A 57,033-nucleotide genomic window follows, 5' to 3' on the forward strand; every position below is an offset into this window, starting at 1 on the left:
TCCGCGGCTGCGCCGCCGACCGCGGCATGGACGTGGAGGAGGACCGCAACGGCAACCTGTGGGCGTGGTGGCTTCCGGAGGGCTGGGTGGGCGAGCCGACCGGCGCGTTCGTCACCGGATCCCACCTCGACTCGGTGCCCGACGGCGGTGCCTTCGACGGGCCGCTGGGTGTCGTCTCGGCGTTCGCCGCGGTCGACATCCTGCGGGAGCGGGGCGTGGTCCCGACGGTGCCCATCGCGATCACCGCTTTCTCCGACGAGGAGGGCGCCCGCTTCGGCGTCGCCTGCGTGGGCAGCCAGCTCACCACCGGCGCCCTGACACCGAGCCGGGCACTGGGCCTCCGGGACCGGGACGGTATCACCCTCGCCGAGGCGATGACCCGGGCAGGACGCGTCCCCGAGCACGTCGGCGCGGACCCTGTCCTCGTCGACCGGGTCGGCGTGTACGTCGAGTTGCACGTGGAACAGGGTCGCGCGCTGGACCTCGTCGACGCACCGATCGCCGTCGCGTCGTCGATCTGGCCGCACGGCCGGTGGCAGTTCACGTTCACCGGCGAGGCCAATCACGCCGGGGCCACCCGACTCGTCGACCGGCGCGACCCGATGCTGGCCTATGCGTCGTCGGTGCACAGTGCCCGGTCCTGCGCCGCGAACCTCGGTGCGGTCGCGACGTTCGGCAAACTCGAGGTGCTTCCCAACGGGGCCAACGCCATTCCGTCCGAGATCAAGGCGTGGCTCGACGCCCGCGCCGCCGACGAGGAGACGTTGACCAAGCTGGTCGCCGAGATCGAGGCCGAGGCGCGCCGGCACTCGTCCGTCGACGAGATCGGACTCGACGTCTACGCAGAGTCGATCACGCCGATCGTCGAGTTCCCGTCCGGGCCGCGCGAGCGTCTGCGCCGTGCCCTCGCGCACCTCGGCGACATCCCGGTCCTGCCCACCCAGGCCGGACACGACGCGGGCATCCTCGCCGAGAAGGTACCCACCGCAATGATGTTCGTGCGCAACCCCACCGGCGTCTCGCACTCCCCGTACGAGTTCGCCGAAGCGGACGACTGCAACATCGGCGCGCAGGCGCTCGCGGACGTGATGGCGGACTGGACGGCCGGTGCGTGATGCCGACCGTCCACCTGGTGCGAGCCGGCGAGCGGCGACGTGTCCCCTGGCGGAATGGAGCCGGGGTGACCGAAGAGATCGCGGTCGGGCCCGAGAGCACTTCGGGCGAGCCGCTCTGGCGGATCAGTGTCGCGGATCTGGGTGAGACCCCCACCGTGTTCTCCGCGTTCGACGGTCAGGACCGGATCTTCACCGTCGTCGGTGAGCACGCCGTCGCGCTGGAGTGGGAGTCCCGCACGGTGTCGGTGTCGCCGTGGTGTCCCGTGGCGTTCGAGGGTGCGGCGGCGCCGCGGTGCGTCCCCGACGGGGCGACCCTGGCGTTCAACGTCATGGTCGATGCAGGGGTGGCCGACGCGACGGTCGAGTTCGTCGACGTCGGTGCGGATTCCGTCAGGACCGGAACGGACGGCGTGACGGCGCTGTTCGTGAAGTCCGGAGCCGCCTCGGCCGCGGCACACCGAGCGCATCCCGGCGACTGCCTCGTCGTTCGAGACGAGGAGGTGGATCTGCTCGGCGACGCGCGGGGCCTGCTCGTACGAATCAGCCTGTCCCACAGCACGGGGTGACCCGTCGTCACGGCGTCCTGACGATGCCGTAACCCCTTTGTCATGCCCGTCGAGTTTCCTGATATGAGACGTTGATTCATAAACAGAAACCGCATGGGTTCCGAACACAGCAGCCGACCTCCCGTCCGCGGGAGCCTCGTGAACCGAAGGATTCTCACGTGACGCAGACAACCAAGTTCCTCATCGTCGGCGGCGGCCTCGAAGGTCTCGCCATCGCCTACTCGCTGGCCGACCGCGGCGAGACCGACGTCCTCGTCCTCGAACGCGACACCCTGTGCTCGGGTATGACCGGCAAGTCCAGCGGCGTCGTCCGCTGCCACTACGGCACCCCGTCGCTGGCGGCGATGTCCTGGTACGGCGTCGACGTCTTCACCCGCGCCACCGAGATCTTCGGCGACGACATGGCCTTCCGGCAGTGCGGCTACGTCGTCGGCGTCGGCGAGAGCAACGTCAAGCCGCTCGAGGCGAACATCGAGATGATGCAGGGCCTCGGCATCGCGACGGAGTTCATCGCCCACGACAAGATGGCCGAGCTGTGGCCCGGCCTGCACCTCGACGACTTCGCGCTGTTCGCCTACGAGCCCCTCGGCGGGCGCGGCGAGGCGTACATGGCCGGCATGGCGTTCGCCGCGACCGCCCGCAGGATGGGCGTGAAGATCAAGCAGAGCACTCCCGTTGTGTCGCTGCTGCAGGACACCACCGGCCGCGTCTACGGAGCCACACTCGCCGACGGATCCGAGGTGCACGCCGAATACGTGGTCGTCGCGGCCGGTCCGTGGACCCCCGACCTGGTAGCGGGCGTCGGCGTCGACGTCGACGTGAAGGCGCAGCGCGCCCAGCTGGTACTCGTCGACCAGGGTGTCCCCACTCCCGAGGTGCCGGTCCTGTCCGACCTCGCAGGGCTCCAGTACATCTGTCGTGAGCCGAACGGCGAACTCCTGGTCGGCAATTCGGACCATCAGGCGCCCGAGTACATCGACCCCGACAACTACAGCAACCGCGCCGACGACAGCACCATCGAGAAGAACATCATGAAGCTCGGCAACCGGCTGCCGGACATGCCCGACCCACGCATCACCAGCACCTACGTCGGCGCCTACGACGTGACGCCCGACTACAACCCGATCATCGGCCCCGCCCCCGTGGACGGACTGTTCCTCGCAACGGGCTTCTCCGGCCACGGCTTCAAGATCTCCCCGGCCGTCGGCAAGCTCGTCGCCGACATGCTCCTCGACGACGGGAAGACAACACTGCCGAACGTGAACCCGCACGACTTCCGGTACTCCCGCTTCGAGGAGGGCGACCTGCTGCTCAGCCTCAACCCCTACGAGGGCGCAGGCGAGATGCGGTAGGCGCCCCCGGCACCTGTGCGCACTTTTGGTAGTTGGAGCTACCAGAAAGGCGCACAGGTGCGAAGGGCCGGTACGTTGGGAATCGACCACAGCTCCCAACGGAAGGAACGGTCATGGCTCGCGTCGTCGTCATCGGCGGACACGGCAAGGTTGCGCTTCATCTCGAACAGATCCTCAGCAGACGCGGCGACGAGGTGACCGCGCTGATCCGCAATCCCGCACACGCATCCGACATCGAAGCCATGGGGGCCGCGCCGGTCGTCGCGGACGTCGAGAACATGTCGACCGAGCAGATCGCGGAGGTGCTGCGCGGGCACGACGCCGTGGTGTGGTCCGCGGGCGCCGGCGGCGGAAACCCTGCCCGCACCTACGCCGTCGACCGGGACGCCGCGATCCGCTCGATGGACGCCGCCGCGGCGGCCGGAGTCCGCCGGTACGTCATGGTGTCCTACCTGGGGTCGCGCCCCGATCACGGAGTCCCGGAGGATAATTCGTTCTTCGCCTACGCCGAGGCCAAAGCGGCCGCCGACGAGCACCTCCGCGCGACCGACCTCGACTGGACGGTCCTCGGCCCCGGAACCCTGACGCTCGACCCCGGAACCTCACGCATCGAGGTCTCCCCCACTCCGGCGGAGACGTCCGTGTCCCGGGAGGACGTCGCAGCGGTCGCGGCAGCGACGCTCGTCGACGCCGGCACCGTGCGCCGCACCATCCCGTTCAACACCGGGACGACACCCATCGTCGACGCGCTGCGTGGCTGAGAACCACCGTCACGAGTCGCCCGCCGGGCTGCGGAACTCGGGCTGATCGAGAACACGGAGCCAACTACCATCGGGCTGCCTGCGCACCACCTGGGCGCGGGCACCGGAACCGTCACGCGGCGGCGTCGACGTCAGTGCCAGTTCGCCGCTGACGAGCGTCGGCAGTGGCTCCTCCGCCTCGAAGTGCGGACGCTGCGCGAGCACCGACGCCCACAGTTCCCGAATGGCGTTGCGACCCACCGTCGTCGCACCTGGAGGGTAGGCCATGACGGCGTCCTCGGCGTAGAGCGCGGCGACCCCATCGGCGTCGCCCGCATTCGACCGCTCGACGAACAGTCGGGTGATGTCCTCGGGGTGCATGGCCTTCTCGTACACGACTACCTCCTGGTCGACTGGTGTTGACATCTCCAGCGTCGACCGCCCAGGATGAGAAGTCCAATAGTTTGTTCTCATCGAAACCAGAAGTAGCAGTCATGGACTTGAGGCAGCTGGAGTACTTTGTCGCGGTCGCCGAGGAGCGCAACTTCACCAGGGCCGCGGAACGCGTCCACATCAGTCAGTCGGGTGTGAGCGCGCAGATCAGGGCGCTGGAGCGGGAGCTCGGCGCGACACTGATCGACCGCTCCACGCGCACGGCGACCCTGACCGTCGCAGGGAAAGCGGCCCTCGAGCACGCCCGCGCCGCACTGGCCGCGACGGGGGCGCTCGCCCAGGCGGTCGGCGAGGTCACCGGCCTGATGCGGGGGCAGGTCACCGTCGGCATGGTGGTCGGCTGCACCGTCACGCCGCTGTTCGACGCACTCGCCTCTTTCCATCGCGCTCATCCCGGCGTGGAACTCTCACTCTCGGAGAACAATTCGGACACACTGCTCGACGCCGTCCGCGCGGGCACCATCGACCTCGCATTGGTCGGGACGGCAACCTCGCCGGCCGGCCTCGACATGCTCACACTCGTCAGCGAACGCCTGGTCGCCACGGTGCCGGCCGGCCACCGCCTCGCAACGCTCGACCCGATCACGCTCCGTGACGTGTGCAGCGAGCCGCTCGTGTGCATGCCTCCGGGTACAGGCCTGCGCACGGTGTTCGACAATTGCTGCACCGCAAAGGGACTCGCACCAACACCCGAGATCCAGGCCGGTGCCGCCGACGCCATCGCCGATCTGGCACGGCGCGGCCTCGGGGTTGCGATCCTGAGCGAGTCGATGGCCGCCGACTACCCGGACCTCGTCTCCCGCACAATCGACGACGCCGACGCCCCCGCCCTGCTCGCGCTGGTGTGGCGGGATGCGAATCGACCCGCGGTACGACAGTTGCTCAACCACTGCCGCCGGGCGTTCACACCATCGGCCGGGTCCTGATCCGCAAGGACTCGATCCGGGTTCACACCGAATGCAGGTCCGACTCGGCATTGCCGTTGCAGTCCTGGGTCACGCGTCGGCTGGGTACAACCGGCGCACAGCGGAGTCACGATCCGTGTAGCGAGCTCACGGGACCCGCTGCGAGGCGAGATGGCCGGTATTTCCGGGTCAGAACAGGGGTGTGTCCGTGGCGAGTCGCTTCTGCACGTCACGCAAGCTGCGAGTGAAGGGCAGTTCACGCACCCGGCGCGGGGCGATGCGCAGGAACCGCGCCACCCGTCGGTTGAACCGCGCGAACTTCACTTCCTCGGCATCCGACCATTCCAGCTGCATGAGCTCGCGGAAACGCGGTTCGAGATATCCGGTGACCAGCCGCACCCGCCGGCGCATCAGCCACGGTGGCACCGCGCGATCCAGATACTCCAGTCGCACGACCCGCATGAGGTAGTCACGCGTCGCGTCGTCCACCTCGAGCGCGGCCAATGATGCGTTCCAGTAGTCGTCGAACTCCGCCCGGGTCGCGGGCCACGCGTCGCGCGGGAGTTGCAAGGTGGTTCCGAACACCATTCCCTGGCGGTAGAACTGCTCGGCGAACGCTCCCGTCAGGGGCCTGTGCACACGCTCGTAGGCCTGCTCCGCCCCCTTGTACAGGCAGGCGGCGACCCACAGCTGCAGCGTCGGATCGAACGCGTTGTATGCCACCTCCGCGCCTTCCGGGGAGCGCACCTGCGCGTGCGACCGGTTGGTCGCCCGCCGGTAGGCCGCCCGTTCCTCCGCTCCGCCGAGGATCGCCACCGCGAGGAAGCCGAGCGTCGTACGGCGCCGGCGAGCGGGATTGAGAAACAGGTTGCCCTCGTCGACCTTGCTGTCCTTGACGCCGTAACCGACCGGCCGTGCGGAGAGTTGCATGATCACGTTCGAGGTGCCGGCCAGGAGCTGGAACCAATTGGCCGATTCCCGGAGTGCGGTCGTCTCGAGCGCGTCGAGGGCGCGGCGCTCGGCTCCGGTCTGTCCGGCGGCGATTTCGGATGCCATGAGCGAACGTTAACACCCGACGTGAATTGCCGTTAACTTATTCTGAACTCGATCGTCTGCTCGACGAGTCATCCGATGCGCTCGAGCAGACGAACGATTACGGATTCACCCGCCTGTTTGCCGATGACCTCCCGGACGGCGGCCTTGACGGGCAGTTTGTGGGTGCCGTCGCCGAGCGCCATGAAGGAACTCTCGAAGGGGTGCCCGTCGATCGTGCCGCGGACCTTCACGAGCCCGCGGGTGCCGAAGAATGCGGCGGATTCGGGCCAGACGACGTACGTCCACCCGCCCTTGGCGGGGCTCTTGAGCAGCGTTGCGACGAACTCGCGATCCAGTGCGGTTTCCATGACGCGCCTCCTCCGGAAAGTGTGCCTCACGTAGGTGGACCCGACGCGCGCCGCGAACTCATCGCGCCGGGTCCACCACGGGGAAACCCACCGCTATTGTGGGTGAATGTCCAGCCCGAACCGCCCCGTGCATCACGACACCGCGCCGCGTGAGGTTCCCGCGGACTCACCGACCGGTGTCGACCTCGAACGGGTCATCGCCGCGCAGGTGCGCAAGCTGCGCCTCGCCAGCGGACTCTCGGTGGGCGACATGGCCGCGAAGATCGGCATCTCCAAGGCGATGCTGTCGAAGATCGAGAACGCGCAGACCTCCTGCAGCCTCTCGACGCTGGCCCGGCTCGCGGCAGGGCTCGACGTCCCGGTGACGTCCCTGTTCCGCGGCGCCGACGCCGCCCGGGACGCGGTCTTCACCTCGGCCGGGCAGGGCGCGGAGATCGTCGGTCGCGGCACCCGCGTCGGTCACCACTACGAGATGCTCGGCGCGCTGCGCGGCCAACACAAGCGTCTCGAACCGGTGCTGGTGACGCTGACCAACGCCAGCGAGGTGTTCCCGCTCTTCCAGCACCCCGGCACCGAACTGCTCTACATGCTCGAGGGCGAGATGGTCTACGGGCACGGAGAGAGCGAGTACCACCTGCGTCCCGGGGACGCGCTACTACTCGACGGGGAGGGCCTGCACGGCCCGAACGAGTTGGTGGAGTTGCCGATTCGGTTCCTCGCCGTCACCGCCTATCCCGACAACCACCAGGGCTGACCCTCAGACGAGGACGCGGCAGTAGACCCGCTCACCGCGATCCACGGCCCCAGCGGACAGTTCGGCGAACGCCGCGAGAAGGGGCACCGACTCGTCCGAGGGTTCGCCGTCCTCGTCGATCGCCCAGGCGCGCGCGGCGGCGGCGACACCGTCGGCATCGAGCGCGGCGAGCGCATCACGCAACTCGTCGGTGACGGTGAGCACCAGCGAGTCGCCGTCGTCGCTCATGGCGACGAGTGACCCGGAACGCGCACCCGACGAGACCTCGTCGTACGAACGTCCGGTGAGCACGGCCTCGAGCCTGCCCAACGCGACGACCGGTTCCACGCCCTTCACCTGTAGGACCGGGGTGCCGTTCGCGGCCAGACGAATCCGCGGTCGGGTGAGTGTGTCCGGAGTCGGGCCGGACGCGTCGTCGATCGTGTCGGGCTCCACGTCGACGAGGTCGTCGAGCGCGGCGGCGGCGTGCTGATCCGAGGGTGCGGTGAAGTAGTCGAGGATGGCGGACATGGCGCGATCGTGTCACAGGCCACCGACACCCGGGGTCGCGTGGCAGACCGACTCGTGCCGCGCGGCACGTCACGCCGGTGGGCGCAGTGCGCGCAGGACGGCCACCGCACGGTGTCGCGCCGCCCACGGAACGAGCAGGTGATCGTGGTGGTAGCCGGCCAGAACGTTGCAACTGATCCCGGCGTCTGCCAGTGCGCCCGAGACCACCGCTGTCAGCCCGACGGCGTCGAGCGAGGAATGCACGGTGAGCGTCAGCCAGGCGAATGCCGGCGCATCCGCGAGGTCGTGGTCCCGGGCACGGGCAGTTGTGACCACCACAGTGACGCCCTCGTCCTCGACGATCACCGCGGGCGCGTCACCGACCACGGGTGACCCGGCCTCGACAACCGCGAAGACGTAGGGATCGGGCCGAACCGTGACGTCGAGCGACGCCAGAATCTCGCCGAGATCGGTCAGCGGATCGCTCACTGCACATCTCCGTCCGATGCGAATCCTGTTCCCCGGAACCGAGGAATCATTCGCAACGGTACGACTTTCCACGGCGAGGCACTGGCCGAGATCGCGTCGGTACGCTACGATTGCGGCGATGCCTACTTACTCCGATCCAAGATTGGGGGCCCAGTTCGCTCACGGTGAGTGCTGATGCACCCTCCCATCGCGAACGGGACCGATCCCCGACCGTCCTTCTGGCTGCGCGTGCGCGAGTTCGCCGTGCCGCCGTCCATGATCGAGACCGCAACCGACCGACGCCTCGCGGGTGACTGGTCCGGCGCCTGCGCCGCAGCAGGTTTCGACAGCGAGATCGATTTGCGAGAGATCGCCCACAACAACGGCCGCGACGTCGCGGCTCAGATTCTCGCCGACCTGCACAATCTGGCACCCGACCTGCTGCGCTGGCACCTCCCGAGGGTTGCCCCGGACGGACTGCTGCGCCCCGGGCTCACCGTCACGCTGGCCCGGTACGGATCACCGGAACGCCGAAAACCCTGCGGCACTGACGGTTCGGTACACCTGGTGGCCCGCACCGCACCGGCCTGGGCGGACGCCGGGCAGCGGATCGTGCTGACCCTCTGGGACGGCTCCATCGCCACCCGGCATCCCCATCCCCACCCCAACCGGCGCTACCGGCTCGACCTCCATCGACACCTGTGGGACGCGCGACGATCCACCGATCTTCCAACACGCTGTGGCACAGGACAATCCCCTCCCGCTCATGTCGCCGACCACACCCTCGCCGACGCGGTACCGGAGGGCGCCGCCCTGGACCGCTGGGCTGCCGAGAGCGACATCCTGCTCCGCGCGGACCGGGTGCGCGACGGTCCCGTGCGGGTTCGGTGCGGCGGACGGCACGACCTGGTGATCGAGCCGGTTGTCCGCGGCGGCCGTCCCGCAGCGGTGCGCCTCGTGAACGGCTACCCACGTGGACGGCTCGCCGCTCTCCCGGTGCTGCCCGACGCCGCGACCTGGGTGCTACCCGACCTGGAACTCGTCCGATCGGGAGCGATCGCCGTCGATCGGCTGCACCCCCTGGTCGCCGCCGCCCTGGAACCGAGCTGGTCGCCGCCCGACCGTTCCCCGACACCGAACGGGGCGAATCGTTTTCACGTGGTGGACTGCCGCGGCGAACGACACCGGATCGGCCTTGCCGACGGCGCACTCACCGCACTCGATCACGACCCCACCGAGATCCGGCGCGAGGAACTGCTCGTCGCGCTCGGGGGCACCCCACTCCCCTGCCTGCAGGCCATCGACCAGGCGCACCGCAGTCCGGATTGCCTGCCCGGAGTCCGTGAGCGTCTCGATCACGGAGACCTCGCCGGCGCGCTGGCCGTGGTCGAGGGACTGCTCGGCCACGACGCCGCCCTCCGGGACGGCCCCCTGAAGGACGAACTCACGGCGTCGGTGGACCGCCGCGGCACGTACGACAGTTTCCGTGCCGGGCCGGTGGAACCTCCCCCGTCGCGACCCCGGCGCGCCGACAGATCGCGACGCGTCCGCTCCCACTGAACCTTCCACGTGTTCCTTCGAAATCCGATGTCCTGCAGTGCGGCTGGACGGCCGCACGCTGCCAACCTCCCTCGACATCACGGGTGATGCACATGCCTTCGACACTCCTTTCGAACCGATCCCGTACGGCTGAACTCGACAGCGCCGCGACGCTGTCGGCCATGCTCGACACCGTCACCACCGAACCTCGTTCCGACGATCAGCTCGAAGCCCTCACCCTGGCCGTGTCCGCGGACCTCCCGGTGCTGCTGTGGGGCGAGCCGGGCATCGGCAAGACCGCAGCCCTGACGCAGCTCGCCGAATCCCTCGGCCTGCCCCTGACCACCGTCATCGCCAGCGTCCACGAGCCGTCCGACTTCTCCGGTCTGCCCGTCCTCGGGGACGACCCTGCGACACTCGGAGTTCCGATGGCCCCGCCGGACTGGGCTGTCCGGCTCGTGCACGCCGGGCGGGGCCTGCTGTTCCTGGACGAACTGTCGACGGCACCGCCCGCCGTGCAGGCGGCCCTGTTGCGTGTCGTCCTCGAAAGACGCATCGGGGCACTGCAACTCCCACCCGGCGTGCGCATCGTGGCCGCGGCCAACCCGCCGTCCTCGGCAGCGGACGGCTGGGAGCTGAGCCCACCGCTTGCCAACCGCTTCGTACACCTGCACTGGACACACGACCACGAGGTGGTCGTTCGGGGCCTCGGCGGTACCTGGCCGCTCGCCACGCTGCCCCGACTCGACCCGGAGAAGTTCTCCGATGCAGTGGTATTCGCCCGCCGGGCGGTGTGCGGGCTCCTCACTGCTCGCCCAGCACTCGTCCATCAACTTCCCGGCAGTCAGTCCCGCCGCGGCGGTGCGTGGCCGTCCCCTCGGAGCTGGGACATGACGGTGCGACTCGTCGCCTTCGCCACGGCAGCCTCGGCGTCGACGGACGTGCTGTCCCTGCTGGTCCGGGGCAGCGTCGGCGACGGCCCCGGGTTCGAGCTGCTGGCCGCCATCGATCACATGGATCTCCCCGACCCCGAGGTGCTGCTGGCCGATCCGACCGCCGCCGCCCTCCCCGAGCGCGGCGATCTGCGTCAGGCCGTGCTCGACGCCGTGGTCGCCGCCGTCCGCAGACGGCCCGACGCGGCGCGCTGGGACGCGGCCTGGGCGCTGCTGGTCACCGCGGTGCAGACCGGGCCACCCGATCTCGTGGTCGTCCCGGCGACCACCCTTGCCACGCTGCGGCAGGACGACTGGGAGGTGCCCGCGGAGATCGACCGGATCGCGGGGGTCGTGTCGGTGTCCCGCCTCGCCGACCGCGCTGCCGCGAAGGCCGGCCGATGACGGCCGTGCTCGATCCGAACAGGATCTACGCCGCCCGGCTGCATGCCGCCCGAGCCCGGCCCTACCTGGCGACCGCCCTGTATGCGCTGAACGTCGTCGCGTCACCTCGCGTGCCGACCATGGGAGTCGACCGGCACTGGCGGTGCTACGTCTCACCTGCCTTCGTCGCCCAGCGACCGGTGGAGGAGTTGGCCTCGCTTCTGGTGCACCATGTGTCACATCTGCTGCGCGACCACCACGACCGCAGCGACCGCTACGCCCGCGCACACGACCTGACCTCCCGCGGCGATCGACTGCGGATGAACCTCGCCGCCGATGCGGAGATCAACGACGACGCGTTCGGCGACGGGTTGCCGACACCCGACGGCGCCGTCCTGCCGTCGATGCTGGGTCTGGACGGTGGTCGGCTCATGGAGGACTATCTGCGCGAGTTCGGCCTCGGCCCCTGCACCGACGGGCTGACGTGGCTGGACTGCGGTAGCGGTGCCGACGGGCTGCGTCGGGAGTGGGAGCTGGGCCCCGACGGGGCGGACGCACTCAGTACCCGGCAACAGGATGTGGTCCGATTCCGGGTTGCACAGAGCGTCGCCGGTCGTCGCGGAGACGCACCCCGCGGATGGCGCAGGTGGGCGGAGGAAACCCTGCACCCGACCCAACCGTGGCGAGCCCTGCTCGGCGCGGCGATTCGCTCCGCGACCTCCTCGTCCGGCACCGGCGGGGACTACACCTACCGTCGCCCGGCGCGGCGGTCCGCCGCGGTGCCCGGAGCCGTCCTGCCGAGCCTGCGGCGCACCCCGCCCAGGGTCAGCGTCGTCGTCGACACGTCCGGATCGGTCAGCGACGCGGATTTGGGCAGTGCGCTGCTCGAGGTGGCTGCGATCACGCGGGCCGTGGGCGGGCGCCGTGACCTCGTCACGGTGCTGTCGTGCGACGCGGCGGCGCGGGTCGTGCACCCACTGTGCCGGGCCGAGGACATTCCGCTGTTCGGCGGTGGCGGCACGGATCTGCGCACCGGATTCGCCAGGGCGCTGCGCGGTCGGCCCTGTCCCGACGTGATCGTCGCCCTCACCGACGGTGAGACACCCTGGCCCAGCAGCCGACCCGCTTGCCGAACCGTCGTCGGGCTGTTTCCCCGGGTGTACCCGAGAGGTTGGCAGGACCACGACCGGGTTCCCGACCTGCCACCGGAGTGGGCGCATGTGGTGCGAATCGGCACACCGCAGTCGTGAGGCCGTGGCGCCTGCTTCGGTGCCCCGCGAATGACGAGGCACACGCTCGCAGGCATTCATGTTCACAATTTCCTACTCTGCGGTCAGATCTTCGTGTTACTCTTCGTTTCGCTAACTTTGAACAGTCCACCATTGACGACTCCTTCTCCACCCCAATGCATTTCACTGTTCTCGACTCACCCTGTCGTCATCGACCACACAGGAGTTCACCCTTGAATCGAAAGACCGTCACCCGCGGCATCGGCGCCGCGGTGTCCCTCACCGCCGCAGCTGCGCTGGCACTGCCCGGCGTCGCGTCCGCCGCGGAGACCGACGTTCCCGCCCCCACCATCACTGCCGGCGCCGACGGCGACGTCATCACAATGACGCTCACCCAGAAGAGTGTCGGCCAGAACGTCCTCTGCCTGCCGATCGTCCTCGACGCGCAGGACGCGTTGCCGCTCGCAGCGACGCCGACCGACCAGTGGCCCAGCTTCCTCGACCTCCTCGGCAAGGTCTACTACATCGGAAACCCGACCACCGACGCCGCTCCCGAGTCGACCAGCAGCACCGGCCCGGTCGACGGCGGAGTCAACACCGGTCTGCTCAAGCCGATCACGCCCGGCGCGTATGCCGTGGTCGGCGCCTGCTTCGACGCCGCCAGCCAGGACGCGGTCCTGTCCTACGGCTACACCGTCGTCTTCTCCCCCGGCGGGGTCGGCAGCGTCGACCAGGCGCTCGACCTCGGGAGCAGCACCCTCACGATGGATGGCGGAAGCAGCGTCGTCGCCGACCTGCTCACCAGCGGTGCCGGTAGCAGCATCCTCTTCTCCAACAGCTGAGTCCCCTGGACGCCCCGGCGGCACACCGTCACCACGGTGCGCGTCGCCGGGGCGCCACCCCGGAACCGCGCCGGCAGGATCGTTCCGGTGCCTGAACCGTGCCCCGAACCGACCGTGCACACTGACCTGGTGACGGCAGACGACACCCACCAGTCCACGCGCGGCGACGACCTCGACTCGCTCGCCTCATACGTGAGGGAGCACCGCGCCGGCGGTTACGCCGTCGACACCGTCGCCGCGTCTGTGTGCGCGCACTGCGGTGGGCGAGCCTTCGCCATCGGCGTGGACGACGAGGCGGGTTGCGCCGAACGACTGTGCCTCGCATGTGACGACGCCGTCCTGATCGCCGACAGCGCAGACCACTGGACCGAGGCCGAGCCGGTCCAGTGCGAATGCCCCTGCGGTGGCGAGGAGTTCGAGATCGCAGTCGGGTTCGCGTCGGTCGGCGACGGCAGCGACGACGTGCGCTGGGTGAGCGTCGGTCTGCGCTGCCTACGAGACGGGACACTGGGTGTGTACACCGACTGGAAGATCGACTACAGCCCCTCGGCTCACCTGCGAGGCAGGGCGTAGCCGGGAACGCATTCGACGCACTGGACCGAGGCGCCACGGAGGCGAGCACGACCGAATGCCCCACGACACACCCGCTGCGCTGTGCGCTGTTACCCGTGGACACCACCCACCGCCCATAGGATTCGGCACGACAGTGGATTCGACGTCGTGATCGAACGAAGGGGCCTCTGAACATGCCGGACGGCAAGCCGAACATTCTCGTCATCTGGGGTGACGACATCGGAATCTCGAATCTCAGCTGTTACAGCGACGGCCTGATGGGCTATCGCACGCCGAACATCGACCGCCTCGCCGACGAGGGCATGAGGTTCACCGATTCCTACGGCGAGCAGAGCTGCACCGCCGGCCGGGCAGCCTTCATCAGCGGGCAGAGCGTCTACCGCACCGGCATGAGCAAGGTCGGCGTTCCCGGTGTCGACATCGGCTGGGCCGCCGAGGATCCGACGATCGCCGAGCTCCTCAAGCCCCTCGGCTACGCCACCGCCCAGATCGGCAAGAACCACTTCGGGGACCTGAACAAGTTCCTGCCGACTGTCCACGGCTTCGACGAGTTCTACGGCAACCTCTACCACCTCAACGCCGAAGAGGAACCCGAGAACGTCGACTACCCGCACGCCGACCAGTTCCCCCGGCTGCACGAGTTCGCCCTCCCCCGCGGCGTGCTCAGGTGCAAGGCGACCACCGAGGTCTCCACGGAACCGGACGATCCACGATTCGGGCCGGTCGGGAAGCAGACCATCGAGGACACCGGTCCCCTCAACCGCAAACGGATGGAGACGATCGACGACGACATCGCGGACACCACCGTCGACTACATCAGGCGTCAGCACGAGGAGGGCAACCCGTTCTTCGTGTGGTGCAACTTCACCCACATGCACCTCTACACGCACGTCAAACCGGAGAGCCGTGGCCAGTCGGGGCTGTGGCAGTCGCCGTACCACGACGCGATGATCGACCACGACAAGAACGTCGGAACGGTGCTGGACGTGCTCGACGAACTCGGCATCGCCGAGGACACCATCGTCATCTACTCCACCGACAACGGGCCACACCGCAACACCTGGCCCGACGCAGGCACGACACCGTTCCGGAGCGAGAAGGACACGAACTGGGAGGGGGCGTTCCGGGTCCCGGAGATCATCCGCTGGCCGGGGAGGATCGCAGCCGGTGCGGTGTCGAACGAGATCGTCCAGCACCACGACTGGCTGCCGACGTTGCTGGCTGCCGCGGGCGAACCCGACATCATCGAGAAGCTGAAGGCGGGCCACACCGCCGGTGCCGACGGCAAGACCGAGTACAAGGTCCACATCGACGGATTCAACCTGCTGCCGTACCTCACCGGCGAGGTCGAGACGAGTCCCCGGCGCGGCTTCTTCTACTTCTCGGACGACGGCGATCTCGTCGCCATGCGGTTCGAGAACTGGAAGGCGGTGTTCCTGGAGCAGCGGTGCCAGGGCACCCTGCAGGTGTGGGCGGAGCCGTTCGTGCATCTGCGCGTACCCAAGCTCTTCAACCTGCGCACCGACCCATACGAGTACGCCGACATCACCTCCAACACCTACTACGAGTGGTTCCTGCGGCACGACTACTTCATCTTCTACATGACCGCGATGGCCGCGAAGTTCCTCGAGACCTTCGAGGAGTTCCCACCACGACACGAACCGGCCAGTTTCAACGTGGACCACGCGGTCGAGAAGCTCCAGAAGTTCCTGGCGAGGGACTGACCCGTGCTCGACACCTGGACGAACGGCCCGGCGAAGTCGGCGATAGTCGACTTCGTCGGGCGGGTCACCACCGAGGGACCCGACTACGTGGAACCGGATGCCCGGGTCGCCGTCTTCGACAACGACGGCACCCTGTGGTGCGAGAAGCCGATGTACGTCCAACTGGACTTCCTGATCCGGCGATTCCGGGAACAGGCCGAGACCGACCCGGCGCTGCGGGACACTCAGCCCTACAAGGCCGCCTGGACCGGAGACCTCGCATGGCTCGGTGGCGCGGTTGCGAAGCACTATCAGGGTGACGACAGCGATTTCGCCCCCCTCACGGCGGCGATCCTCGCGGCACATCAGGAGATCTCCGTCGACGAGCACGCCGCCGCGATCGCCGAGTTCTTCGAGGCCGCCCGGCATCCGACCCTCGGTCGCCCGTACACGGAGTGCGGGTACTCGCCGATGGTCGACCTGCTGCGCTACTTGGAGGGCCACGGGTTCACCTGCTACATCGTGTCAGGAGGTGGACGCGACTTCATGCGTCCGATATCCGGCCCGATGTACGGGATTCCGCCGGAGCGGGTGGTCGGCAGCACGGTGAGCCTCGTGTATCGGGACGCCAACGTGTACACGACCGCCGACCTGCAGTTCGTCGACGACGGCCCCGGCAAGCCGGTGCGGCTGTGGGACCGGATCGGACGCAGGCCCGTCTTCGCGGCCGGTAATTCGAACGGCGACATCGAGATGCTGGAGTTCACCGCCTCGTCCGCGCGCCCCTCGCTGCAACTGTTGATCCTGCACGACGATGCGGAACGCGAATTCGACTACACCTCGGGCGCGGAGACTGCGCTGCAACGGGCCGCGAACGACGGATGGATCGTCGCCAGCATCAAGAACGATTGGAAGACAGTTTTCGGTGCCTGACACACTCACAACCGATCCAGGCCGGGACACGGACTCGGTGTGGATCCCCGCGCAGTCGACCACGGTCGGTGCCGACAACGACTACCCCGAGGAAGGTCCGTCGAAGACGGTCTCGGTCGACGGATTCTGGATCCAGAAGCACCAGGTGACGAACACCCAATACGCCGAGTTCGTCTCCGCCACCGGCTATGTGACGGTCGCGGAGCGTCCACTGGACCCGGCCGACTATCCCGGTGCGCCGGCGACGAATCTGCAACCGGGGTCGATGGTGTTCCACCGCACGGCGGGTCCCGTGGACCTCAGACACCTCAGTCAGTGGTGGACGTGGACGCCGGGCGCGTCCTGGCAGCACCCACGTGGGCCGCGGTCGTCGGTGCGAGGCCGTGAGAACCATCCTGTCGTGCACATCGCCTACGAGGACGCGGTCGCATACGCCGACTGGTCGGGGCAGGCCTTGCCGACCGAGGCGGAGTGGGAGGTCGCCGCGCGAGGCGGGCTCGACCGCGCGACCTACACCTGGGGCGACGAACCGGAGAGAGCCGACCAGAAACTCGCCAACTACTGGCACGGCGAGTTCCCGTACCTCCCGGACAAGGGATACGGGCAGACCACACCGGTGGGCAGCTTTCCTGCCAACGGTTACGGACTGTTCGACATGGCAGGCAACGTCTGGGAGTGGACGGCCGACTTCTACGGCGAGGATCGTTCGACGACGCCGTGCTGCGGCACCGAGTCCTACGATCCGTCCCAGCCTCAGTTCGCGATCCCGCGTCGGGTCGTCAAGGGCGGCTCGTTTCTGTGCGCAGACAGCTACTGCATGCGGTACCGGCCCTCCGCGAGGCGACCGCAGATGGTCGACACGGGTATGAGCCACATCGGTTTTCGGTGTATTCGCCGCTGACCTTCCCAGCCGGTCGGATGTCACGTCACCGCAGCGGCGCGCACGGGGAGCGTCGGCTCAACGCCCGCCGCGCAGCCGCAATGTCAACCGGTGCGCCTGCCGCAGCAGCAGCTCACCGAGTTCGCCTCTCCGCTCGGGCGGGAAGCGTGACTCCACGCCGGTCAGGCTCAGCGCCCATGCCGGCTGCTCGGCCGCGTCGAACACGGCAGCACCCATCCCCCAGCTCCCCTGGACCAGCAGTCCGGGGTTGACGCAGTAGCCGGTCAGCCTGGTGGCCTCGATGCGTTCGCGGATCGCGGGGGTGCTGTGTTCGTCGCCCCACCGTTCGGTGAGCTCACGACGGTCCAGGTACTCGCCGACCTCACGGTCGGGCAGATGCGACAGGATCACCAGCCCCGCCGACGCCACACCGAGCGGCAGCCGCAGCCCGACGTGCAGGACGTGGGAACGCAGGGGGAAGCTGCCCTCCTCACTGGCGACGCAGACCGTCTCGTCGCCGCGCCGGGCGGACAGGAACGCGCTCTCCCCTGTCTCGCGGGCCAGGTCGCGCAGGATGTCGCGGGCGCGTTCGGTGACGTCGTAGCGTTCCGCGGCCTGCGACCCGAGCAGGTACAGCTCCGGGCCGAGCGACCACAGTCCGGTCTTTCGGTCCCGGTCGACGAGGCCCTCGTCGGCAAGCGAGCTGAGCAGCCGGTGCGCGGTGGGACGCGCGAGGCCGGTCGCGCGGCCCAGATCCGACGTGGACGCACCCTCACCCGGGGCGGCCGCGACGGCGCGCAGCAGCGCCCCCACTCGCCTGATCACCTGAGGTCGCTCGTCCACACGGACAGTGTACGTCCATTCAGTGAACGCATATGACCGCATGGTCCGGCTCGCGAGCACTTGCGACCGAACGCTGCCGGGAGCTTGAAGTGCAGTGACCTGCGTACTTGAGTGGTCGGAGACACCCGGCACGGAGCGTCCATGCACCGGACCGGGCAATCGAGCAGACGCACACCGTGCACTACGAAGGGACTTCGGATGGGAACGAGAGTGTTCGCCACAGCGGCCGAGGCCGTCGCGGACATCGGCGAGGGCGCGACGATCGCCGTCGGCGGATTCGGACTGTGCGGCATCCCCGACGCACTGATCGACGCCCTCCGCGAGTCCGGCGTCGGCAACCTCGAGGTGTTCTCCAACAACTGCGGCGTCGACGACCACGGCCTCGGAATCCTGCTCGGCGCCAAGCAGGTCAGCCGCGTCACCGCGTCGTACGTCGGCGAGAACAAGGAGTTCGCCCGGCAGTACCTGTCCGGTGAGCTGGAGGTCGAACTGACCCCGCAGGGCACCCTTGCCGAACGCCTGCGTGCGGGCGGCGCAGGCATCCCCGCCTTCTTCACCCCCGCCGGTGTGGGCACCCCCGTCGCCGACGGTGGTCTGCCGTGGCGGTACGCGGCCGACGGTTCCGTCGCCGTCGCTTCCCCACCGAAGGAGACCCGCGAGTTCGGCGACAAGCGGTACGTGATGGAACTCGGGATCGCCGCCGACTTCGCCCTCGTGCACGCCGTGCGCGGCGACACCGCGGGCAACCTGGTATTCGACAAAACCGCCCTGAACTTCAACCCGCTCGCCGCGATGGCGGGCAAGGTCACCATCGCCCAGGTCGAGGAGCTGGTCCCGGCCGGCGAACTCGATCCCGCCCAGGTGCACCTGCCGGGTGTGTTCGTGCAGCGCGTCGTCCACACCGGACCGCAGAACAAGCGCATCGAGAAGCGCACCGTCACAGCGACCCAGGGAGTGTCGGCATGAGTATTGGATGGACCCGCGACGAAATGGCCGCCCGCGCGGCTGCGGAGATGATCGACGGCGAGTACGTCAACCTCGGCATCGGCCTGCCGACGCTGATCCCCGGCTACCTGACCGACGAGGTGAAGGTCACGCTGCACTCGGAGAACGGCATCCTCGGCACCGGCCCCTACCCCACCGAAGACGCCGTCGACGCCGACCTCATCAACGCGGGCAAGGAGACCGTCACCGTCAATCCCGGTGCCGCGTACTTCGATTCGGCGTTGTCCTTCGGGATGATCCGCGGCGGCCACATCGACACCGCCGTCCTCGGCGGCATGCAGGTCTCCGCCACCGGCGACCTCGCCAACTGGATGGTGCCCGGCAAAATGGTCAAGGGCATGGGTGGCGCGATGGACCTGGTGCACGGCGCGAACCGCGTCATCGTCGTCATGGAACACACCGACCGTGACGGCGGCGCGAAGATCGTCGAGTCGTGCAGCCTCCCCCTCACCGGACAGGGCGTCGTGAACCGCATCATCACCAACCTCGCGGTGATCGACGTGGTCGGCGACGGCACTCTCGCGCTCGTCGAGCTGGCGCCCGGCGTCACGGTGGACGACGTCACCGCCGCGACCGCCGCTCCGCTTGCCAACCGCATCCCCCAGCCTGCCTGAGGCACCCCCTTTTCCGGTTCCCGAATGGCCCATTCGATCGGTCAGACCGATCGAATGGGCCATTTGGGGAGGAATTCCCGTCGCATTCGGAAGGTTTCACCTCATATGTCGAACAATGTCTCCGTCATCGTGGCCGGTGCCCGTACCCCGATGGGTCGGCTGCAAGGATCACTGAAGGACTTCTCCGGGTCGGACCTCGGCGGCATCGCCATCAAGGGCGCCCTCGACAAAGCCGGCATCACCGGCGACCAGGTCGACTACGTCATCATGGGCCAGGTCCTCACCGCAGGCGCCGGCCAGATCCCCGCCCGCCAGGCCGCCGTCGCCGCCGGCATCCCCATGTCGGTACCAGCGTTGACCATCAACAAGGTGTGCCTGTCCGGCATCAACGCCATCGCCCTCGCCGACCAGATGATCCGCGCCGGCGAATTCGACATCATCGTCGCCGGCGGCCAGGAATCGATGACCCAAGCCCCCCACATGCTCGAAAAGTCCCGCCAGGGCTTCAAGTACGGCGACGTCACCCTCCGCGACCACATGGCCTACGACGGACTCCACGACATCTTCACCGACCAGGCTATGGGCCTGCTCACCGAATCCGCCAACACCGACACCACGTTCGTCAGCAGGGAAGAGCAGGACGCATTCGCCGCCGCCTCCCACCAGAAGGCCGCCGCCGCCTGGAAGAACGGACTCTTCGACAACGAGGTCGTCCCCGTCCCGGTCCCGCAACGCAAGGGCGACCCCATCGACTTCCGCGAAGACGAAGGCATCCGCGCCGACACCACCACCGAATCCCTCGGAAAACTGCGCCCCGCATTCGCCAAGGACGGCACCGTCACCGCCGGATCCGCCTCCCAGATCTCCGACGGCGCCGCCGCCGTCATCGTCATGTCCAAGGCCACAGCCGAGCGGCTCGGCCTGACCTGGATCGCCGAGATCGGCGCCGCCGGACAGGTCGCAGGCCCCGACTCCACCCTGCAGTCCCAACCCGCGAACGCCATCGCCGCCGCCTGCGCCAAGGACGGCATCACCCCGGCCGATCTCGACCTCGTCGAGATCAACGAAGCCTTCGCCGCCGTCGGCATCGCGTCGACCCGAGAACTCGGCATCGACCCCGACAAGGTCAACGTCAACGGCGGCGCCATCGCCCTCGGCCACCCCCTCGGCATGTCCGGCGCCCGCATCGCCCTGCACCTCGCACTCGAACTGCAGCGCCGCGGCGGCGGCACCGGCGCCGCAGCCCTCTGCGGTGGCGGCGGCCAGGGCGACGCCCTGATCCTCCGCGTCCCCACCGCCTGACCCCACCCGGTACCGGCATGAACGGTTCCGTTCACTCGATCTGATCGACTGAACGGAACCGTTCATGCCCACCACGGGCCGGTCTGGTCCCGGACCGGACAGGTAAGGCGGACATGGGAAAGGCCCCGGTGTCGCGGGGAGGATGTCGCGACACCGGGGCCTTCGTGTACTCGGGTTCAGGACCGCATTACGGGGACGGTCCTACCCCAGAACCCGAGGGTTCAGGCGGGGATCAGGTGACCTTCTCGGTGGCCGCCTTCTCCGTGATGGCCGCCGCCGCGACGGCGACGTCGTCGGCGTCGGTGGTCACGACCGCCCCACCGAGCTCGGGGGCCTCGACCGAGTAGGCGCTCTCGCCGTGCATCGCGACATCCAGGCCGTCCCGCTCGACGTCCTCGTGGACGCGGAGGCCGGTGACCTTGTCCATCGCCTTGGCGATCAGCCAGGTGACGATGAAGGAGTACGCGAGGACCGCGAGGACCGCGACCGTCTGCTTGCCGAGGAGGCCGAGGCCGCCGCCGTAGAACAGGCCGGCAACACCGTTCGGAGCCGCCTCGGTGGCGAGGAAGCCGATCAGCAGCGTGCCCAGCACGCCACCGACGAGGTGGATGCCGACGACGTCGAGGGCGTCGTCGTATCCGAGCTTGAACTTCAGCGAGATCGCGAGGCAGCACACCGCACCAGCGGCGGCACCGATGACGAGGGCGCCGATCGGGGAGACCGCACCGCAGGCGGGGGTGATGGCGACGAGCGCCGCGATCAGGCCGGACGCCGCACCGAGGGTGGTGGAGTGGCCGGTCCGGATCCGCTCGACGAGCAGCCAGGCGCAGATGCCGGCGCACGCGGCGGCGAGGGTGTTGAGCACGACCACCGATGCGCTGTTGTTCGCGGCGAGCGCGGAACCACCGTTGAATCCGAGCCAGCCGAAGAGCAGGATGCCGGCGCCGAGCATGGTCAGCGGAAGGCTGTGCGGGCGAGGCGGATTGATGAAGTTGGCCCGCTTGCCGAGCACCAGGATCAGGGCGAGGGCAGCGATGCCTGCGTTGATGTGGACGGCGGTTCCACCGGCGAAGTCGATGGCGCCGAGGGTGTTCGCGATCCAGCCGCCGATGACCGAGCCGTCGGAGCTGTCGAACGCGAAGACCCAGTGGGCCACCGGGAAGTAGACGAGGGTCAGCCAGATCGCCGTGAAGACCATCCAGGCGCCGAACTTGAGACGGTCCGCGACGGCGCCCGAGATGAGGGCGACGGTGATGCCGGCGAACAGCATCTGGAACGCCGCGAACAGCGCGGGCGGGAGTCCTGGCTCGGCCGGAGCCTCGAGAAGCTGTCCGAGGCCGAGGTACTCGAGCGGGTCACCGAGCAGTCCTGCCTCGCCGAGCGAGTTGCCGAACACCGTCGAGTAGCCGAACAGCACCCACAGGACTCCGACGACCGCGAAGGCGCCGAAGGTCATCATCATCATGTTGAGCGTGTTCCGGACGCTCACCATGCCGCCGTAGAAGAGCGCCAGACCCGGCACCATCAGTGCCACCAGCCCGGTCGCGGCTAGAATCCAGGCGGTGTTGGCCGCGGCAAGAGCCTGATCCATGCGGTCCACCTTTTCGTGTGAAGGGTCCACCGCGATCGCGGTGGAGTGACGCCCGTCTTACGCCGGGAATCGTCGTCACCCGAGAGTGGACTGTCGCCTCACACCACGCAACCGGTCCACGTGAACTCTGAGTTAACGCGAATCACGCTGTGACACTGAGAAACCCAGCGGAATCATGACCGCCGACACGTAACACATCCGTCACACCACCGTCTCGTGGACGACACTCCGGTCGACATCACGAACCGTCCGCCGCCAACCACCCGGCGAGCGGCGTCGCCACCCGCTCCGACGCGACCTCCGCCAGCGCCGCACGGAAGGCGCGGACCGCCGGATGGCCTGCGCGCCCCGCACGGACCGCCGTGTGGAGCGTGCGATGCGGGTCCCCGGGCAGACCGATCAGCTGAACGCCGTCACCGTGCCGTCCCGCGATCAGCGCGGGAATGAACGCGACCGCGTGGCCGGACCGGACGAGGTGCGCCTGCAGGAGCGGATCCGCGTTCTCGAACGCGATCCGCGGCTCGAAGCCCGCAGTCCGGCACACCGCCCGCGACCAGTCCCCGGTCGGGGTCGCCGGCGGGTCCATCGCCCACGGCGCCGTGGTCAGGTCCGCCAGCACACTCGGCGACGCCGACCACCGCCCCACCGCGGGAACGGCGAGACACAAACGGTCGCGCACCAGGTCCTGCCGATCGACACCTGACCGGATCTCGCCGGGAAGACCCGGGTACTCCTCACCCAGGATGACGTCGAACCTGTGCGACAGCAGGCCCTCGTACGCCGGGCCGACCTCCCGGTGCGCGATCTCCACCTGCAACTGCGGGTGCCGCTCGGCGAGCAGGGTGAGCGCCGGCGGGACCAGTTCGACGACGACGGTCTGGAACGACGCGACCCGGAGCGTGCCCCGGACGTGCGGTTGCGCAGCGGCGAGCTCCGACTCGGCCTGTTCGAGCCGGGCCAGGACCGCTTCGGCGTGTGCCACCAGGCCGACGGCGTCATCCGTGAGACGGACGCCACGCCCGACGCGCTCGAACAACGTCACCCCGGTCTCGCGTTCGAGCAGCGACAACTGCTGGGACACCGCGGACGGGGTGTACGAGAGGGCGTACGCGACCTCGGCGAGCGTGCCTCGCCGCTGGAGCTCGCACAGCATCCGCAACCGCATGACGTTCAGCATCCGGACCCCATTGATCAGTTTTGCTAACCGAAATCGCGAAGAAACATTCGCTGGACTCATGATAGTTCGTTGCCGATGCTGAAGAGGTGAACCTCCTCCCTCGTACCGCATCGTGACGGCACCCGCCCCGACGTCGACGAGTTCCGCGTCGTCGGTGACGCTGGTCGTCGGATCGTGCATCTCGCTGCAATTCGGCGCCGCGACCGCCGCCCACCTGTTCCCCGTACTGGGATCGTGGGCCGTCACCGCCCTGCGACTGTCGATCGCCGCCGTGATCCTCCTCGTCGCGGTGCGCCCGCGCGCTCGTCGGTGGACGCGGCAGCAGTGGCGGTCCGTCCTCGTTCTGGGTGTCGCACTCGCCGGGATGAACGGGTTCTTCTACGCCTCCATCGCCCGCATCCCACTCGGGGTCGCGGTCGCGATCGAGTTCCTCGGCCCACTCCTGTTGGCCGCGTGCCTCTCACGGCACCGCCGTGACCTCCTGTGTGTCGCGCTGGCGCTCGGCGGCATGGTGCTCCTCGGCGTCGAGAACGCGCTCGCGGCACCCTCGTCCACGGCACCATCGCTGAACGCCGCCGGCGTCGCCTTCGCCCTCGTCGCCGCTGCCTTCTGGGCCCTGTACATCCTCGCGACGGCGAAGGTCGGCGAACACGTGGAGGGCAGCGGCGGACTCGCGATCGCGCTCGTCGTCGCGGCGGTGTGCGTCCTTCCCGCGGGCGCGTCGGGCGCCGTGGTCGCGTTGTCCGATCCGCACCTGCTCGCGATCGCGGTCGTCACAGCCGTTCTGGCATCGGTGATTCCGTACACACTGGAGCTCGCGGCCCTGCGCCGCCTGCCTCGTCACGTGTTCGGAGTACTGCTCGCCTTCGAACCGATCGCGGCGCTGATCGCCGGATGGCTGCTGCTGGGTCAGTCCGTCGGCGTCACCCGCCTGGCGGCCATCGCCCTCGTCGTGGTCGCAAGCATCGGGATCACCGTCTCGAACCGGCCGGACAGCCGATCACTCCGCCGCGACGGCGGCGCGCACGGTGGGATAGACGTCGACCGGCAGGACCCCGGACTCCGCGGCTCCGAGGGCGTCGCCGAACTGACCGATCGGCCGGGCGATCCGGAAGGCGATCCGCCTGCGCGCCAGAGAATCCCGCAACTGCGCCAGCATCGACGCGGCGGTCACGTCGATCGACGGCGACGTCTCCGCGTCCAGCACGACCAGGCGGGTCCGGTCCGTGCACATGTCCTCGATGCTCGCACGGACGTGGTCCGCGTTGGCGAAGAAGAGCCCGGCCTCGACCCGGACGACGAGCAGCTCCGGATTCTCGGGTAGGTCGGGGTGCCGCTCCGCGTCGAGCCACAACGAGTCGTGCTTGACGACCGTCACGATGTGCGGGCGGGACGCACGGTAGAGCAGGAGCAGCACCGACACTCCGATGCCGATGAGCAGTCCGGGCAACGTGTCGAACAGCAACACGCCGAACATAGCCGCCAGCGCCGCGACGAAATCCGGCCGCGCGGCCGGGCCGTAGATACTGCCGAGCCGTTCCGTCCAGACCCGGTACAGCCGTCGCAGGGAGGCCACGTCGACGAGTTCGATCACCGCGGCGATCACCACCGCGGCCAGCGTCGCCTCGGGCAGCTTCTCGAACAGCCCGGTGAGGAACAACAGGGTCACGACCGTCAATCCGGCGACAACCAGCCCGCTCACCTGAGTTCGGGCGCCGGCGGACCCGTTGACCGCAGTCTTGGAGAGGCTACCGTTGACCACCATGCCGGACGCCAGCCCGGAACCGAGATTTGCAGCGCCGAGTCCGTAGAGTTCACGGTTGGCGTCGATCTGGTACCCCGACTTGGCCGCGTACGTCTTTGCCGCTCCCAATCCCTCCGCGAACCCGATCAGGAGCACCCCGAGCGCCGGTCCCAGCAGATCCAGGTAGTCGTGGAATCCGACGCCGTCGGGAATCCCGAGAGCAGGGAGGCCGGAATCGATGTGCCCGACGATCGCGACACCCTGTGCGTCGAGGTCGAACACCGACACCGCCACGATTCCGAAGGCGACGGCGACCAGTGACCCCGGTACCAGCGGCAGCCAGCGGCGCAGTCCCATCACGAGAGCGAGACTGATCGCCCCGACCACGGCGGTACGCCAGTCCGTGTCACCGAGGCCGGTCAGCACACCCCACAGTTGGTCGAAGAAGTCCCCCTCCTCCTTGTCGATTCCGAAGAACTTCGGCACCTGGCCGATGACAATCGTCAGTGCGAGACCGACGATGAAGCCCTTGAGGACGGGTTCGGAGATGAACGACGCCACGAATCCGAGACGGGCGAGCCCGGCGAGCAGCCCCACCACACCGGTCGCGATGGCCAGTGCCGTGCTGAGGAGCACGAAGCGCTCACTGTCCGCGGCCGCGAGGGGGGCGATGATGGCGGCAGAGAGCGCGGCGGTCGCCGACATCGGCCCGACGACCAGGTGCCGCGAGCTCCCGACGAGCGCGTACAGCACGAGCGCGGGGACCGCCGCGTAGAGTCCGGCCACGGGTGGCACCCCCGCGATGGACGCGTACGCCAGCGCCTCGGGGATCATGACGGCCCACACCGTCAGGCCCGCGACGACGTCCGGCCGCAACCACCCGGACTCGTAGCCCTGCAGGGACTGGAACACCTTCCAGCGGGTCGTCGCCACTGCCGCTCCTCTCCGAGCCACCTGCTGTCGGATGCCTCCCGCCCACCCTATGAAGGACTCCGTCCCGCGCCGTCACACGTTCCGGGTGAAGCCGGTCGGTCGCCACCTCACCCGAACGGGATGAGGCGCGACCTGTCGACGCTGCATAGCGTCGGACGAGTAGCGGCAGGCGATCGCGGAAGGAGTCCCGGTGAACGCATACCAACCCGACCCACGCACCACCCCGACAGTCGACGCGAAGCGACTGTGGGCGGGTGGAGCCGCGACGGCGGTGGTCGCCGCGCTGGCTGCGGTCGTGGGACTGCTCCTCGTCCGTGACGTGTTCGACGTCCCCGTCATCACCCCCGCGACCGGAATCGGGACCTCGCAGGCGGCGAACCTTGCCGGGCACGCCGTCGTCGCGGCGCTGATCGCCACCGCGCTGCTGCACGTGCTGATGCTCACCACACCGCGCGCGACCAGCTTCTTCGGCTGGATCGGCGTGCTCGCCACCCTCGCCGCAACGCTGCTGCCGTTCGCCGCGGACGCCACGAGCGCGTCCCGAATCTGCAGCGCGGCCATCTACTTCGTCGTCGGAATCGCCATCGTGACACTGCTGACCGGTGTCGCCGGGTCCGCCCGAACCAGCTGAAGAAGGAGAACGATGTCTGACCAGAATCCCGTCGCCGCGAGCATCGGAGCCCAGCACGAGAGCGCGACGCGGGTGTTGCCGTTCACGGACACCCAGGACTTCGCCGACGCGACGCGCGGTCTCGTCGCCTCGCTCGAGCCGGGCGTCGTCCGGAACGACGCGGGCGACACCGTCTGGGACAGCGACGGCTACGCGTTCCTCGACGACGACTGCCCCGACACCGTCCACCCGAGCCTGTGGCGGCAGTCGAAACTGTGCGCCATGCAGGGCCTGTACGAGGTCACCGACGGCATCTACCAGGTCCGCGGACTCGACCTGTCCAACATGACCCTCGTCGAGGGCGACACAGGCGTCGTGGTGATCGACCCGCTGATCTCCGAGGAAACCGCCGCGGCCGGACTCGCCCTGTACCGCGAGCACCGCGGGGACCGCCCGGTGACCGGGGTGATCTACTCCCACTGCCACATCGACCACTTCGGCGGCGTCAAGGGCGTCACCACGCAGGAGGACGTCGATTCCGGCCGCGTTCCCGTTCTCGCTCCGGTCGGCTTCGTCGAGCACGCCGTCGCCGAGAACGTGTACGCCGGAACGGCGATGGCCAGGCGAGCGGGGTACATGTACGGCGCCGCACTCCCCCGAGGTCCGCGCGGCGCGGTCGGCGCGGGCCTCGGCCCGACGACGTCGACCGGCACCCCGACCCTGATCAACCCGACCGTGAACGTCGATCACACCGGTCAGACCGAGGTCGTCGACGGCATCGCCATCGAGTTCCAGATGACGCCGGGCACCGAGGCACCGTCGGAGATGAACTTCTTCTTCGCCGACCGCCGCGCACTGTGCATGGCCGAGAACGCCACTCACACACTGCACAACCTGCTGACGCTGCGCGGCGCCCTGGTCCGCGACCCGCACGTGTGGGCGAAGTACCTGACCGAGTCGATCAACCGGTACGCGGGCCGCTCGGACGTCCTGTTCGCCTCGCACCACTGGCCGACGTGGGGCACCGACCGGCTGACGGAGTTCCTGTCGGTGCAGCGCGACCTCTACGGCTACCTGCACGACCAGACGCTCCGGGCACTCAACAAGGGCGCCACGGGAATCGAGATCGCCGAGAGCATCCAGCTCCCACCGGCCGTCGAGAACGCGTGGCACACACACGGCTACTACGGCTCGGTCAGCCACAACGTCAAGGCCATCTACCAGCGCTACATGGGCTGGTTCGACGGCAACCCCGCGCACCTCTGGGAGCACCCGCCGACCGAGTCCGCGAAGCGGCACGTGGAATTCATGGGCGGTGTCGACGCCGTCCTGGAGAAGGCCCGGAAGTCCTACGCGGAGGGCGACTTCCGCTGGGTGGCGCAGGTGGTGAACTACGTGATCTTCGCCGATCCGGACAACGCGGAGGCCAAGGCCCTGCAGGCCGACACCCTCGAACAGCTCGGCTTCGGCTCGGAGAACGGCACCTGGCGCAACTTCTTCCTCATGGGTGCCTACGAGTTGCGGCACGGGTCGATCGGGACGCCCACCACCACCGCCGCCCCGGACATCGCGAACGCGCTCAGCGTCGAGCAGCTCTTCGACGCAGTCGCACTGCGGGTCGACGGCCCGAAGGCGTGGTCGGCGGACATCACGATCGACTGGACGTTCACCGACGACGGGATCGTCCACCGCACCCACCTGCGCAACGGACTGCTGGTGCACTTCGACGTCGAGGGTGAGCTTCCGCCGCCGGACGCGACGTTCACGCTGTCGAACCGCGACCTCCACGTCGCGCTGGTCGGTGGCGGCGACCTGCCTGCGATGATCGCCGACGGCACGATCGCCGTGACGGGCAACGCGACGGCACTCGCCGAACTGGTCGGCTACCTCGACGCCCCCGACCCCGACTTCGCGATCGTGACGCCGTAGTCAGTCGCAGTCGATCCGGAGGACGTGGGCGAGCCGCGTCGGGATCTCGACAGCGTCCACACCCGTGACCCGGTACGACCGGGAGAGTCGTCGCACGCTCACCCGGGCGCCGGGCACGACGCCTGCCCGGACCAGCGCGGCCATGAGTTCGCCGTCGGCCTGCGCCTGTTCCGACACCGACCGGACGGTCCCCTGCGCGGGAAGGCGCACGGCCGGGATGTCGACGAGTCGCGTTGCAGCGGGGAGTTCTGCCGCCACCACGCCGAGACCGTGGAGGCCGGGAATCGGATTTCCCCAAGGAGCGGTCTCCGGGCGGCCGAGCAGCGTGACGATGCGCCGCTCGACCGCCTCGCTCATCACGTGTTCGAGGCGGCACGCCTCGTCGTGAGCGAGGAGGGGCGGCAGCCCGATGACGTCCGTGAGGAGTCGTTCGGCGAGCCGGTGCTTACGGGCGATCGCGACCGCCTGTGCGCACCCCTCGGGAGTCAGCTCGATGCGGCCGTCGCCCGTCGTCGACACCAGTCCCGACTTCGCGAGGCGGCTCACGGCCTGCCCGACGGTCGCGTGCGTGACCCCGAGCCGTTCCACGATCCGCGCCTGTCGCGCCTCGACACCGTCCTCGTCCAGATCGTGCAGGGTGCGCAGGTACATCTCGGTCGGGTTGACGAGATCGCTCACCGGCCGGTCACCCCGCAGTTCGGGAAGCGTCGCACCCCACGGGTCCGGCGGGACGCGGAATAGTGGGAACCGTGCGTGTACTCGTGGTGGAGGACGACCCAGGCGTGGCGGAGACCGTGCGCCGCATGCTCGTGACCGAGGGCTGGGTGGTCGACGTCGCGCACGACGGGCGCACCGGGCTGGAGAAGGCCGTCGCCGACAGCTTCGACGTGGTGGTTCTCGACATCATGATGCCCGGACTGAACGGGTACGAAGTGGTGAGGCAACTGCGCCGCGCCGGGAACTGGACGCCGGTGTTGATGCTGACCGCGAAGGACGGCGAGTACGACCAGGCCGACGCCTTCGACTTCGGTGCCGACGACTACCTCACGAAGCCGTTCTCGTTCGTGGTGCTGACGGCGCGACTGCGGGCGCTGGTGCGCCGGGCGGCGCCTGCGCGGCCCGCCGTGTTGACGGCGGGATCGTTGACGGTGGACCCAGCCGCGCACGTCGCACGCCGGGACGACACCCAGTTGACCTTGACCCCACGCGAATTCGGCGTCCTCGAGTACCTGATGCGCCGCAAGGGCGAGGTCGTGACGAAGGCGGAGATCCTTCGCGCGGTCTGGGACGTCAACTACCACGGTGACGAGAACGTCGTCGAGGTGTACATCAGCTACCTGCGCCGGCGGATCGACACACCGTTCGGCTGCAGGGCGATCGAGACGATTCGAGGAGTCGGCTACCGGCTGGCGGCAGACGGCGGTTAGTCCCACGTCTGCACCGGAAGGTCGAACCCGACCGCGGCGCCGCCGCCGGGCGAGTCGGCGACGACGACGTTCCCGTCGTGCGCCGACACGATCTCGGTGACGATGGCGAGCCCGAGACCCGAACCGCCACTTGTTCGTTCGCGTGCGTCGTCGAGACGCACGAACCGCTCCAGCACCCGCTCCCGATCGGCCTCGGCGATTCCCGGGCCGTCGTCGGAGACCACCACCCGGACGCGCCCGTCGTGCACGCTCATCGTGACGTCGACGGCACCGTCGGCGTGCCGGACGGCGTTGTCCGTGATGTTCCGCAGGGCACGCGCGAGCTTCTCCTCGTCGCCGCGCACGCGCGCCGCGACGATCCGCGCTGTCACGGTCCGGCCGCCGAGCGCCTCCAGACGGGTGACCTCCGCGGCGACCAGCTCGTCGAGGTCCACGTCGGTGAGGCGCAGCGGGACGCCGCTCTCGTCGGCCCGCGCCAGGAACAGCAGGTCCGCCACCATGCTCTGCAGTCGCAACGCCTCCGGCATCATCACCGTCTCGACCGTCTCGGGGTCGATCGGACGGCCCGTCGACCGGGACAGGTCGAGGAGCCCGACGAGGGTGGTGAGCGGGCTGTTGAGCTCGTGCGAGGCGTCGTTCACGAACCGCATCTGCTGGGTGCGGGCGGAGTCGATCCGGTCGAGCATCGCGTTCATCGTGCTCGCCAGGGTGGCGATCTCGTCACCGGTGTCGGGAACCGGCACCCGCTGCGCCGGGTCACCGCCCGAGATCTCGTCCACCTGCCGCCGAATGTCGTTGACCGGCTTGAGCGTTCGACCGATGAAGTAGTAGCTGAGCAGGGCTGTCCCCAACACGATCAGCGGGATGACCGCGACGCTGAGCACGCCGAGGAAGACCACCCGGGAGTACAGCCGGGTCTCGTCGGCGCCGACCTCCACCGTCACCGGCCCGGCGTCCGGCGTGGCGACGCCGACGAACGCGACGCGGTATCGGATGCCGTCCGGTACGACGCGCAGTCCGGATGCCCGATGTTCCTCGCCCGGCGACAACTCGCCGTGCGCGATCGGCCCCGTCGGATAGCGCTGACCGCTGGCGACGACCTGCCCCTCGTCGTCGACGACCTGAATGATGTCGACGTGCCGGCCGGCTGTCAGCACCGATTCGTCGAGCGCGCCGACGCCCTCCGACTCCGCGATGTCCGCGATCTGCCTGGCCCGTGCCGTGGTCGCGACGTCCGCGGAGTATCCGGCCGACCGGTACAGCGCGATCAGCACCGCGGCCGCGCCGACCGTCAGCGCGACCGCGACGAGCAGCGTCGCCATCACGGTCAGGCGGACGCGAACCGGCCGGGCCCACCGTCGGGCCCGGGTTGTCCACGCGGGTGGTCGGGGTCGCACGGATCCGACACTAACGACGCAGGTCGATCCGGCGAAGCCGTCCTCAGCGTCCCCTAAGCATTGCCGGTCCACGATGGTGTCCGTGTCCGCGCGTCGACCTTCGGCGTGGACCCGTGCCCAGTGAAGCCGAAACGAGGGAGCCTCGATGCCGACCATGCCCGACCGCGTCCACTCCGCCTACGAGGCCGAGATGTACGACGCCCGGATCGCGAGCACCGAGGCGGAGAAGTGGGACCACCTCGAACTCGCCCACCTGATGACCGAGTCCTACCCGTGGCCCCACGTCCGCACGCATGTGGCGATGCTCGCCCTGGCGGCGCGCGGGCGCGACCGCCGAGCCGTCGCCGATCAACTCCGGTCGGTGGTCTCCGTCGTCACCGCGCGCGGCGGGCACGCAGCACGGTGTCGCTCACGTGATGAGTCCCGGCCGGCGCCGGAGCGGTCCGTGCCCGGGTCTCGTTGACCTCGACGTCCCACTCGTCGCCGAGCAGATCGGCGATCTCGGCCGGCTGGTAGAAGGCGTCGGGATCGAAGTCGAGTTCCTCGCGGGGCGGCAGATCCGCGAAGTCGTGCCCGACGATCAGCAGGGTTCCGCCGGGCGCGACGGCACCGAGGAGCCCGCGGATCGTCGCGTGGTCCGGTTGGCGGACGGCCGGGAAGTACTGGGCGGACACCAGGTCGAACGGTCCGAACTCGGGCGCCCTCGCGGAGAGGTCCGCCTGCTTCCACACGATGCGGCCTGCGACGTCCAGCGCCTCCGCGCGGTCGAGAGCGACCTGCGAGACGTCGAGGGCGGTGACCTGCCAGCCCTTCTCCGCCAGCCACAGCGAGTCGCCGCCTTCGCCGCACCCGACGTCCAGGGCGCTCCCGGGCGTCATGTCCGCGACCTCGGTGACGAGGACTCCGTTGGGTGCGCCGCTGAAGAGCTGTTCGGTTCCGGCGTAGCGCGCGTCCCAGAATCCGGCGTCCATCATGTCCATGTTTCCTCCTGTGGCGATCCACCCACCACCGTGCCGCGCCTGTGACGATTCGACAAGGATGATTGCCGAACACGCAAGAACGGGCGCCGGGTCACCGACCCGCGACGTCAGCCGGGTATCTGGCGGGCCAGTGTGTTCCGGTCGAACCCCGAGAACTGCCCGGTGTCCGAGCAGTACCCACAGTCCTCGCCGAAGAACTCCGCGCGTGCGTTGGGGTCGTCCATGAGCCAGTACCGCAACCAGGCGGTACTCGGACCGCGCATCGCGCCGCCGGTGACGCCGGTACCGAAGTGACCGGCACCCCGCAGCTCCAGGTACTCGGCGGGCACGTGGTCGGCGTCGCGGTACATCGCGCGCACCACCGACGGCCACACCACGAGGTCGTACTGACCGGCGAGATACAGCACCGGCTCGTCGATCAGGTCGACGTCGTTGAGCGGTCCCGGCTGGATCGCCACCACCGTGTCGACGCGATCGTCGATCGCGGCGTTGATCGCGCCGGACCCGCCCTGGGAGTGCCCGGCCGCGCCGATGCGATCGAGGTCGACCTTGCCGAAGAAGATGCTCCCCGGGTCCGCCGCCTCGGCCGCGATCCGGTCGATGCCGGACCGCATGGTGATCGCGAAGTTGCTCGTCGGCGTGTTCGCCGCCACCACGACGAATCCGTGGCTCGCGTAGTGGCGCAACAGGGACGTGTACGCACCGGGAACGACTCCGGTCCCGTTGCCCCACACCACAACCGGATGCCTTTCACCGTTGGCGCCGAGTTCGCGCGGGTAGTACACGGTGTGCACCAGCCCGATCGACACCTCCGGGGTGTACGGCCCGGAGTCCGCCCACCGGTGCCCCACCTCCGGGACTGCGGCCGACTGGGCGGCGGCGGTCCCGGTCGGCACCGCCATGCCGACCGCGGCACACACGGCGGCGGCGAGGGCGGTCCTGCGCAGCATCACACGCGTACTCGGCATTCCTGGTTCGCCTTTCGGTTGGGTCATTCGGTCAGACTTGCGTGCATACGCGCCGAGTCCGCACCGACACGCCGGGCGGCGAGGTGGATGAACACGGCGGTGAGCGCGAGCATCAGTGGCACAAGGTACAACGCGGAGTTCAGCCCCTCCCCGGCGAACGCCGTGACGTCCTGCGCGCCTGCGCTTTCCGCGGCGCGTCCGGCGAACCAGTCGGACAGCCCACCGACCACGACCGGCCCCGCGAATCCGCCGAGCAGGTACATCGCGGCGAAGAACAGGGCGGTCGCGGTGGCCCGCAACCGCGGCACGACGACGTCGTGGATCGCCGGGTACACGCTGATGTAGAAGCCGTAGGCGAGCAGCCACCCCAGCGCGAACAGCACGGTGAACGCCACGACGCTGCCACCGCCCTGCATCAGCGCAACCGCGGTGAGAGGTGCTGCGGCAGCGCTGGTGACGACACCGATCATGAGACGGGCCCGCGGGGAGGTCGCCGACGCCCGGTCCGCGTAGCGGGCGCCGAGCAGCAGTCCGAGGAGCCCGGTGAGACCGACGATCACCCCGGTCACGACGGCCGCGGACGTCAGTTTCAGGTCGTACTGCCGCATCAGGAGCGGGACGGTGAACGAGTTCACCGCGTAGGCCGCGAAGTTGAACGTCAGGCCGACGAGGATCAGCCAGCGCAACGTCGGGATCGACAGCAGCTGGCGGATCGGACGTCGGACCGGACCGGAGTCGGACACCGAAACCTGCTCCGCACCACCGCGTTCCGGGTCGCGCATGCGCAGCATCACCAGCGCGAGAACGACGCCGGGGACCGCCGCGACGAAGAACGGCGCCCGCCACGAGTCGAAGGTCTCGGCGATCCGCCCCACCGTGAAGTACGCGAGCATGAGGCCGACGGGGAGCCCGAGCATGAAGACTCCGAGGGCGCGGGACCGTCGATCGGCGGGATACAGATCCCCGATCATCGAGTTCGCGGCCGGCGTGAAGGCCGCCTCCCCGACCCCGACACCGAGCCGGGCGAGGATGAACAGCACGTAGTTTCCGGCGGCACCTGTTGCCGCCGTCAGCCCGCTCCACACCAGGAGTCCGACCCCGATGATCCCGGGCCGGTTCCCCCGGTCGGCGAGGCGTCCCAACGGCAGTCCCGCGATCGCGTAGACAACGGTGAACGCGGAGGTGATCAGGCCGAGTTGCAGGTCGCTGAGCGAGTACTCGGCCTTGATGGGTTCGGCGACGACGGCGGGGATCGCGCGATCGAAGAAGTTGAGCAGGTTGGCCAGGAACAGGGCGACCAGCGCCCCGGACAAAATGGTGGTGCGGCCGGTGGCCGGGGCAGGCGTGATCGTCGCGGGTGGACGCAGCGTCATGGGAGACCTCGGGGTCGACGGGGTTGTTGGAGTGAAGCGGGGGGAAGCGGTCAGCGAAGCCGGTCGGCGACGTGGGCGCCGATCGCCTGCATGCCGAGCGCGGTCGGGTGCAGCGGCGCCGCGGACTCCGCCGGGACCGCACCGGCGTAGTGCGCCGAGGCCGGATCCGCGCAGATGTCGTGTCCGGCGGTGACGGGCCTGATGTCGACGAATGTCATTGCGCGCGAGCGCGCCTGCTCCGCCATCGCGTCGTTGACGGAGTCCATCACGTGCTGCAGGTAGTCGGCGTCACGTGGCCACATCGGCTGCCGGTCGGGGCATCCACCGGGTCGGGTGTAGGTGCCGTAGCCGACGACGACGATCTCGGCGTTCGGTGCGTGCGACCGAATCTCGTCCAGGGTCGCTCCCCACTGCGGAGCGGCCTGGTCGACGAGGTCGCGCAATCGGTCGACGCCGCCGGCGGTGAACGAGTCGGCGCAGGAGGTGCCGGACGGCTCCGGCAACGGGTTCAGGCACCTCAGTGCCGTGGTGAACAGGTTGACGTCGTTGGCGCCGATTGTGACGGTGACCAGGTCGGTGTCGGCGCCGAGAGCGTCGACCTGCGGTGGGACCGTACCCGCGAACGTGGACTGCGGCACGGCACCGATGTGGCTGCTGCGCGCGGACGAACACGTCACGTCGGTGAGGCGGGCTCCGAGCGATGCCGCGACGACCGCCGGGTAGTTCCGGTGCGAGCGCAGGCAGCCCGGGGTGCCGAGGTCCTGATCCGGAATCAGCGGACCCGCGGCGGCCGAGTCGCCGAGCGCGACGTAGTCGAGCGGACCGGTGGGATCGGCCACCGCGCCACCCGCCGACGCGGCGAGCAGCGCACCTGCGGCGGCGAGGACGACGGCGGTTCGGGTCGGAAAGTGCACGGGGTCGTCTCCTTCGGATGTCCGGCGCCGAGGTCCTGGGATTTGTCTGATCCCGAGTGGCGTGGGTTACATACTCACGAGAAAGAAGCAGGTGGTCCTTGTCTGTCCGGTTCGACAATCAGGGAGAATTTGTGTCCGTGAACAAACCGATCGTGGTGGGTGGCCGCCCTCTCGCGGATCAGCTCGCCCAGCACACCCACGGAATCACCGCGGCCACCGTGGAGACGGTCCGGACTCGGGTGGCGTTCTACCGGTCCCTGCCCGAGGAGGCGGTCCGCGGAGACGTCACCGCGATCATCCGGCGCAACCTCGAACTGTTCGTTGCGAGCCTGCGGTCGCTGCGACCGCCCTCCGCCGACGAGTTGACCGAGGTGCGCGAATCGGCGCGACGGCGCGCGGAGGAACTCGTGCCGCTGGCCGAGGTGCTGAAGGCGTACCACCTCGGTGTCGAACACTGGTGGACCTCGATCGGCGACCTCGCCCGGCCCGAGGACACCGCCGACGTCGCCCGGGCCGGCACCCTGCTGCACGCGCACCTGCTGGCGGCGACGACGGCGGTACTGGCCGGGTACGGATCCGATCGGGCACTGCCCGGTGAGGACGACTCGGCGCGACGCGCCCTGTTCCTCGCCCTGACGTCGGGCGCGGATCCGACCGCTGCGGCGCAGCGCGCCGGGACCGACCTGCCGAGGCTGTACTGGGTGGTGTCGATCCATGTCGACCCGCACCCGGACGAGCGATCCGCCGACGTCGACGTCGTGGTCGCCGAACGCCGCAAGGTCCGGCGACTCCAGCGCGAACTGGACAACCTGGGTCGTGACGAGGCACTGAGTGTCCTGTCGAGCAGCGGTGGCGGCGTGCTCATTCCGATTCTCGCGGCCGAACCCGGCCCCGACGACTGGCAGGACAACACCCAGTACGCGCAGCTGAGCCGGAACCTCCAGGACATGGAACGGACGATCGGCGCTGCCGTCGTCGCGGCGGTGACGGTCGCCGCACCCGTCGACGTTCCGCAGGCCTACGTGCACGCCCAGGAAATCCTCGACGTCGCACGTCGCTACGGCCACTCCTCGGGCACGGTGGGACTGCGTGACGTCGCGCTCGAGTACCAGCTCACACGACCGACGTCGGCATCACCGGTGCTCGCCGCCCTCCTGTCGCCGCTCGACGCCCATCCCGGGGTCCTGGAGACCCTGGAGGCTTATCTCGACGCGGGCTGCGACCGGGCGGCCGTGGCGGACGCCCTGCACGTCCACCCGAACACCGTCGTCTACCGGCTCCGGAAGGTGGCCGCGCTGACCGGACTGGACGTCTCGTCCGCGCCGGACGTCGTGCGGCTCGTCGCGGCGCTGGCGGCGAGGAGGTCCGGCTTCGCACGAGGGGCGCGCTGACAGGAGCTACCAGACGAGCGTGTGTCCCGGCACCCGGACGCGTCCGAAGAACCTCGGTGAGCCGTCGGGTCCGGCGTCGCCGTACCCGTTCACGACCTCGGCGACCCGGTCGGCGAGACCCTGTAGTCGCGGGCTGACGGTCCCAACCCCTTCGTCCCAGCCCCAGTCCGGCGGCACCCCGTCGATCGTGACGACGACCGCGAACTCGCCGTCCGCGGTCACGTCGAAGACGATGCCCTCGGGTGCGTCACGAATCGGGTCGCGGACCACGACTCCGTGACCGTCCGCCAGCGGCTGCGCCGATCGCGGGGCCGCTGCCGTCGTGCGGGCGAGGGCGAGGTCGATCCGGATCGCGTCCACGACGTGCTCGATCCGAACGTGCCTGCCCAATCCGGTGCGCCTCGGCCCCGGACGGCCGGCGGCGGTCCCGGGCTGCTTGGCGAGCAGGCGGTCAAGCATCCGACGGGCCGCCGCACGCTCCTCGGCCCCGGTCCGCGGGTGGTCGATCAGCGCGCGCAGCCGGGCGATCGTCGCGGTCGCGTTCACCGGCGCAGTGTATCGACACGCTGGGCGGCCGACCGCCGACCGCGGTCGGTACCCGGGCATAGGCTCGTCACGCGCCGAAACAGTGGTTTTGTTCACCAACTCGCAAACTTGACGTGAGAGAACGGCGCGAACAGTCGGGGAGTCGTGACCTCCCCGACACGAGCCTCGCCGATGATGGAACACGGCACGGGACTCGACGGCCACGAGAGAAGGAACCACCGGCGTTGCACCTGCAATCACCATCGGATCGCTCGCAGCAGATCCCGGCCGAGTACCTGCGGTCGCCGCACGCACCCGAGCCCCGCACCCTCGTCGACGTCCTCACCGCGACCGCCGAGGCCCATCCCGACGCTCCCGCCATCGACGACGGCGACACCACCCTCAGCTACGCCGAGCTGCTCGAGGAGGTCCATCGGGGCGCGCAGTGGCTCGGCGACCTCGGTGTCGGCGCCGGCGACCGAGTCGGCATCCGGATGCCGTCCGGCTCGCACGCCCTCTACTCCTCGATCCTGTCCGTGCTCGCCGCGGGCGCCGCGTACGTCCCGGTCGACGCCGACGATCCCGACGAGCGCGCCGAGCTGGTGTTCGGGGAAGCGCAGGTCGCGGCGATCCTCACCGGGAAGGGTGTCGAGGCGGGTACTGCCCCCGCCCGCGAGAACACCCCCCGGCTTCCGGACCTCGACGACGACGCCTGGATCATCTTCACCTCCGGCTCCACGGGCACCCCGAAGGGTGTCGCGGTCAGTCACCGCAGCGCCGCCGCGTTCGTCGACGCCGAGGCCCGCATGTTCCTGCAGGGCGAGCCGCTCGGCCCCGGCGACCGCGTCCTCGCGGGACTGTCCGTCGCGTTCGACGCCTCCTGCGAGGAGATGTGGCTGGCGTGGCGGCACGGCGCCTGCCTGGTACCCGCCCCGCGTTCCCTGGTCCGCAGCGGCATGGACCTCGGCCCCTGGCTGGTCTCCCGCGACGTCACCGTCGTCTCGACCGTCCCGACGCTGGCGGCGCTGTGGCCCGCCGAAGCCCTCGAGGACGTGCGACTGCTGATCTTCGGCGGCGAGGCGTGCCCGCCCGAGCTCGTGGAACGGCTCGCCACCCCCGGGCGCGAGGTCTGGAACACGTACGGCCCCACCGAAGCCACCGTCGTGGCATGCGCCGCGGAGATGGACGGAAAGTCCCCCGTCAGCATCGGACTGCCCCTCGACGGCTGGGACCTCGCCGTCGTCGACGGCGACGGCAACCCGGTCGCAGTCGGTGACGTCGGAGAGCTCGTCATCGGTGGCGTCGGGCTGGCCCGCTACCTCGACCCGGCGAAGGACGCCGAGAAGTACGCTCCTATGCCGTCCCTCGGCTGGGAGCGCGCCTACCGGAGCGGCGACCTGGTCCGCCTCGAACTCGACGGGCTCCTCTTCCAGGGGCGCGCCGACGACCAGGTCAAGATCGGTGGCAGGCGCATCGAACTCGGCGAGGTCGACAACGCGCTGCAGAACCTACCCGGCGTCGCCGGTGCCGCCGCCGCGGTTCGGAAGACGTCGACCGGCCACTCGATCCTCGTCGGATATCTCGCCAGCACGGACCCGGACTTCGACCTCGCGGCGGCCCGGGCACATCTGGCGGAGCAGTTGCCCGCCGCCCTGGTGCCGCGGCTGGCGCTGGTGACCGAACTGCCGACCCGCACCTCCGGCAAGGTGGACCGGGCGGCGTTGCCGTGGCCGCTGCCGGGTGCCGAGGAGACCGCCGCGGACTCCGGTCTCGACGGAACCGCGGCCTGGGTCGCCGGGCTGTGGTCGTCCATCCTGGGCGCGCAGATCACCGGCGCCGACGACGACTTCTTCGCGGCGGGCGGCGGATCGCTGTCGGCGGCGCAGTTGGTGACGGCGCTGCGGGAACGCTTCCCCGAGGTGACGGTCGCGGAACTGTATGACCATCCCCGACTGGGATCGCTCGCCGAACACCTCGACTCCCTCGCCCCCACCAACGCGGTGGAGACCCGCACCGTCGAGCCGACCCCGCGATCCGCGCAGTGGCAGCAGATCCTGTGGACGGTTCCGCTGACCACGCTGACCGGACTGCAGTGGGTGACCTGGCTGGCGGTCGTGAACAACCTCCTCGCGTGGTTCGCCGACGTGCCGTGGGCGCCCGCGCTGTCGTGGTGGTGGGTGCTGCTCGGGGTGCTGCTGTTCATCACCCCGATCGGCCGCATGGGAATCGCCGTCGCCGGCTGCCGGATCCTGCTTCGCGGACTGCAACCGGGCACCTACCCGCGCGGCGGCCGTGAACACCTGCGTCTGTGGGTCGCACACCGGCTCACCGAAGCCAGTGGAGCCGCCAACCTGTCGGGCGCGCCGTGGATGATCTACTACGCCCGCGCGCTCGGAGCGCAGATCGGGCGCGGCGTCGACCTGCACACCCTGCCGCCCGTCACCGGCATGCTCGAACTGGGCGAGGGCTGTTCCGTCGAGCCCGAGGTCGACCTGTCCGGGCACTGGATCGACGGCGACGTCATCCACATCGGCGCCATCCGCATCGGCGACGGCGCCGCGATCGGCTCACGCTCGACCCTGTTCCCCGGCGCCCGGATCGGCAAGAACGCGGAGGTCGCTCCCGGTTCCGCCGTCATCGGCCGGGTGAAGGCCGGACAGAGCTGGGCGGGCTCACCCGCAGTCAAGGTCGGCAAGGCAGACCATCCGTGGCCGTCGGAACGCCCGCAACAGGCCAGCCACTGGGTCCCGGTCTACGGGCTGACGTCGCTGGCGATCGCCTCGCTCCCGATCATCGCGCTCGCCGCGGGGATCGCGGTGATCGGTGCCGCCGTCGCGGACGCCCCCGACATCGCCGCCGCGATACCGTCGGCGCTGCTGTGGCTGCCGGTCGCCACGCTGCTGGCCCTGTTCGTGTTCGCGGCGCTGACCGTAGCCGCGGTCCGGGCGCTCGGCGTCGGACTGACCGAGGGGTACCACCCCGTCCGCAGCCGGGTCGGCTGGCAGGTGTGGGCCACCGAACGACTGCTCGACTCCGCGCGCACCTTCCTGTTCCCGCTCTACGCGAGCCTGCTCACCCCGGTCTGGCTGCGGCTGCTCGGCGCGAACATCGGCAAGGACGTCGAGGCGTCCACGGTCCTGTTGCTGCCGAAGTTCACCACGGTCGCCGACGGCGCCTTCCTCGCCGACGACACCATGGTGGCGTCCTACGAGCTGGGCGGCGGGTGGCTGCACATCCAGGAGGCGAAGGTCGGCAAGCGCGCCTTCCTCGGCAATTCCGGCATGGCCGGGCCGGGCCGGCGGGTCCCGAAGAACGGCCTCGTCGCGGTGCTGTCCGCGGCGCCGACGAAGGCGAAGTCCGGCTCATCCTGGCTGGGCAGCCCGCCGGTGAAGTTGCGCCGCGCCGCCAGCGACGGCGACACCGAACGCACCTTCGCGCCGCCGACACGCCTCAAGGTCGCGCGCGGCGCCGTCGAAACGTGCCGCCTGCTGCCCGTCATGGTCACCTTCGGCATCGGCCTCGGCGTGCTGTTCGCGCTGCAGGCCCTCGCCGGAGGGATGGGCTACTGGGCCGCGGCGCTGCTCAGCGGTGTCGTCCTGCTGGTGGCCGGGGCGGTCGCCGGGGTCGTCTCGGTCGCGGCGAAGTGGTTGACGGTCGGCCGGATCGGCCGCACCGAACATCCGCTGTGGAGCTCGTTCGTGTGGCGCAACGAGGTGTCGGACGCGTTCGTCGAAACCGTTGCGGCACCGTGGTTCGCCCGCGCCGCCACCGGGACGGCCGTGCTGAACGTGTGGTTGCGCGGCATGGGCGCGACCATCGGGCGCGGCGTGTGGTGCGAATCATATTGGCTGCCCGAGGCCGACCTGGTGTCTCTCGGCGACGGCGCCACCGTCGAACGCGGGTGCGTCGTGCAAACGCACCTGTTCCATGATCGGATCATGGCCATGGACACCGTCACCCTCGGCGCAGGCGCCACCCTCGGCCCGCACTGCGTCGCGCTGCCCGCATCCGGCATCGGCGACGGCGCAACGGTCGGACCGGCGTCCCTGGTCATGCGCGGCGACGTGGTGCCGCCGAGCACCCGCTGGCAGGGCAATCCGATCGGCCCGTGGACGGGGGCCTGACATGAAACCGGGGAAGGCGACCACAGGTAAGTCCATCACCGCCGGCGGTGCAGGCAAGTTCTACGAGGAACCGATAGACCCGTACCTCCCGGGCGTCGGCAACCGGGGCTACCGGGTGTCGCGGTACGAGCTGGACCTGACGTACAAGGTTGCGAGCAACCGGCTGGCGGGCAAGGCGACGGTGACTGCGGCAACGACGCAGGCGCGCACCAAGTTCGCGTTCGACCTGTCCCAGTCGCTCGCCGTGTCGAAGGTGTCGGTCAACGGGACCCGCGCCGCCAAGTACGCCCATCAGAACGGCAAGCTCACCGTCACGCCCGCCCAGAAGATCCCGTCGGGTGGCGCGCTGTCGGTGACGGTGCAGTACGCGGGCACCCCGAAGCCGGTCCGCGGCCCGTGGGGCGAGGTCGGCTGGGAGGAGTTGAGCGAGGGCGCCATCGTCGCGAGCCAGCCGAACGGCGCGGCGTCCTGGTTCCCGTGCGACGACCACCCGAGTTCGAAGGCGAGCTACCAGATCTCGATCACCACCGATTCGCCGTATCACGTCGTCGCCAACGGCGCCCTGGTACGCAAGCAGGTTCGGGCCAGCCACACGACCTGGGTGTACGAGCAGAGCGAACCGATGGCGAGTTATCTGGCGACGGTGCAGATCGGGCCGTACGAGCGGCGTCGGGTCGCCACGAACACCCCGGTGGTGATGCACGCCGTGCTACCGCAGCGGCTGCGCACCCGCTTCGACCACGACTTCGCGCGTCAGCCGGAGATGATGGAGACGTTCATCCGGCTGTTCGGGCCGTACCCGTTCGCCGACTACACCGTCGTCGTCACCGACGACGAGCTGGAAATTCCTGTTGAAGCACAGGGTATTTCGGTGTTCGGAGCAAACCACTGCGACGGCAGGCGGGGGTCGGAGCGGCTGGTCGCCCACGAGTTGGCGCACCAGTGGTTCGGCAACAGCCTCACCCTCGGCGCGTGGCGCCACATCTGGCTGCACGAGGGATTCGCGTGTTACGCGGAGTGGCTGTGGTCGGAGAACTCCGGCGGCCCGACCGCCCGGGAGATCGCCGCGCAGGTGCACCGCACCCAGTCCGGGCTGCCGTACGACCTGGTACTCGGCGATCCCGGTCCGACGCTGATGTTCGACGACCGCGTCTACAAGCGGGGCGCACTCACCGTGCACGCGCTGCGCACCGAACTCGGTGACGACAACTTCTTCGCGCTGCTGCACGAGTGGACGGCGAAGTACCGATACGGAACGGTCACGACGGAGGACTTCACGGACCTCGCCGCGCACTACTCCGACCGGTCGCTCCGACCGCTGTGGGACGGGTGGCTCGTCGGCAGGACGCTCCCCGCCCTCCGCGACGTCTGAACCGGCCGGGGCTCGGTCAGGCCGCGCACACGAAGTACGGGTACCGCTCCCCCGGCTCCTCGTGCGCGAACCGGACCCGGACGGGCGCACCGGACCGTGCGGGCGGACGCCCCTCGATCCAGGCGTACATCCACGGTCCGTCGTCGAGTTCGACGATCGCGATCGTGCAGGGCGCGGTGTGGACCTTCGCGTCACAGCGCGAGCGGGAGGCAACGACAGTGCAGGAGACGATCGACCCGACACCGCAGGACGGGACCCGGGACAGTGCCGTGCCGCCGCAGTCCGCACAGGTTCCGCTGTCGAGGGCCGACAGCGATTTGCAGTCGTCGCAGCTGCGGAGCATCAGCCGATCCGTCGGGACCCGGCGGTCCGCGGAGACGTGGGGGAATGCCGCGACATGTGAGCCTTCGATCATCGAACCGCACCTCTGCCCTGGAGCACTGGAACTGTCATGTTCCATGGTTCCGTGTCGCTCGGACGGGGACGACGGTCGAAGTACCCGTTCGCATACCTGTTTTCCCCGCGCTCGTCGTTCACCGTCGTCACGGCGTTCCGGCACGGGCGTGCGGGAACCCCTGGTCAGGGCGTTTCCGCGGCCTTCTGCTCGGCCACCCAGGCCGCGATCTGGCTCCGGGAGCGAAACCCGAGCTTCGTCAGTGCGTGCTCCACATGCCCCTCCACCGTGCGCGGTGAGATGACCAACCGTTCCGCGATGGCGCGATTGGTGAGTCCCTCCGCCACGAGGTCCGCGATCTGCCGCTCACGCCGGGTCAGGTCGCCGCCCGGCGCAGTGGACGCTTCGCCCGAGGACCCGCCCGAGGCCAGGTTGGTCTCGCGCAATGCGTAGGCGACCGCGTCATCCGTGACGGCCTCCAGACCGCGCCGGAACGCCTTGGTGAAGGCCGCGTCCCCGAGGGCGCGTCTGGTGCTGTCCACACAGTCGTCGTGCAAGGTACGCATCGCCAGCACGCTCACGCCGCCGCTACCGAAGGTGCTCCACATCGACTGTGCCGCGCCGAGCAGTACCGCGGCACGCTGCGCCTCGCCGTCGGCGTCCGCGACCCAGGCCAGGGCTTCCACCGACATCGCCGTCCCGAGCGGGTCACCGAGATCGTGCTCGAGCCGGACCACTCGGTGGAGAAGGCCCCGGGCCCGCCCGCGGTCGGCCCGCACGAGCGTGAGTGCCAGCACGAGTAGACCGTACGCGCGGTAGACCGCATCGCCTCGCGCCTCGGCAATGGCCAGCGACTCCTCCGCGTACCGCACCGCCCGATCCACCTCACCGACGATCCCGGACGCGAGACCCATGCCGAGAAGCGTGGACACCTCGCGCAGCGGGTCGGTACCGCGGAACACGTCGAGACCGGCGGGAAAGAGCTCCAATGCGCGTGCCATGTCCCCGGCGAACAACGCGTGGTTCCCTTCGGCGTATGCCAGCTCCGCGTCGACGACAGGATCGCCCACCACCGCGACGACGGCCCGAGCCTCGTCGAGGTACGCCTCGGCCTCGTCGGTGTGGCCCTGGTTGCCGGACAGCAGGATGTACGCGCACAGCGCCTTCGCCCGCGCGACCGTCGGTTCACCGCCCTGATGGGCGAGCGCCCGTTCGAGCCAGTACCGTCCCTCCTGCAACTGGCCGCGGGACAACGCGTACGGCCAGGTCGCGGTGGCGATGCGCAGACCGGACTCGGCCTCGGCCGGATCGTCGAGACAGAACTGCGTCGCCGCCCGGAGATTGGGTTGCTCGCACTGCAGCCGTGCCCGCCACCGGGCCTGCTGCGGACCGATCCACTCCGACTCCACGGGCGCAACGAACGTCTCGTACCAGTCGCGGTGGCGGCGGCGCAGGCGCGGGCCGTCTCCGGTCAGTTCGAGCTTCTCTCGGCCGTAGTCGCGCAGCGTCTCGAGCATCCGGTAACCGACGCCGCTGTCCTGCTCGTCGCGGATCAGAATCGACTTGTCCACCAGCGACGTCACGACGTCGAGCAGTTCGTGCTGCCCCAGTGTCTCTGCGCAGATCGCTTCGGCGGCGTCGAGTTCGAACCGCCCACCGAACACCGACAGCCGGCTCCACGCCTCCCGCTCCCGCGGGGTACACAGGTCGTGACTCCAGTCGATGCACAGCCGGAGGGTCTGCTGCCGCGACGGCGCTTCCCGGCCTCCCGCGTTGAGGAGCATGAAGGTGTCGGTCAGGCGCGCGGCGATCTGGTCGGGCGACAGTGCCCGAAGCCGGGCAGCGGCAAGTTCGATCGGGAGCGGCAGCCCGTCGAGCCGCTGGCAGATACGCGTCACGGCTGCGCGGTTGGTGTCGTTCAGGTCGAATCCGGGGACGACCGCGACCGCGCGCTCCTCGAACAGGGTGACCGCCTCGAACAACGTGGGCTTTCCGCGGCCGGGCCGGTCCGGATCGGGAACACCGAGTGGCGGAACCCGGAGGACCTTCTCCCCGCTGACGCCGAGGGGTTCCCGGCTGGTTGCGAGAATGCGCAGATTGCGGCAGCTCCGCAGCAGGTTGCCGGCGAGTTCGGCGGCGGCGCCGACCAGGTGCTCGCAGTTGTCGAGGACGAGCAGGACGTTCTGCTCGCAGATGAAGTCGACGAGGGCGTCGGGTGGTCCTGGGCGCACCTCGCGAATCCCGAAGGCCGTCGCCACCGCGTCATGGACGAGCTCCGGTGCGGTCAACCCGCCGAACTCGACGAACCACACGCCGTCGGGGAAGGCTCGCTGCGACTCGTGCGCCACCCGCAGCGCCAGCCGAGTCTTGCCGACTCCGCCGATTCCGGTCAGCGTGACCAGCCGCGACGCCGACAGGCTGCGTCTCGTCTCGGTGACCTCGCGGCGGCGACCGACGAAGCTGGTCAGCTCGTGGGGAAGGTTCCCGACGCTTGTTCGCGCCGCGGACGACAGGACCACGGCAGCCTCGCTCTCGCCCCCCTCGCTTGGTTTGCCCCGACCACACTTCCCCGACCTCAACGCTACGCCCGGCGGGATAGCCGGGCGGTCGCCGAAAGGTCGCGATTCAGCCCACGATCGGTGCGTCGTCGCGTCGGTGCTCCGCCCGGTCCGCGTCGTCGGCCGTCGCCGGGAGGTGCGCCCGGCTGTTGCAGAGGACCAATGCGAGAGCGGCGGCGGCGACGACTGCTCCGGCCAGGAACATCACGGGGTACCCGACCGTGGGCCAGGACTGCACGACGAGCGCCAACGCGGCCGGCACCGCGAACCCGATGTACGTCAGCGAGTAGAAGACGGCGGTCAGTCCGGCGAGATCGTCCGGCCGCGCGATCCGCTGGATCTCCTGCAACCCCGACACCAGCGCCATGCCGTAACCGCAGCCGAGCACCGCGGCGGCGAGCAACGCCAGCGGCACCGTCAACCGGTCCGCGGCGAGTGCGCCGAGCGACATACCCACCACGAGGAGACACAGCGCGACGATCACCGCACGCGCACTGCGCGGGGTGTCGATGCGCCGACCGAGCGCCTGGATCGCGAACCCGCAGCCCAGTGCGACGACGCACAACAACGCGGAGAAGGCGACGGGACGACCGCCACTGCGGTCTGCCATCAGCGCGGGCATGACGGCGTACGCGCAGCTCGCCGCACCGAAAACCCACGGTGCCACCGGGGCGATGACCAGCCAGAACCGGCGGTGGGAGGCGGCGGGGATCTTCAGGTCGTCGATCAACGGCGCCCGCTCACCCTTGGGGGTCGCCGGGCGCGATTCCGGCGCGACCGCCAGCGCGACCCCGGCCGCGACGGTGATCGCGATGTGCAAGACGTACGCCAGCGCGCTCGGCCACGGCGCCCACTGCGCTAGCACGCCCGCGGTCCCCGCCCCGATCGCGAATCCCGCAGTCAGGCTCATCGCAGCCCGGCGCGCACCCGCACCCGGGGCCGCCTCGGCATCCCATGGCGGCACCGACAGCTCCTTGAGCCAGCTGCCACCGACCGCCATGCCGAGACCGAGTGCGATGCCGCTCAGAATGCGTCCGACCACCAGCAGCAGCGCGCTGTCGGCGCCGAAGGCCAGCACCAGCGAACCTGCCGCCGCGACGAACGGAGCGGGAAGCATGATCGGCCGGCGGCCCAACCGGTCCGACAGCGGTCCGCCGAGCAGCAGCGCGGGCACGATGCCGAGCACGTACGCGAACAGGAAGGTGTCCACGACGACGGGCGAGAAGCCGTGGTCGAGGCGGTACATGACGAGCAGCGGGGTGAACTCGTTGCCACCCCAGGCCACCGCGAACATGGCCGCGGAGACCAGCGCCCACGGCGCGATCCGACGCCGGGAGGAAGTGGCCGTCCCGGCGTCGACGACGGTCTCGAACCGGACGCTCACCGGGCACCGCCCTCGGTGCCGACGGCGGTCGGGGCAGGGAGGCCATGGACGCGACGCATGTGAATGTCGTCGGCGACGGCGAAGGCGCCCGCGTCCCCCGCCTCGACCAGGTCGGCGAGGTGGACGTGGTCATCGATGATCGACTGCAGCTGTCGCGGATCGCGGTTGAGGGACCTGGCCGTCATCCTGCGCTGACGCTCGCGCAGGCCGATGTAGAACGTCACCAGCAGCGGGTTCCCGCCTGCCCGCACGATCAGGCCGTGGAAGTCTGCGTCGAGACCGCTGAACTCGGCGACGTCGCCGTCGGCTGCCGCCGCGCGCTGGGCGTCCAGGTTGGCGCGCAGCCCCCGGACCAGGTCGACGCGCACGTGCTCGGGCCCGCGCGCGACCACGCGCGCGGCGTCGGCCTCGAGGAGCAGGCGCGCCGCGAGCACGTGCTCGGTCTCACCGTCGGCGACCGGCACGACGAGCGCGCCGCGTTTCGGGAAGAGTCGCATCCAGCCCTCGGCCTCGAGGCGCAGGAACGCCTCCCGGACCGGGGTGCGGCTGGTCCCCATCTCGGACGCGATCTCGCCTTCGCTGATCAGCTCGCCGCCGGGGAGGGTCGCGGACAGAATCCGCTCCTTGACCTCCAGATAGACCTGCTCGGACGCAGAACGCAACTTAGACACAAGATGTATTTATACGCTAGGCGAAAGACTTCCCGGTGGTCGGGTGGATAGCGGTCACGGGACCCAGTACTTGGCGGCGAGTTCCTCGATCACCGGATCGCCGTCCTGGGCGCGGTCGAGGACCGCGAGGTCGTCGTCGAGCGAGATGAGGCGCGGATCGTCCTCCGCGCGTTCCGACGGCCCACCGCCGTCCTCGGCGATCTGGCGCATCAACTTCTCACGGACCCGGTCACGCAGTGATTCGGCCATGATTGAGCATGGTCCGGTTTCGGGCCGGTGTCGAGTGGGACGAAGCCGTCACTCGTCCCGCTTGCCGAACACCCGGCGCGCAACGGGGACGAGCATGACGAGCGCGCCGATCAGCACGATCAACGAGAAGATCTGCATGGCCATCGGATTCACCTTCACCTCGTTCGGACCGGTTCAGCCGGGCGCCAGGCCCGACCCCCACGGCGTGTTGCGCAGGACCGTGTAGGCGGCGAGCGCGGCGAGCACGATCACCGTCACGACCGGCCCCAACACGATCATCCTCTCGTTTCCGCCCCGCCACCTCCGGGGCACCCACCGCACCCAGGCGACGGCCAGAACCAGCACCAGGGGCGCGACGAACGCGTTGCTCGACAACGAGGCCCACAGGTCTCCGTGCACGAGGTCGTGCGCTGCCCGCAAGCCTCCACAACCCGGGCACCACAGTCCGGTCAGCGCGTGGAACGGGCACAGCCCGTACGCCCCGGGACGGTGTGGATCACGGACGTACAGCAGCGCCGCCACGGCCGCGGCCGCCCCCGCAACCGCCACCGGCCCGGCGCAGCGTCGCCACCCGGGCCGCCGCGGCGGTGCCGGTTCGTCGACGGGGTGAAGTGCGGTCACTCGGTGCGGACCACCACCGTCGAGACGATCATGTCGTGCCAGCACCGGCTCCGCGGATCCCACAGCGGCCACAGGAAATTGAGCAGACAGAGGTCACCGAGCACGACGAGCAGCAACCACCGAACGAAGGCCATACCCGCTCCGAGCGGTCGCCCGTCGGCCTCGCGCACGACGGCGATGTCCAGCCACGACTTCGCGACGGTCTGACCGGTCCGCCCCTGCCGGAACACGTTGTTCCAGACGACCAGCGCCAGTGCGAGCAGGATCCCGCCGACCATGATTGCGATGCCCGTGCCGCTGACGCCGTCCAGGTTCGTCGTCGTCTCGGTGAAGTAGTCGGTCCGATTGGTGACCGTTGTGGAACTGGTGTCCTTGAACGCGATGAACGCGCCGACTCCGGCCAGGACGTAGCCGACGAGGGGAACGACGATCGCGTCGAGCATGTACGCGGTGAGCCGGGCCCACCACGAGGCATAGGGGTAGGCGGGCATGGGAGGCACGGCGTACCCGGACGGATAACCAGGGGGCGGATACCCAGCCTGGGGATACGGCGGTGGCGGATATCCGGGCTGCGGGTACGGAGGCGGTGAATACCCGGGTTGCGGATACGGGGGCGGCGGTTGATCCTGCCGCGGCTGTCCGGTCGGTGGCAGGTCCGGGTCGGGCGAGGGCGCTCCGCGGTCAGGGGGCTCGGTCATCGCGAGGATTCCTTCCGTCCCGGGACGAGTCCGGCACCTGCAAGGTAACCCGAATCCACACCCACCGCCGAGCAGTCACCACGGGCGCGTTGTCCACATCTGTGGACAAACCTATTCACAGGGCCAGTTCGGGGTGTGGACAACCTGTGGATGTTCGCCGGAAGCGCCGCGTCGAATCCCACCTCACCTGCGGAAACGTAATTCCCGTTCCTGTTGGCAACTTTCGAGTCAGCGACGATCCGGCAACCCGCCCGAGTCGTTGTCCGTGGTCACGCCGCCGCCCGGCCGAGTTGTCCACAACGGCCGGGCGGGCGGACTCAGTCCACGGAGAGGTTCACGACCTTCACCGCGGTCGGCTCGGGACCGTCCGCGTTGAGGAACGCGAACACCTTCGGTACCGAATCGGCCCCCACCTCGAACACCCAGCGGATCTGGCCGTCCGTTCCGGGGGCGAGCTGGTCACCGCACGGCCTGTTGCCCTGCACCGAGTCCAGATCGGCGATCACGTTGAACTGCTGCTTCTGCGCGTCGGCCAGCCGGGTACCGATCGTTTCGCCGCAGCTCAGGTCGATCGGCGCAGCCATCCCGTTCACGATGTCCGCGGAGAGCACGACGTACTGGCTGCCCTCGGCCGCGGCCCTGTCACGGTAGCCGCCGGCACCGTCCGAGACCGGCACCGTCGGCGATGCGTCCACAGACGTGACGGTCACCGTGAGCCCGCCGTTCTCGACGGGCTGTCCCACTTCGAAGATCGCGGGCGACGTTCCCGCGGGCGTCGGCGCGGTGGGCGCCGCCGCTTCCGTCGTGGTCGTCGGCGTCGTGGTCTGATCCCCCTCGGCCGCCGGGGAGTCGTCGCTGCCACAGCCCGCTGTGAGCAACAGTCCGACACCGACCGCGGCCACCATCACCTTGTTCATCCCGGAAGGCTATCCAGCCGCGGTACGGACGTGGGCGGAATCGCTGTGCCGGGCATCAGAAAACCCCAGGTGAATCGTGCTCTCACCTGGGGTTTCGCTGAGCTGCCTGAGAGAATCGAACTCTCGACCTTTTCATTACGAGTGAAATGCTCTACCGACTGAGCTAAGGCAGCGCGCCCGGCCTGTCGACCGAGCAACGGAAGTCTAACGGCTCGGCCTCGGATTACGAAAACGGGGTCGGTCAGCCCAGCTCGGCGCCGAGCCTCGCCATCATCGCGGCGACGGCGAACTGCGGTTTCACGTTGGTGTCGAGCGCCTCGCGACAGTCGAGCACAGCCTCGATACACCGCAGCAGCGCGGCCGGACTGCCGACGCCCGCCATCTTCCGTGCCTGCTCGGCGCGGTCGGGGTGGTTCGCCGTCGCGTCCGATCCGAACGCCGCGGCCAGGGCGTCCCGGTACAGGCCCGCGAGGTCGATGAGCGCCCGGTCGAGCGCGTCGCGCTTCATCCGGGTCTCCCGCGACTTCTGCCTGCGTTCGAGGTCCTTCAGCACGCCCGCCGATCCCCGCAGGGCGGCTGCCGCGCCCTTGCCGGTGCCACCGGCGCCGAGCGCGGTGCGCAGTTCCTCGGTCTCGCGTTCGTTGATCTCGGCGTTGAGTTCCTTGGCCTCGACCTCGAGCTCCCGGACCAGTTCTTCGGCGAGCGAGTACCGCGTCGAATAGCGGGTCGCCGCCGACGCGAGGGCGAGTCCCTGGTCCCGGCGCCTGCGCGCGGCCTCGTCGGTGGCGAGCCGGCGCGCGCGTCCGACATGTCCGCCGCTGATCCGCGCCGCGTCGCGCGCGGACTGCTCGTCGAGCCCGTCACGCTCACGCAGTACCCCGGCGATCGCCTCCGCGGACGGCGTGAACAGCCCGACGTGCCGGCACCGTGACCGCAGGGTCACCGAGATGTCCTCGGGGTCGACGGAGGGTGCGCACAGCAGGAAGACGGTCCGTTCCGGCGGCTCCTCGACGACCTTCAGCAGGGCGTTCGCGGCGCCCTCGGTGAGCCGGTCGGCGTCCTCGATGATCATGACCTGCCAGCGGCCGGTACTCGGCCTGCGCGACGCCGTCTGCACGATCTCGCGCATCTCCTTGACGCTGATGCTCAGGCCCTCGGGGATCACCCGCCGGACGTCGCCGTGGGTGCCGGCGAGGACGGTGGTGCAGGCGTGGCAGCGGCCGCAGCCGGGAACGCCGTCGCCGGTGCACTGCAACGCCGCCGCGAAACACAGCGCGCCGACCGAGCGACCCGAGCCGGGCGGCCCGGTGAACAGCCAGGAGTGCGTCATCCGCGACCCGGACCCCTCGGCGAGTTCGGTCGCGCCGTCGGTGGTCTCCGCCGCACCCCGCGCCGCGGTCGCGGCAGCGATCAGACCGACCTCGACTTCGTGCTGGCCGACCAGCCGATCGAACACTCCCGCCATGCGCCCACCCTATCGAGGCCCACGGACAGCCTGCCGTCGGCGCCGCAGGTCGATCGGCTGGCCGTCGTTCGGGAAGGGCAGCGAGTGGTTGTTGATCGGCGCGACGTACCCGGGGTCGACGCTCCACTCGTGTCCGCGCAGCAGGTGGTGCATGACGGCTTTGACCTCGCCGCCGGCGAAGTGCATGCCGAGGCACTTGTGGACGCCCCCGCCGAACGGCTCCCACGCGTAGTGGTGCGCCCGGTCCTCGCGGCGATCGGGCCCGAACCGGTCGGGGTCGAAACGTTCGGGGTGGGTCCAGTACGTGTCCATCACGTGCGAGAACTGCGGCGTGACCACGACGTCGGTGCCCGCGGGGATGCGGATGCCGCGGACGTCGACGTCGGTGGTGGCGCGCCGCACCACCACCGGCACCGGCGCCCGCAGTCGCAGGCACTCCTTCATCACGAGGTCGAGCGATTCGAGCCCTTCCAACTCGGCCAGCGTGGGACGGGGCCCGAGGGCGAGGGACTCGTCCCGGCACCGCTGCTGCCAGTCGGGGTGCTGGCCGAGGTACTGCAGCATCGTCGACAGGGTGCTCGTCGAGGTGTCGTGCGCGGCCATGAGCAGGAAGATCATGTGGTTGACGACATCGTCGTCGCCGAAGCGTTCGCCGTCCTCGCTCTCGATGTGGCAGAGCACGGAGAACAGGTCGTCGGTGCGGTTCGCGCGACGGGACGGCAGGTAGTGGCGGAAGAACCGTTCCAGTCGGCGGCGGCCGCGGGTGGCGCGGCCCCATCGGGTGAACGGCAGGTTCAGCCGCACGATGCCCGCCGCGGACTGGACGCAGTCGATGAACGCCCGGTTGATGCGGTCCATCTCGGCGGGCGAGGTGTCCGGCGCTCCGCCCATGAACGTGTCGGTCGCGATGGACAGGGTCAGTTGCTTGAGTGCGGGGTACGCCGTGAAACCGGTTGCGTCTCCCCAGGTCTCGAGCGCGTCCTCGATCGCGGGGTGCATTGCCGTGGTGTACGCCTCGAGTCGGCGGCGGGTGAACGCCTGCTGCATGATGCGCCTGTGCAGCAGGTGCTCGTCGGCGTCGAGGAACATCAGCCCACGCCGGAAGAAGGGCCCGACGACGTACGTCCACGCGGGACCGTTGGCGAATGCCTTCTGCCGGTTGAGCAGGATCTCCTCGCACGCATCTGGACCGAGTGCGACGACCCAGGTGCGGCCGATCATGCGGATGGGCGTGATCTCGCCGTAGCTGCTCCACTGCCGCTCGAACATGACCATCGGGTCGCGTGCGTAGTCGAGGGCCCGGCCGAGCACGGGCAGTCCGCGGTCGCCCCGGTGGATCGGCGGCAGTTCACGAGCCCGCGGCATCGCGGCGTGGTCGACCATCGCACTCCCCTCGGCCCGCGATCACTCGGACAATGTGATCGCCATCACTATCATTCAGGAAGGATGCTCTGTCAATCTTCTGTGCGAGGGTGGTGTCATGGCCGTTCGCTCCGGAACGTACCGCGGGGTCAGCGCCGCCGACCGGGCCGCCGAGCGCCGCAGCCGGCTGCTGGAGGCGACCCTCACGGTCTGGGCGGGCGAGGACCGCGTGACGATGACCCGGATCTGCGCCGAGGCCGGCCTCAGCGAGCGCTACTTCTACGAGAGCTTCCAGGCGGTCGACGATGCCCTCGTCGCGGTGATGGAGTGGATCGCCGCGGAGATCGAAGCGACCGCACAGGCCGCAGCCGACGCCACCGACGGCGACCTCGCCACCCGGATGCGGGCATCGGTGCGGGCCTTCGTCGCACTGATCGACCGGGATCCCCGCAAGGGCCGGGTGGCGATCATCGAGTCGGCCGCGCTCCCGCAGACGCGGCGGCAGCGGACCGCACTCCTGCGCCGGTTCGCCCACCGGGCCGCGTCCGAACTGCACGCCCCACCACGATCCGACATTCACGGCGAGGTCGCCGGGCTGTTGTTCATCGGCGGCATGGCCGAGCTCGTCACCGCCTGGCTCGACGGCGCGATCGACGCCACCCCGGACGACCTTGCCGACGCCGTGGTCGCGATGTTCGTCGGCCGCTGACGCGGTTGTCCGAAACGTTCAAGACCGACGCGCCTCCTCGCGCCTACGGTGATCGCATGACACCACGATTCGCCGTGATCGGCCTGGTCGCCCACGATCCGGAACGCACCTTCGCCTTCTACCGCCTGCTCGGTCTCGACATCCCCGCGGAGGCCGCCACGCAGCCGCACGTCGAGGTCGCGCTGCCCGGCGGGATGCGTCTCGCTTTCGACACCGTGGAAACCATTCGCTCGTTCCAGCCGGACTTCGATCCCGAGATCGGCGGCGGCGGACCGTCCCTGGCCTTCGACTGTGGATCACCCGACGGGGTGGACGCCACCTACGCGCTGCTCCTGGGCGCCGGAGGCGAGGGCGAACTCGCACCCTTCGACGCGTTCTGGGGTCAGCGATACGCGACGGTCACGGACCCGGACGGCAATCACGTCGACCTGTTCGCGGCACTCCCCGGCTGACCTGTCAGCTGCCGCAGGGTGATCCCGGAGAGGGATCGCACCTCGCGAGCCAGGTGCGCCTGATCGGCGTAGCCCGCGTCGGCGGCGACCCGCGCGAATCCGACGCCGGAGCGGGCTGCGGCGACAGCGCGATCGAATCGCAGCACCCGCGCGAGGGTCTTCGGCCCGTACCCGAAGGCGACGAGGGCACGCCGGTGCATCCGGCGCGGACTCCACCCGAGTTCGGCCGCCACGTCCCCGACCGACGCCCCCGACGCCAGGCGGGCCCCGATCGAGAACTCGACCGGCAGGTCCACCGGGTCGAGGCGGTCGCGGACCGCCGCCGTGAGCGCGGCCAGCGGATCCCGGGCCGCGTCGTCGGTGAGCCGCCGCACGGCCGCGTCCGACCACACGTCCCGGAGCGGAATCCTGCTGTCGCGCACCTCGTCCGCGGAAATCCCCAGCGCGCGGGGGCCGAGCCCGGGCGCGAATCGCAGGCCGATCGCCCGCGATCCGGCCGCCGTGCTGCGGTGGGCCCGGGTGTCGGGGCCGGCGACGAGGAACCCGCCGTCGTGCCAGACCAGGTCCATGCACCCGTCCGGCAGGACGAAGGCACCGTCGGCGCCGACGCGGTCCACCGCCCAGGCAACCGTGCCCGGCAACGCGATCGACAGTTCCCGGTACACGATGGCCGCGTTCAGTCCTCGGAGCCGGTGGCCTTCTTGGCGGGCGCCTTCTTCGCCGCGGCCTTCTTCGCCGGAGCCTTCTTGGCGGCCGCCTTCTTCGCGGGAGCCTTCTTGGCAGGCGCCTTCTTCGCCGCGGCCTTCTTCTTCACGGGGCCGCGAGCACGCCTGTCCGCCAACAGTTCCGATGCGCGCTCGTCGGTGATCGTCTCGACCTCGTCACCCTTGCGCAGGCTGGCGTTGGTCTCACCGTCGGTCACGTACGGACCGAAACGTCCGTCCTTGATGACCATCGGCTTGTCCGTCGCCGAGTCCTTGCCCAGTTCCCGCAACGGCGGCTGCGCCGCACCCTGGCGGCCACGCCGCTTGGGCTCGGCGTAGATCTTCAGCGCCTCCTCGAGGGTGACGGTGAACATCTGCTCCTCGGTCGCCAGCGACCGGGAGTCGGTGCCCTTCTTCAGATACGGCCCGTAGCGACCGTTCTGCGCGGTGATCTCTTCCTTCGACTCCGGATCGACGCCGACGACGCGCGGCAGCGACAGCAGCCGCAGCGCGTCCTCCAGCGTCACGGTGGCGACGTCCATCGACTTCAGCAGCGAGCCGGTGCGCGGCTTGGGGCCTGCGACCTTCTTCGCGGCCTTCTTCACCGCCTTCTTGGCGGGTGCCTTGGTGGCCACCGTCCCGTCGCCGCCCTGGGGCACCGGCACGATATCCGGCTCTGGCTCGGGCTCCGGCTCGGGCAGGATCTCCGTGACGTAGGGGCCGAATCGTCCTTCCTTGGCGACGATCTCGTGCCCGGTCAACGGGTCGACGCCGAGGCGACGACCGTCCTGCGGGGTCGCGAACAGCTTCTCCGCGTACTCGGGCGTCAGCTCGTCCGGCGGCAGGTCGTCGGGCAGGTTCGCCCGCTGCGACACCGGATCACCCTCGGGATCATCGGGATTGACGACCATCCGCTCCAGGTAGGGACCGAACCGGCCCACACGGACGTGCACCTCGCGGCCCTCGGCGTCGTCGAACAGCCGGATCGAGTTCACCTCACGGGCGTCGATGCCCTCCAGGTTCTCGCCGACCATCTTCTTGAGGCCACCGGCGCGGGCGACGGACCCATCGGGGCCCTCCTCGCCACCGAAATAGAAGCCGGACAACCAGTTTCCGCGCTGCTCGCGGCCGCCGGCGATCTCGTCGAGGTCGTCTTCCATCGCGGCGGTGAAGTCGAAGTCGACGAGCCGCCCGAAATGCGCCTCCAGCAGGCCGATCACAGCGAACGCGACCCACGAGGGCACGAGCGCGCTGCCGCGCTTGTACACGTAGCCGCGGTCGAGAATCGTCTTGATGATCGACGCGTATGTCGAGGGCCGACCGATGCCGAGTTCCTCCAGCGTCTTGATCAGGCTCGCCTCGGTGAACCG

54 protein-coding genes, 1 tRNA gene and 1 pseudogene (2 of these 56 only partly in view) are annotated in these 57,033 nt (G+C 69.6%); 27 read left to right on the forward strand and 29 right to left on the reverse strand.

What is annotated here, in order from left to right:
* From ACFSJG_RS26770 to ACFSJG_RS26785, 4 genes are all read left to right on the forward strand, one after another.
* Positions 1–1,115, forward strand: the 3' portion of a protein-coding gene (locus tag ACFSJG_RS26770) for an allantoate amidohydrolase (protein ID WP_378488284.1). 115 nt of this gene lie to the left of the window's left edge; only the last 1,115 of its 1,230 coding nucleotides appear in the window; the start codon falls outside the window, past its left edge; the stop codon is at positions 1,113–1,115.
* A complete protein-coding gene (locus tag ACFSJG_RS26775) occupies positions 1,115–1,681 on the forward strand; it encodes a HutD/Ves family protein (protein WP_378488285.1) in 567 nt (188 codons plus the stop codon). The genes ACFSJG_RS26770 and ACFSJG_RS26775 overlap by 1 nt, the downstream gene beginning before the upstream one ends.
* Before the next feature lie 158 nt (positions 1,682–1,839).
* Positions 1,840–3,033 (forward strand): NAD(P)/FAD-dependent oxidoreductase, encoded by a 1,194-nt coding sequence (locus ACFSJG_RS26780; RefSeq protein ID WP_378488286.1) that lies wholly within the window; start codon positions 1,840–1,842, stop codon positions 3,031–3,033.
* A 113-nt stretch (positions 3,034–3,146) separates the two neighbouring features.
* The gene (locus tag ACFSJG_RS26785; protein WP_378488287.1) at positions 3,147–3,794 is read left to right on the forward strand and encodes an SDR family oxidoreductase; all 648 of its coding nucleotides are present in this window, start codon (positions 3,147–3,149) and stop codon (positions 3,792–3,794) included.
* Positions 3,795–3,803: 9 nt separating this feature from the next.
* On the opposite strand, the gene ACFSJG_RS26790 is transcribed toward ACFSJG_RS26785, so the two are convergent.
* Positions 3,804–4,154, reverse strand: a complete 351-nt coding sequence (locus ACFSJG_RS26790) for a YybH family protein (RefSeq protein ID WP_378488357.1) — start codon at positions 4,152–4,154, stop codon at positions 3,804–3,806.
* Positions 4,155–4,267: 113 nt separating this feature from the next.
* On the opposite strand from ACFSJG_RS26790, the gene ACFSJG_RS26795 reads away from it, so the two are divergent.
* On the forward strand, positions 4,268–5,152 hold the full coding sequence (locus ACFSJG_RS26795) for a LysR family transcriptional regulator (protein WP_378488288.1): 885 nt from the start codon (positions 4,268–4,270) through the stop codon (positions 5,150–5,152).
* Between the two features lie 168 nt (positions 5,153–5,320).
* Here ACFSJG_RS26795 and ACFSJG_RS26800 read toward each other — a convergent pair whose 3' ends face one another.
* Positions 5,321–6,187, reverse strand: coding sequence for an oxygenase MpaB family protein (locus ACFSJG_RS26800; RefSeq protein WP_378488289.1), 867 nt, complete (start codon positions 6,185–6,187; stop codon positions 5,321–5,323).
* A gap of 68 nt (positions 6,188–6,255) precedes the next feature.
* Positions 6,256–6,534 (reverse strand): DUF1905 domain-containing protein, encoded by a 279-nt coding sequence (locus ACFSJG_RS26805; protein WP_378488290.1) that lies wholly within the window; start codon positions 6,532–6,534, stop codon positions 6,256–6,258.
* 106 nt (positions 6,535–6,640) lie between these two features.
* Here ACFSJG_RS26805 and ACFSJG_RS26810 point away from each other — a divergent pair, with 106 nt between their 5' ends.
* The gene (locus ACFSJG_RS26810) at positions 6,641–7,288 is read left to right on the forward strand and encodes a helix-turn-helix domain-containing protein (protein ID WP_378488291.1); all 648 of its coding nucleotides are present in this window, start codon (positions 6,641–6,643) and stop codon (positions 7,286–7,288) included.
* A gap of 3 nt (positions 7,289–7,291) precedes the next feature.
* On the opposite strand, the gene ACFSJG_RS26815 is transcribed toward ACFSJG_RS26810, so the two are convergent.
* Positions 7,292–7,798, reverse strand: a complete 507-nt coding sequence (locus ACFSJG_RS26815) for a hypothetical protein (RefSeq protein ID WP_378488292.1) — start codon at positions 7,796–7,798, stop codon at positions 7,292–7,294.
* 69 nt (positions 7,799–7,867) lie between these two features.
* Positions 7,868–8,266 carry an ACT domain-containing protein gene (locus tag ACFSJG_RS26820; RefSeq protein ID WP_378488293.1) on the reverse strand — a complete coding sequence of 133 codons (399 nt, stop codon included), beginning with the start codon at positions 8,264–8,266 and terminating at the stop codon, positions 7,868–7,870.
* Between the two features lie 168 nt (positions 8,267–8,434).
* Between ACFSJG_RS26820 and ACFSJG_RS26825 the strand changes: the two genes are divergently transcribed.
* The 8 genes from ACFSJG_RS26825 to ACFSJG_RS26860 all read left to right on the forward strand — a co-directional run bounded on the left by ACFSJG_RS26825 (position 8,435) and on the right by ACFSJG_RS26860 (position 17,281).
* On the forward strand, positions 8,435–9,805 hold the full coding sequence (locus ACFSJG_RS26825; RefSeq protein ID WP_465270033.1) for a hypothetical protein: 1,371 nt from the start codon (positions 8,435–8,437) through the stop codon (positions 9,803–9,805).
* Positions 9,806–9,891: 86 nt separating this feature from the next.
* The gene (locus ACFSJG_RS26830; RefSeq protein ID WP_378488295.1) at positions 9,892–11,121 is read left to right on the forward strand and encodes an AAA family ATPase; all 1,230 of its coding nucleotides are present in this window, start codon (positions 9,892–9,894) and stop codon (positions 11,119–11,121) included.
* A complete protein-coding gene (locus ACFSJG_RS26835) occupies positions 11,118–12,350 on the forward strand; it encodes a vWA domain-containing protein (protein WP_378488296.1) in 1,233 nt (410 codons plus the stop codon). The genes ACFSJG_RS26830 and ACFSJG_RS26835 overlap by 4 nt, the downstream gene beginning before the upstream one ends.
* Before the next feature lie 212 nt (positions 12,351–12,562).
* Positions 12,563–13,171, forward strand: coding sequence for a hypothetical protein (locus ACFSJG_RS26840; protein ID WP_378488297.1), 609 nt, complete (start codon positions 12,563–12,565; stop codon positions 13,169–13,171).
* Positions 13,172–13,300: 129 nt separating this feature from the next.
* Positions 13,301–13,744 (forward strand): hypothetical protein, encoded by a 444-nt coding sequence (locus ACFSJG_RS26845; protein ID WP_378488298.1) that lies wholly within the window; start codon positions 13,301–13,303, stop codon positions 13,742–13,744.
* Between the two features lie 173 nt (positions 13,745–13,917).
* Positions 13,918–15,468, forward strand: coding sequence for an arylsulfatase (locus ACFSJG_RS26850; protein WP_378488299.1), 1,551 nt, complete (start codon positions 13,918–13,920; stop codon positions 15,466–15,468).
* Between the two features lie 3 nt (positions 15,469–15,471).
* Complete coding sequence (locus ACFSJG_RS26855; RefSeq protein WP_378488300.1) at positions 15,472–16,380, forward strand: HAD family hydrolase; 909 nt, start codon at positions 15,472–15,474, stop codon at positions 16,378–16,380.
* A complete protein-coding gene (locus ACFSJG_RS26860) occupies positions 16,373–17,281 on the forward strand; it encodes a formylglycine-generating enzyme family protein (RefSeq protein WP_378488301.1) in 909 nt (302 codons plus the stop codon). Before ACFSJG_RS26855 ends, ACFSJG_RS26860 begins: the two co-directional genes overlap by 8 nt.
* Before the next feature lie 57 nt (positions 17,282–17,338).
* Here the strand turns inward: ACFSJG_RS26860 and ACFSJG_RS26865 are convergent, their stop codons facing one another.
* Positions 17,339–18,145, reverse strand: a complete 807-nt coding sequence (locus tag ACFSJG_RS26865; RefSeq protein ID WP_378488302.1) for an IclR family transcriptional regulator — start codon at positions 18,143–18,145, stop codon at positions 17,339–17,341.
* A gap of 156 nt (positions 18,146–18,301) precedes the next feature.
* On the opposite strand from ACFSJG_RS26865, the gene ACFSJG_RS26870 reads away from it, so the two are divergent.
* From ACFSJG_RS26870 to ACFSJG_RS26880, 3 genes are all read left to right on the forward strand, one after another.
* Positions 18,302–19,069, forward strand: coding sequence for a CoA transferase subunit A (locus ACFSJG_RS26870; RefSeq protein WP_378488303.1), 768 nt, complete (start codon positions 18,302–18,304; stop codon positions 19,067–19,069).
* Positions 19,066–19,722, forward strand: a complete 657-nt coding sequence (locus ACFSJG_RS26875) for a 3-oxoacid CoA-transferase subunit B (protein ID WP_378488304.1) — start codon at positions 19,066–19,068, stop codon at positions 19,720–19,722. Before ACFSJG_RS26870 ends, ACFSJG_RS26875 begins: the two co-directional genes overlap by 4 nt.
* Positions 19,723–19,827: 105 nt before the next feature.
* Positions 19,828–21,024, forward strand: a complete 1,197-nt coding sequence (locus ACFSJG_RS26880) for an acetyl-CoA C-acetyltransferase (protein ID WP_378488305.1) — start codon at positions 19,828–19,830, stop codon at positions 21,022–21,024.
* 232 nt (positions 21,025–21,256) lie between these two features.
* On the opposite strand, the gene ACFSJG_RS26885 is transcribed toward ACFSJG_RS26880, so the two are convergent.
* Both ACFSJG_RS26885 and ACFSJG_RS26890 read right to left on the reverse strand, forming a co-directional pair.
* On the reverse strand, positions 21,257–22,615 hold the full coding sequence (locus ACFSJG_RS26885) for an ammonium transporter (RefSeq protein WP_378488306.1): 1,359 nt from the start codon (positions 22,613–22,615) through the stop codon (positions 21,257–21,259).
* A 238-nt stretch (positions 22,616–22,853) separates the two neighbouring features.
* Positions 22,854–23,792, reverse strand: a complete 939-nt coding sequence (locus ACFSJG_RS26890) for a LysR substrate-binding domain-containing protein (RefSeq protein ID WP_378488307.1) — start codon at positions 23,790–23,792, stop codon at positions 22,854–22,856.
* Positions 23,793–24,300: 508 nt separating this feature from the next.
* Between ACFSJG_RS26890 and ACFSJG_RS26895 the strand changes: the two are divergent.
* Positions 24,301–24,708: pseudogene (locus tag ACFSJG_RS26895) on the forward strand (EamA family transporter); the annotation flags it as partial.
* Between the two features lie 84 nt (positions 24,709–24,792).
* Here the strand turns inward: ACFSJG_RS26895 and ACFSJG_RS26900 are convergent.
* Entirely contained in the window at positions 24,793–26,469 is a 1,677-nt protein-coding gene (locus ACFSJG_RS26900) for a SulP family inorganic anion transporter (RefSeq protein ID WP_378488308.1), read from the reverse strand.
* Between the two features lie 190 nt (positions 26,470–26,659).
* Here ACFSJG_RS26900 and ACFSJG_RS26905 point away from each other — a divergent pair, with 190 nt between their 5' ends.
* Both ACFSJG_RS26905 and ACFSJG_RS26910 read left to right on the forward strand, forming a co-directional pair.
* Complete coding sequence (locus ACFSJG_RS26905; protein ID WP_378488309.1) at positions 26,660–27,100, forward strand: DUF6069 family protein; 441 nt, start codon at positions 26,660–26,662, stop codon at positions 27,098–27,100.
* 12 nt (positions 27,101–27,112) lie between these two features.
* Positions 27,113–29,008: an alkyl/aryl-sulfatase gene (locus ACFSJG_RS26910; protein ID WP_378488310.1), complete on the forward strand. Its 1,896-nt coding sequence runs from the start codon at positions 27,113–27,115 to the stop codon at positions 29,006–29,008.
* Here ACFSJG_RS26910 and ACFSJG_RS26915 read toward each other — a convergent pair whose 3' ends face one another.
* The gene (locus tag ACFSJG_RS26915) at positions 29,009–29,686 is read right to left on the reverse strand and encodes a metal-dependent transcriptional regulator (protein ID WP_378488311.1); all 678 of its coding nucleotides are present in this window, start codon (positions 29,684–29,686) and stop codon (positions 29,009–29,011) included.
* 71 nt (positions 29,687–29,757) lie between these two features.
* Here ACFSJG_RS26915 and ACFSJG_RS26920 point away from each other — a divergent pair, with 71 nt between their 5' ends.
* Positions 29,758–30,435 (forward strand): response regulator transcription factor, encoded by a 678-nt coding sequence (locus tag ACFSJG_RS26920; RefSeq protein ID WP_378488312.1) that lies wholly within the window; start codon positions 29,758–29,760, stop codon positions 30,433–30,435.
* Here the strand turns inward: ACFSJG_RS26920 and ACFSJG_RS26925 are convergent.
* Positions 30,432–31,757: a sensor histidine kinase gene (locus tag ACFSJG_RS26925; protein WP_378488358.1), complete on the reverse strand. Its 1,326-nt coding sequence runs from the start codon at positions 31,755–31,757 to the stop codon at positions 30,432–30,434. The genes ACFSJG_RS26920 and ACFSJG_RS26925 overlap by 4 nt on opposite strands.
* A gap of 229 nt (positions 31,758–31,986) precedes the next feature.
* On the opposite strand from ACFSJG_RS26925, the gene ACFSJG_RS26930 reads away from it, so the two are divergent.
* On the forward strand, positions 31,987–32,295 hold the full coding sequence (locus tag ACFSJG_RS26930) for a DUF3703 domain-containing protein (protein ID WP_378488359.1): 309 nt from the start codon (positions 31,987–31,989) through the stop codon (positions 32,293–32,295).
* On the opposite strand, the gene ACFSJG_RS26935 is transcribed toward ACFSJG_RS26930, so the two are convergent.
* The 4 genes from ACFSJG_RS26935 to ACFSJG_RS26950 form a co-directional block, all read right to left on the reverse strand.
* On the reverse strand, positions 32,207–32,812 hold the full coding sequence (locus tag ACFSJG_RS26935; RefSeq protein WP_378488313.1) for a class I SAM-dependent methyltransferase: 606 nt from the start codon (positions 32,810–32,812) through the stop codon (positions 32,207–32,209). The two genes, ACFSJG_RS26930 and ACFSJG_RS26935, sit on opposite strands and share 89 nt — an antisense overlap.
* Before the next feature lie 107 nt (positions 32,813–32,919).
* Positions 32,920–33,780, reverse strand: coding sequence for an alpha/beta hydrolase family protein (locus ACFSJG_RS26940; RefSeq protein WP_378488314.1), 861 nt, complete (start codon positions 33,778–33,780; stop codon positions 32,920–32,922).
* Positions 33,781–33,803: 23 nt separating this feature from the next.
* On the reverse strand, positions 33,804–35,153 hold the full coding sequence (locus ACFSJG_RS26945) for a spinster family MFS transporter (protein ID WP_378488315.1): 1,350 nt from the start codon (positions 35,151–35,153) through the stop codon (positions 33,804–33,806).
* Positions 35,154–35,203: 50 nt separating this feature from the next.
* Entirely contained in the window at positions 35,204–36,067 is an 864-nt protein-coding gene (locus tag ACFSJG_RS26950; RefSeq protein ID WP_378488316.1) for an SGNH/GDSL hydrolase family protein, read from the reverse strand.
* A gap of 137 nt (positions 36,068–36,204) precedes the next feature.
* On the opposite strand from ACFSJG_RS26950, the gene ACFSJG_RS26955 reads away from it, so the two are divergent.
* A complete protein-coding gene (locus tag ACFSJG_RS26955; RefSeq protein ID WP_378488317.1) occupies positions 36,205–37,458 on the forward strand; it encodes a PucR family transcriptional regulator in 1,254 nt (417 codons plus the stop codon).
* A 6-nt stretch (positions 37,459–37,464) separates the two neighbouring features.
* On the opposite strand, the gene ACFSJG_RS26960 is transcribed toward ACFSJG_RS26955, so the two are convergent.
* Positions 37,465–38,004, reverse strand: a complete 540-nt coding sequence (locus ACFSJG_RS26960; protein WP_378488318.1) for a hypothetical protein — start codon at positions 38,002–38,004, stop codon at positions 37,465–37,467.
* Between the two features lie 224 nt (positions 38,005–38,228).
* Between ACFSJG_RS26960 and ACFSJG_RS26965 the strand changes: the two genes are divergently transcribed.
* Both ACFSJG_RS26965 and ACFSJG_RS26970 read left to right on the forward strand, forming a co-directional pair.
* Positions 38,229–42,107 (forward strand): Pls/PosA family non-ribosomal peptide synthetase, encoded by a 3,879-nt coding sequence (locus ACFSJG_RS26965; protein WP_378488319.1) that lies wholly within the window; start codon positions 38,229–38,231, stop codon positions 42,105–42,107.
* Position 42,108: 1 nt separating this feature from the next.
* Positions 42,109–43,479 carry a M1 family metallopeptidase gene (locus tag ACFSJG_RS26970; protein WP_378488320.1) on the forward strand — a complete coding sequence of 457 codons (1,371 nt, stop codon included), beginning with the start codon at positions 42,109–42,111 and terminating at the stop codon, positions 43,477–43,479.
* Between the two features lie 16 nt (positions 43,480–43,495).
* On the opposite strand, the gene ACFSJG_RS26975 is transcribed toward ACFSJG_RS26970, so the two are convergent.
* The 11 genes from ACFSJG_RS26975 to ACFSJG_RS27025 form a co-directional block, all read right to left on the reverse strand.
* The gene (locus tag ACFSJG_RS26975; RefSeq protein WP_378488321.1) at positions 43,496–43,894 is read right to left on the reverse strand and encodes a Zn-ribbon domain-containing OB-fold protein; all 399 of its coding nucleotides are present in this window, start codon (positions 43,892–43,894) and stop codon (positions 43,496–43,498) included.
* 164 nt (positions 43,895–44,058) lie between these two features.
* Positions 44,059–46,392: an ATP-binding protein gene (locus ACFSJG_RS26980; RefSeq protein ID WP_378488322.1), complete on the reverse strand. Its 2,334-nt coding sequence runs from the start codon at positions 46,390–46,392 to the stop codon at positions 44,059–44,061.
* A 106-nt stretch (positions 46,393–46,498) separates the two neighbouring features.
* Positions 46,499–47,725: an MFS transporter gene (locus ACFSJG_RS26985; protein ID WP_378488360.1), complete on the reverse strand. Its 1,227-nt coding sequence runs from the start codon at positions 47,723–47,725 to the stop codon at positions 46,499–46,501.
* A gap of 86 nt (positions 47,726–47,811) precedes the next feature.
* Positions 47,812–48,486: a GntR family transcriptional regulator gene (locus ACFSJG_RS26990; RefSeq protein WP_378488323.1), complete on the reverse strand. Its 675-nt coding sequence runs from the start codon at positions 48,484–48,486 to the stop codon at positions 47,812–47,814.
* A 54-nt stretch (positions 48,487–48,540) separates the two neighbouring features.
* The gene (locus ACFSJG_RS26995; protein WP_378488324.1) at positions 48,541–48,735 is read right to left on the reverse strand and encodes a hypothetical protein; all 195 of its coding nucleotides are present in this window, start codon (positions 48,733–48,735) and stop codon (positions 48,541–48,543) included.
* Positions 48,736–48,909: 174 nt separating this feature from the next.
* On the reverse strand, positions 48,910–49,356 hold the full coding sequence (locus ACFSJG_RS27000; protein WP_378488325.1) for a DUF2752 domain-containing protein: 447 nt from the start codon (positions 49,354–49,356) through the stop codon (positions 48,910–48,912).
* Positions 49,353–49,847 carry an RDD family protein gene (locus ACFSJG_RS27005; protein ID WP_378488326.1) on the reverse strand — a complete coding sequence of 165 codons (495 nt, stop codon included), beginning with the start codon at positions 49,845–49,847 and terminating at the stop codon, positions 49,353–49,355. Before ACFSJG_RS27005 ends, ACFSJG_RS27000 begins: the two co-directional genes overlap by 4 nt.
* Positions 49,848–50,371: 524 nt before the next feature.
* Positions 50,372–50,971, reverse strand: a complete 600-nt coding sequence (locus ACFSJG_RS27010; RefSeq protein ID WP_378488327.1) for a DUF4352 domain-containing protein — start codon at positions 50,969–50,971, stop codon at positions 50,372–50,374.
* Between the two features lie 100 nt (positions 50,972–51,071).
* Positions 51,072–51,144 (reverse strand) — tRNA-Thr (locus ACFSJG_RS27015).
* A 68-nt stretch (positions 51,145–51,212) separates the two neighbouring features.
* Positions 51,213–52,436, reverse strand: coding sequence for a DNA polymerase III subunit delta' (locus ACFSJG_RS27020; RefSeq protein WP_378488328.1), 1,224 nt, complete (start codon positions 52,434–52,436; stop codon positions 51,213–51,215).
* A gap of 9 nt (positions 52,437–52,445) precedes the next feature.
* A complete protein-coding gene (locus tag ACFSJG_RS27025; RefSeq protein WP_378488329.1) occupies positions 52,446–53,819 on the reverse strand; it encodes a cytochrome P450 in 1,374 nt (457 codons plus the stop codon).
* Positions 53,820–53,916: 97 nt separating this feature from the next.
* Here ACFSJG_RS27025 and ACFSJG_RS27030 point away from each other — a divergent pair, with 97 nt between their 5' ends.
* Positions 53,917–54,507 (forward strand): TetR/AcrR family transcriptional regulator, encoded by a 591-nt coding sequence (locus tag ACFSJG_RS27030; protein ID WP_378488330.1) that lies wholly within the window; start codon positions 53,917–53,919, stop codon positions 54,505–54,507.
* Between the two features lie 56 nt (positions 54,508–54,563).
* Positions 54,564–54,959, forward strand: coding sequence for a VOC family protein (locus ACFSJG_RS27035; RefSeq protein WP_378488331.1), 396 nt, complete (start codon positions 54,564–54,566; stop codon positions 54,957–54,959).
* Here ACFSJG_RS27035 and ACFSJG_RS27040 read toward each other — a convergent pair.
* Positions 54,926–55,624, reverse strand: a complete 699-nt coding sequence (locus ACFSJG_RS27040) for a helix-turn-helix domain-containing protein (RefSeq protein ID WP_378488332.1) — start codon at positions 55,622–55,624, stop codon at positions 54,926–54,928. The two genes, ACFSJG_RS27035 and ACFSJG_RS27040, sit on opposite strands and share 34 nt — an antisense overlap.
* An 11-nt stretch (positions 55,625–55,635) precedes the next feature.
* Positions 55,636–57,033, reverse strand: the final stretch of a protein-coding gene (topA, locus tag ACFSJG_RS27045) for a type I DNA topoisomerase (RefSeq protein ID WP_378488333.1). The gene runs 1,533 nt beyond the window's last position; only the last 1,398 of its 2,931 coding nucleotides appear in the window; its start codon lies off the right edge, out of view; the stop codon is at positions 55,636–55,638.

It is taken from the genome of Rhodococcus gannanensis (genome assembly GCF_042681175.1).
Taxonomy (GTDB): domain Bacteria; phylum Actinomycetota; class Actinomycetes; order Mycobacteriales; family Mycobacteriaceae; genus Rhodococcus_G; species Rhodococcus_G gannanensis.

What these genes read in the sequence shown, in the direction of transcription:
- ACFSJG_RS26775 (WP_378488285.1), top strand. Translation starts at nt 1,115, where the DNA reads ATGCCGACCGTCCACCTGGTGCGAGCCGGCGAGCGGCGACGTGTCCCC.
- ACFSJG_RS26865 (WP_378488302.1), bottom strand. Translation starts at nt 18,145, where the DNA reads ATGCGGTCATATGCGTTCACTGAATGGACGTACACTGTCCGTGTGGAC.
- ACFSJG_RS26880 (WP_378488305.1), top strand. Translation starts at nt 19,828, where the DNA reads ATGTCGAACAATGTCTCCGTCATCGTGGCCGGTGCCCGTACCCCGATG.
- ACFSJG_RS26830 (WP_378488295.1), top strand. Translation starts at nt 9,892, where the DNA reads ATGCACATGCCTTCGACACTCCTTTCGAACCGATCCCGTACGGCTGAA.
- ACFSJG_RS26870 (WP_378488303.1), top strand. Translation starts at nt 18,302, where the DNA reads ATGGGAACGAGAGTGTTCGCCACAGCGGCCGAGGCCGTCGCGGACATC.
- ACFSJG_RS26805 (WP_378488290.1), bottom strand. Translation starts at nt 6,534, where the DNA reads ATGGAAACCGCACTGGATCGCGAGTTCGTCGCAACGCTGCTCAAGAGC.
- ACFSJG_RS26910 (WP_378488310.1), top strand. Translation starts at nt 27,113, where the DNA reads ATGTCTGACCAGAATCCCGTCGCCGCGAGCATCGGAGCCCAGCACGAG.
- ACFSJG_RS26835 (WP_378488296.1), top strand. Translation starts at nt 11,118, where the DNA reads ATGACGGCCGTGCTCGATCCGAACAGGATCTACGCCGCCCGGCTGCAT.
- ACFSJG_RS26790 (WP_378488357.1), bottom strand. Translation starts at nt 4,154, where the DNA reads ATGCACCCCGAGGACATCACCCGACTGTTCGTCGAGCGGTCGAATGCG.
- ACFSJG_RS26815 (WP_378488292.1), bottom strand. Translation starts at nt 7,798, where the DNA reads ATGTCCGCCATCCTCGACTACTTCACCGCACCCTCGGATCAGCACGCC.
- ACFSJG_RS26885 (WP_378488306.1), bottom strand. Translation starts at nt 22,615, where the DNA reads ATGGATCAGGCTCTTGCCGCGGCCAACACCGCCTGGATTCTAGCCGCG.
- ACFSJG_RS26890 (WP_378488307.1), bottom strand. Translation starts at nt 23,792, where the DNA reads ATGCTGAACGTCATGCGGTTGCGGATGCTGTGCGAGCTCCAGCGGCGA.
- ACFSJG_RS26925 (WP_378488358.1), bottom strand. Translation starts at nt 31,757, where the DNA reads ATGGCGACGCTGCTCGTCGCGGTCGCGCTGACGGTCGGCGCGGCCGCG.
- ACFSJG_RS26940 (WP_378488314.1), bottom strand. Translation starts at nt 33,780, where the DNA reads ATGCCGAGTACGCGTGTGATGCTGCGCAGGACCGCCCTCGCCGCCGCC.
- ACFSJG_RS26935 (WP_378488313.1), bottom strand. Translation starts at nt 32,812, where the DNA reads ATGGACATGATGGACGCCGGATTCTGGGACGCGCGCTACGCCGGAACC.
- ACFSJG_RS26995 (WP_378488324.1), bottom strand. Translation starts at nt 48,735, where the DNA reads ATGGCCGAATCACTGCGTGACCGGGTCCGTGAGAAGTTGATGCGCCAG.
- ACFSJG_RS26945 (WP_378488315.1), bottom strand. Translation starts at nt 35,153, where the DNA reads ATGACGCTGCGTCCACCCGCGACGATCACGCCTGCCCCGGCCACCGGC.
- ACFSJG_RS26970 (WP_378488320.1), top strand. Translation starts at nt 42,109, where the DNA reads ATGAAACCGGGGAAGGCGACCACAGGTAAGTCCATCACCGCCGGCGGT.
- ACFSJG_RS27020 (WP_378488328.1), bottom strand. Translation starts at nt 52,436, where the DNA reads ATGGCGGGAGTGTTCGATCGGCTGGTCGGCCAGCACGAAGTCGAGGTC.
- ACFSJG_RS27030 (WP_378488330.1), top strand. Translation starts at nt 53,917, where the DNA reads ATGGCCGTTCGCTCCGGAACGTACCGCGGGGTCAGCGCCGCCGACCGG.
- ACFSJG_RS26975 (WP_378488321.1), bottom strand. Translation starts at nt 43,894, where the DNA reads ATGATCGAAGGCTCACATGTCGCGGCATTCCCCCACGTCTCCGCGGAC.
- ACFSJG_RS26795 (WP_378488288.1), top strand. Translation starts at nt 4,268, where the DNA reads ATGGACTTGAGGCAGCTGGAGTACTTTGTCGCGGTCGCCGAGGAGCGC.
- ACFSJG_RS26785 (WP_378488287.1), top strand. Translation starts at nt 3,147, where the DNA reads ATGGCTCGCGTCGTCGTCATCGGCGGACACGGCAAGGTTGCGCTTCAT.
- ACFSJG_RS27025 (WP_378488329.1), bottom strand. Translation starts at nt 53,819, where the DNA reads ATGGTCGACCACGCCGCGATGCCGCGGGCTCGTGAACTGCCGCCGATC.
- ACFSJG_RS26875 (WP_378488304.1), top strand. Translation starts at nt 19,066, where the DNA reads ATGAGTATTGGATGGACCCGCGACGAAATGGCCGCCCGCGCGGCTGCG.
- ACFSJG_RS27010 (WP_378488327.1), bottom strand. Translation starts at nt 50,971, where the DNA reads ATGAACAAGGTGATGGTGGCCGCGGTCGGTGTCGGACTGTTGCTCACA.
- ACFSJG_RS27035 (WP_378488331.1), top strand. Translation starts at nt 54,564, where the DNA reads ATGACACCACGATTCGCCGTGATCGGCCTGGTCGCCCACGATCCGGAA.
- ACFSJG_RS26985 (WP_378488360.1), bottom strand. Translation starts at nt 47,725, where the DNA reads ATGTTCGCGGTGGCCTGGGGTGGCAACGAGTTCACCCCGCTGCTCGTC.
- ACFSJG_RS26800 (WP_378488289.1), bottom strand. Translation starts at nt 6,187, where the DNA reads ATGGCATCCGAAATCGCCGCCGGACAGACCGGAGCCGAGCGCCGCGCC.
- ACFSJG_RS26810 (WP_378488291.1), top strand. Translation starts at nt 6,641, where the DNA reads ATGTCCAGCCCGAACCGCCCCGTGCATCACGACACCGCGCCGCGTGAG.
- ACFSJG_RS27005 (WP_378488326.1), bottom strand. Translation starts at nt 49,847, where the DNA reads ATGCCCGCCTACCCCTATGCCTCGTGGTGGGCCCGGCTCACCGCGTAC.
- ACFSJG_RS26850 (WP_378488299.1), top strand. Translation starts at nt 13,918, where the DNA reads ATGCCGGACGGCAAGCCGAACATTCTCGTCATCTGGGGTGACGACATC.
- ACFSJG_RS26930 (WP_378488359.1), top strand. Translation starts at nt 31,987, where the DNA reads ATGCCCGACCGCGTCCACTCCGCCTACGAGGCCGAGATGTACGACGCC.